Here is a 54,314-nt window from a genome sequence, read left to right as displayed (position 1 = left end):
CGCATCGTCGGCGGCATCCACTATCCGTCCGACGTCGAGATGGGCAAGATTTCCGGCAGCGTCATTGCCGCCGTCCTGCTCAACCGGGATGACTTCAAGGCCGAGTACGATGTGGCCAGGGCGGAGCTTCGTTCCGATCTCGGCATGTAGGATTTGGCCGATAGCCATCCGTTCGAGCGGGGCGCCTTCGGGCGCCCCTTTTTCGTGGCTGCGCCCAACAGGAGGAAAATCGCCTGGTGGTTGCTCCCAGCCCGTAGTCAATTCCTTTGCCGGATGCGCTTGTCTCGGTCGCCACATCGCGCTAGCCGTTGTCGGTCGCGCCGGGTTACGATCGGCCCCGCGCCGTTCACTTTGTCAGCCGGATCATTCGGAGCCGCTTCATGAAACCTTCTCTCGAAGACACGCTGCTGGCCTCGATCCGTACCATCCCGGACTATCCCAAGCCCGGCATCCTGTTTCGCGACATCACCACGCTGCTCGGCAATGCGCGCGCCTTCCGCCGCGCCATCGACGAGCTGGTGCATCCCTATGCCGGGCAGAAGATCGACAAGATCGCCGGCATCGAAGCGCGCGGCTTCATCCTGGGCGGCGCCGTTGCCCACCAGCTCTCGGCCGGTTTCGTCCCGATCCGCAAGAAGGGCAAGCTGCCTTATGAGACCGTGCGCGTCGCTTATAGCCTGGAATACGGGCTGGATGAGATGGAGATGCACAAGGACGGCGTCGCGCCCGGCGAGAAGGTGATCCTGGTTGACGATCTGATCGCCACCGGCGGCACGGCGGAAGCGGCGGTCAAGCTGCTGCGCCAGATCGGCGCCGACATTCTCGCCGCCTGTTTCGTCATCGACCTGCCGGATTTGGGCGGGCGCGCCAAGCTCGAAGCGCTCGGCGTGCCGGTGCGAACGCTGATCGGGTTCGAGGGGGTTTGAGACCGGTTTGCCGAGGGCAAATTGAAAGGTCCAGTGGACCTTTCAAAGGTCTCGAACGCCGGGAGCGATAGCGAAGGGCAGGGAGGCAACACGATAACCAGCGCGGGTGCCGCCTCATCCGCCCTTCGGCCACGCCGTAAACGGGGCGAAGGAAGAGACTACTCCACCTTCACCAGCACCGCGCTTTCGAACTCCAGCACCTTGCCGCCGGTCGAATCAGTGGCCTCGCAGAGGAGCGCCAGCAACCGCCAGCCGGGGCGGGACGCGATGGGGCGGTGGGACAGCGCCGTGCGCGTGAAGGTGATGGTTTGCCCAGCAAAGACGGGCTTCAGCCACTTCAGGTTCTTGAATCCGGGCGAGGGGCCGAATTCGGGCACCGGGCCGTCCCAGCCTTCGGCGTCCAGGCGGCTCTCCAGGTTCAGCTTCATCCAGGTGGCGGCGGTATGCCAGCCGGAGGCGCAGAGGCCGCCGAGCACGCTCTTCTTCGCGGCCTCTTCGTCGATGTGAAAGATCTGCGGGTCGTATTTGCGGGCGAACGCCTTGATCGCCTCGGGCTCGAATCTGTGCGAGCCCAGCGTCACCGTGGTGCCGATGCGGAAGAATTCGTCGAGCGTCATGCCGCATTCCCCGCGTCGCGCGTCAGGAACATGACGGAGTTCTCGAGCTCGAAGACGCTTTCGCCGCGCTGGTTGACCAGTTCGCTGCGCATGGTCACGAAGCCGAGTTGCGGCTTCGATTTCGACAGGCGCCTGGCCAGAACCACCAGGCTGCCCCGCAGCGTATCGCCGGCGAGCACCGGCTTCTTCCATTTGACCTGATCGACTCCTGGTGCGCCCTGGCAGGTGGAGTCCAGCAGGAAGGCATCGCACAGCATGCGCATGAACATGGCGCAGGTGTGCCAGCCTGAAGCCGAGAGGCCGCCCAGGATACTCGCCTTGCCGGCCCCCTCGTCGAGATGCATCGGCTGGGCATCGAACTCGCTGGCGAACTCGATGATTTCGGCCGCGCTCACCTGTTTGGTGCCGAGATCGAACGAGATCCCCTCGACGAAGTCCTCATAGGCCCATGTCTTGCCGGTCATGGTCTGGCATCCCTGCAGAACGCGCGATCCGTATGGATCGGCAAACCCGGATGCAGGCCGCGGGCGATTTGGTCAAGCCCTTTCTGGTGAGCCAGCCGGCGCGATCGGGCCCGCGGCGGCAGTAGGGGCCAGCCGCGGCGCCTCCGATCGCCTAGCGGGCGTTCGGCAGGATCTGGTGCAGGACGATCGCCCAGACGGCGCCGAAGGCGATGGATGAGCCCAGAATGTACTGCACGATATCGGGCAGCGTCTTGACGAAATCCGGCGGTACCAGCGTGGCGAACAGCGCCATCAGGATGGGCAGGCCGATGACCAGCATGTTGCGTTCGGTCAGCGGCGTCCCGCGCACCACCCGAAAACCGTTCATGGCGATGACGACGCAAAGCACTCCGAAGACGCCGCCGATGACCGGCCCCGGGATTGAGGCGATGACCGCCGAAAGCTTGCCGATCAGCCCGAACAGCACCAGGAAGATGCCGGCCGCCCCGAAGGCGGCACGGCTGGCGATGCCGGTGATGGCGATGATGCCGGCGTTGGACGAATAGCCGGTGACCGGCGTGCTGCACAGCAGCGCGCTGATCAGGCAGCCGAGGCCTTCGCCGGTGGCGCCCCGGTCGAGCTGCTCGTCCGAGAGCGGCTTGTCGATGACGGCACCGACCGCGAACCAGGTGCCGGTGGTTTCGGCCAGGACGACGATGTAGACGATCAGCATGGTCAGCGTCGCCGACCAGGAGAAGGTGACATCGAGATTGAGGAAGGCGATGCGCGGCATGGAAAACCAGGTCGCGGCGGAAACGCCCGTCATGTCGAGCTGGCCCATGAAGGCGGCGGCCACGCTGCCAGCCACAAGCGCGATGATCACGGACAGCAGGCGCAGCCATGCGCCTTTCGCGCCAAGCGCCATGCCGATCAGCATGCAGCCGACAAGCACCGCCGCGGCGACGAAGGCGAGGACGATGTTGCCGCCGACGGTGGCGGTGCCGTGGACAGCGAAGACGCTCTCCTTCAGTGCCACCGGCATCAGCGCGACGCCGACGACGATGATGATGGCGCCGCCGACGATGGACGGCACGAAGCGGTTGACGAGGCGGTGGAAGAGCTTTGTGGGCGATCCCAGAAGCATGACCAGTATGGCGCCCGGAATGAGTGCGCCGATCACGGCCGACAGGCCCGGCAGGCCGCCGCCGGCGCCAAAGGCAATCGCCAGCACCGCGCCGATCGGGACGAAGGACGGTCCCTGGACGACGGGCAGCCGCATCAGCAACTGCGACTGGATCAGGGTTGCGATGCCTGCCGCCACGAAGGCCGACTGGATGAAGGCGCCGGCGTCGCCGACGCTGAAGGCAAGCACCGACGCGATGATGAACGGCACGATATAGACGTCCATCGCCAGCACGTGCTGGAGGCCGAGCAGGGCGGCCTTGCCCAGGGGCAATGGATCGTCCGGCTGGGCGATCAAACTGATTTCTGGCGCAACGCGTTCCATGATGTCCCCTCTGGAAATTCCCGGCCGATCATGGGATCAGTCGGCGGCAAAGGACAGCGGCGGAAATGTTTGCCAACTGTTTTCTTCTAGGCCACGCATTGGCAGCCCCGCCCGCCAGCAGCACCGGAGCGACGATATGACGGCAGATCCTTTCACGCTGCTCGGCACCGCCTTCCATACGCCTGAGCGCGGCAGGCTGGAGGTGCTGGAGGAGCACCTGTTCTGCGTCGACGCACAGGGGCGCATCGCCGAGATCCTGGCGCCCGGCCACCCGGAATACACGGCCACGATAAGCGATGCCCGCCGGGCGGGCAGGCTGGTGGAACTTGGCGAGGGGCAGTTCCTGCTGCCGGGGCTCGTCGACCTGCACATCCATGCGCCGCAATGGCCGCAGATGGGCAAGGCGCTGGACGTGCCGCTCGAAGTCTGGCTGCGGAAATACACTTTTCCGCTCGAGGCCCGCTATGCGGATTTGGACTATGCTCGCGCGGTCTATGCTGATCTGGTCGACAATCTGCTCGCCAACGGCACCACCACCGCGCTCTATTTCGCCACCGTCCATGTCTCGGCGAGCGTGGCGCTCGCCGAGACATGTCTTGAGAAAGGCCAGCGTGCCCTGGTCGGCAAGGTGGTGATGGACGACCCCGAACAGTGTCCGCCCTTCTATCGCGATGCCGATGCGGCAAGCGCTGTTTCGGATACCAGGCGCTTCATCGAGGCCGTCATGTCATTGGATCCGGGCGAGAGGCCGCTTGTCCAGCCGGTGATCACGCCGCGCTTCATTCCAAGCTGCACCGACGCGGCCTTGCAGGGGCTGGGCGAACTCGCGGAAGAGTTCGGTTGCCACGTGCAGACCCATTGCTCCGAAAGCGATTGGGCAAAGCAGTTCGTGGAAGCGCGCTTCGGCCAAACGGATGCGGCAAGCCTCGATGGTTTCGGCCTGCTCACCCGTCATACGATCCTGGCGCATTCGAACTTCATCGATGGGCAGGACATGGACCTGATCAAGGAGAAGGGCGCCGGCGTCGCTCATTGCCCGCTGTCCAACGTCTACTTCGCCAATGCAGTGTTTCCGCTTCGGGAGGCGCTCGACCGGCACATGCATGTCGGGCTCGGCACCGATATTTCAGGCGGCTACAGCCCATCGCTGTTCGACGGTTGCCGGAACGCGCTGTCGGCCTCGAGAACATTGCAGAGCGGCGTGCATGCCGGCCTGCCGGCAAAGGAGCGCGGCGCGCCCGGCGAGCCGATCACGCATCAGGAAGCGTTCTGGCTGGCGACCGCGGGAGGCGCGGAAGCGCTCGACCTGCCGACAGGCAGTTTTCGCGTCGGACACGAATTCGACGCGCTGCTGATCGACACCGAAGCGAGCGCCTCGAACATCCATGTCAACTGCGCCGACGATACGCTCGACGACGTCTTTCAGAAGATCGTGCTCAATGCGGCACGGGCCAATATTGCCACTGTTTGGGTCGGAGGCCGGGCGGTGGTCGGCTGTAGCTAAGCTACGCTCACTTGTAGTGGCCTCGCCTGCGCGAATAAACATGGCCCTGTGCCGACGTCGGCAGCGCCTGCGAGCATGGAATACGACAGCCCGTTTTCGTCTTTCGCAACGGGCGCTATACGAGATCGTCAACCGAGACATTGAGGGCGGCGGCGATGCGCTTGATCGTGTCGAAGCTACCGTCGCGGGTGCCTGTCTCGATCTGCGAGAGATAGCCTGCGCTGATCTCAGTCTTTTCAGCGAGGTCGCGAGCCGAAATCCCGCGATGCTCGCGCCAGACGCGGATCTTATTCTCGCCGTCCAGGATGCGGTTGACGACGGCGGCCGGAATAAGCTCCTCCTCGCCGGCAGCGATCTTTTGCTTGATCTGATCGTAGGTTTGAATGTCGGCCACGTCCTCCGCCGCTTCAACAAGGCTCTCGTAATCAGCGAGTGGCAGAATAGCCATACGGTCGCCATTCGGCGTGGTAATGATGGTGGGCTTGTTCATGTCCTCATCCCTCGTAGATGCTACCGCGCGGTCCGATCTCCAGAATGTCCATTACCGTGCCTTCCTGATCGAAGATAATACGGTAGTCCCCGACCCTAAGCCTGAAGCCTGGCCGGCCTTTCAGCCGTTTGACATTTTTCGCCAAGCTGGCCGGTTCGGCTGCATATTGGCCGATTTTAGCAGTGATCAGCCGAGCCGTGTTGGCGGGCATCCGCGCGCAAGCTAGAAATTTGCGTTAGCAAATAATGGGACATGGCTTTCATCGGTCTCCACCGGGTGCTGATCGGGGTAAGGCGACTTATGGTCTTCAATACCCCCGCGAGAGCTCTGCGGCAGGGATGGTGCTGTCCGACTGACGGTTGGGTCGCTCCGCCGCGACCTCCTCAGGTATTGAACTTGAACAGCATGATGTCGCCGTCCTGGACGACGTACTCCTTGCCTTCGTCGCGTGCCTTGCCGGCTTCCTTGGCCGCCACTTCGCCGCCCAGCGTGACGAAGTCGTTGTAGGCGATGGTCTGGGCGCGGATGAAGCCGCGCTCGAAATCGGTGTGGATGACGCCGGCCGCCTGCGGCGCCTTGGCGCCCTTGTGCACGGTCCAGGCGCGCGTCTCCTTCGGCCCAACGGTGAAATAGGTGATGAGCTGCAACAATTCGTAGCCGGCACGGATCACCTTGTTCAGGCCGGGCTCGTCGAGGCCGAGCGAGGACAGGAATTCCATCTCTTCCTCGTCGGAGAGCTGCGCAACCTCGGCTTCGATCGCGGCCGAAATGACGACAGTGCGGGCGCCCTGCGCTGCGGCCATCTGCTCCACGGCCCTGGTGTGCTCGTTGCCGGTGGCCGCGTCCGCCTCGGCGACGTTGCAGACGTAGAGCACGGGATGTGAGGTCAGAAGGTTCAAGCCCTGCAAAATGTGCAGATCTTCCGCCGAGATGCCGTCGAGCAGGATGCGGGTCGGCTTGCCTGCCTGCAGCAGCTCGAGCGCGGCCTCCATCATCGGCAGCACGGTCGTCGCTTCCTTGTCCTTGCTGCCGGCGCGCTTGCGGAACTGGACGATGCGGCGCTCGAGGCTGTCGAGGTCGGCGAGCATCAGCTCGGTCTCGACCGTCTCGGCGTCGGCGACGGGGTCGATGCGGCCCTCGACATGGGTGATGTCGTCATCCTCGAAGCAGCGCAGCACATGCACGATGGCGTCGACCTCGCGGATGTTGGCGAGGAACTGGTTGCCCAGGCCTTCGCCCTTGGAGGCGCCGCGCACCAGGCCGGCGATGTCGACAAAGGAGATGCGGGTCGGGATGATCTCCTTCGACTTGCCGATCGCCGCGATCTTCTGCAGGCGCGGATCGGGCACCGCCACCTCGCCGGTGTTCGGTTCGATGGTGCAGAACGGGTAGTTGGCGGCCTGCGCGGCGGCCGTTCTCGTCAGCGCGTTGAAGAGCGTCGACTTGCCGACATTGGGCAAGCCAACGATGCCGCATTTGAAACCCATTTTGTCCGGTCCTATCGGGAAAAGCGAAATTTGATGAGGCTATGGGCGATAGGGGTTGGGAACGTCAAGTCCCGTGACGCCGCATGCGCCTACGCTTCAGTCCTTGTTGCCGAACAGTTTCTTCAGCATGGCGGCCATGGGGCCGCCTTCCGGCAGCTTGGCGACCGGCTGCTGAGGGCGGGCCTGGCGGACATGACTTTGCTGTTTCGGGCTTTGCTGTTTCGGGCTCGACTGCTTCCGCGCCGGGTTTTCCGGTTCGGCGCCGGTCTTGCCCTGGACGGCAAGGGCGGCCTTGTTCATGAAACCGGATTCGTCGCCCTTGACGATCATCGCCGCATTGTCGGCAATCGCGTCGAGCAGCGGGTCGAGCCAGTCGCGGTCGGCCTTGGCGAAATCACCGAGCACATGATGCTGGACCATTTCCTTGACGCCGGGATGGCCGACGCCGATGCGCACACGGCGGTACGCATTGCCGACATGGCCGTCGATCGAGCGGATGCCGTTGTGGCCGCCGGCGCCGCCGCCGGTCTTGATGCGCAGCTTGCCTTCGGCAAGGTCGATCTCGTCATAGAAGACGGTGAGGGCGGAAAGGTCGAGCTTGTAGAAGCGCAGCGCTTCGCCGACCGACTGGCCGGACAGGTTCATGAAGGTCTGCGGCTTGATCAGGATGATCTTTTCGCCGCCGAGCGTGCCCTCGGAAATCAGGCCCTGGAACTTCTTCGACCAGGGTGAAAAGGAATGGCGGCGGGCGATAGCGTCCGCCGCCATGAAGCCGACATTGTGCCGGTTTTCAGCGTATTTCGCGCCCGGATTGCCGAGGCCGGCAAAGACAAGCGCTGTCTTTTCTGGCATCGTCGCCTCCGGGCGTGAAAAGAGTTACTTCTCTTCGGCGGCGGGAGCCGCTTCGGGAGCCGCGGCCTCAGCTGTCTCTTCGGTCTCCGGCTTCATCGCCGACGAACCGGCAACGGTCGCGATGGTGAAGTCGCGGTCGGAGATGACGGGCTTGACGCCGGCCGGCAGCTTGACCGACGAGATGTGGATCGAATCGCCAATGTCGGCGCCGGTGAGATCGACGGTGATGAATTCCGGGATCGCATTGGCCGGGCAGTGGAACTCGACTTCGTGACGCACGATGTTGAGCACGCCGCCCCGCTTGATGCCGGGTGACTTGTCTTCATTGATGAAGTGCACGGGAACATCGACGTTGACTTCGGTGTCCTTGCCGATGCGCAGGAAGTCGACATGGACAGGGAAATCCTTGACCGGGTCGAGCTGGAAGTCCTTCGGCAGGACCTGGATCTTCTTGCCGTCGACATCGATCGTGGCGATCGTGGTCAGGAACCCGCCGCCGTGGATCTTGTAGTAGATGTCCTTGTAGGTGAGCGCGATCGCCAGGGGAGGCTGTCTGTCACCATAAATTACTGCAGGCACTTTACCGTTGCGGCGAACTGCACGGGCGGACCCCTTACCGACCTGTTCGCGCGCTTCGGCCTTGAGCTCGTAAGTATCGTGGCTCATGGCTTTTCCTTTCGCGTGTTATGGAGCGCCTACGGTTGGCAATGTACCAGGCCGTAAACGTCGAAAGCCGCCAGACCTCGATGTCCGAATGCCGGAAACCGCAGCGAGCGGATCTTTGTTCGGGATCACAAGGGGAAGGCAGCCTTCCGCCGCGTTGCCTCCAAGGGTGTCTACGCGGGTGGCGGCTCTATAGCGGAAGGCGGGCAGGCGTGCAAGCGGCGGGTGGGAAGGCCGTTGCTACCGGTCGCCGCTCAACGCGTCGCGCAACGCCTGGACCTGCCGGTTCAGCGTGTCGAGTTCGGCCAGCGTCATGCCCGAGCGTTCGACCAGGGTCGCGTTCAGGCAGTTGCACTGGACGAGCAGCTTGCGGCCGGCCGGTGTCAGGTCGACCTGTACCTGGCGCTCGTCGGTCTGGCTGCGCTGGCGGGTAACCAGGCCGGCCTGCTCCATCCGCTTCACCAGCGGCGTGACCGTGCTCGATTCCAGGGCGAGCCTGTGCGCGATCGTGCCGACAGACATGCCGTCGGCCTCGCCCAGCGCGTTGAGCACGAGATATTGCGGATAGGTGATCCCCATCTCGTCCAACATCGGCTTGTAGGTGCGATTGATCGCCATGCTGGTGGCGTAGAGCGTGAAGCAGAGCTGATTGTCCAGCGGGAGAGGCACGGTGAATTCCTTTACCGATTAAGCGCACGCATTATGTACCACGGAAAAAGATATCGCGATACATATTTCCATGGACAAGAACCTCGAGCTGGGTTAGCGATATTGATATCGTGATATTGTTTATCGCGACAGCAATCAAACGGAGATTGAGATGACCTCGCAGACCAAACCAGGCTCAGGCAGCGGCACGATCACCACCAAGGACGGCACGCAGATCTATTACAAGGACTGGGGAACCGGTCAGCCCATCGTGTTCCATCACGGCTGGCCGCTGAGCAGCGACGACTGGGATGCACAGATGCTGTTCTTCCTTGGCCAAGGCTACCGGGTCATCGCCCACGACCGCCGCGGCCACGGCCGTTCGACGCAGACGGATATCGGCAACGAGATGGACACCTATGCCGCCGATGTGGCTGAACTTGTCGCGCATCTCGACCTCAAGGACGCGATCCATGTCGGCCATTCGACGGGTGGCGGCGAGGTGGCGCGCTATGTCGCCCAGTATGGAGCGGGCGGCCGTGTCGCGAAGGCAGCGTTGCTCGGCGCGGTGCCGCCGATCATGCTCAAGACCCCGGCCAATCCCGGCGGCCTGCCGATCGAGGTCTTCGACGGCTTCCGCTCGGGCGTCGCCGCCAACCGCGCGCAGCTATATCTGGATGTTCCCGCTGGCCCGTTCTACGGGTTCAACCGTCCGGGCGCCGTGGTCTCGCAGGGCATTATCGACAACTGGTACCGCCAGGGCATGATGGGCGGCACCAAGGCGCATTACGACTGCATCAAAGCCTTCTCGGAGACCGACTTCACCGAAGACCTCGAGAAGATCGACGTGCCGGTGCTGGTCATGCATGGCGACGACGACCAGATCGTTCCCATCGCAGATTCGGCGCTGCTGAGCATCAAGCTGCTCAAGAAGGGCGAGCTCAAGGTCTACAAGGGCTTTCCGCACGGCATGGCCACCACCCACGCCGATGTCATCAACGCCGACCTGCTGGCTTTCTTCAAGGCCTGAAGCCCTCTGCCTGAACAGAAAAAGGCATCCGCCATATGGCGGGTGCCTTTTGCCTGGAACAGATGATTCAAGCGGCCGCTTGCGCCTTCCGGGCTTCCTTCATGTTGGGCAGGAACACCGTCAGCAGCCCCAGGAACGGCAGGTAGGAGCAGATCTGGAAGACGAAGTCGATGCCCTTCATGTCGGCGACGACGCCAAGCACCGCGGCCGCGATGCCGCCGACGCCGAAGGCGAAGCCGAAGAAGATGCCGGCGATCGTGCCGACGCGGCCCGGCACCAACTCCTGCGCGAAGACGACGATGTTGGAGAAGGCCGACGACAGGATGAGGCCGATCAGCACGGTCAGCACCATCGTCCATTCCATGTTGGCGTAGGGCAGCGCCAGGGTGAAGGGCAGGACACCGACGATCGAGAACCAGATCATCGCCTTTTGTCCATAGCGATCGCCGAAGGGACCGCCGAGCAGGATGCCCAGCGCCGAAGAGCCGAGGAAGAGGAACAGCATGACCTGCGACATCTGCACCGAAACGCCGAACTTATGGATGGAATAGAAGGTGTAGTAGCTGGCCAGGCTGGCGATGTAGGCGTTCTTGGTCAGCACCAGCAAGGTCAGCACCGCCAGGGCCCACATTACCTTGCGGCGCGGGAAGGGCGACACGAAGCTTGCCGCCTTGCGATTGCCTTGCGCGGCGCGCAGGCGGCTGTACCAGCCGCCGACCTGCCACAGGATGACGATGCCGATCAGCGAACCGACGGCGAACCAGGCGATGCTGGTCTGGCCGAAGGGCACGACGATGAAGGCGGCCAGCAAGGGACCCATGGACTGGCCGAAATTGCCGCCGACCTGGAACAGCGACTGCGCCAGGCCAAACCGGCCGCCGGATGCGAAGCGGGCAATGCGCGAGGATTCCGGATGGAAGATCGCCGAACCGATGCCGATCAGCGAGGCCCCGATCAGCAGCAGGTAATAGTGCCCGGCATAGGCCAGCACGACCAGGCCGATCAGCGAGGATGCCATGCCCCAGGGCAGCGAGTAAGGCATCGGCCGCTTGTCGGTGACCGCGCCGATGATCGGCTGCAGCAGGGATGCCGTTACCTGGAAGGTGAAGGTCAACAGCCCGATCTGCCAGAAGTCGAGGCCGTAATTGTCTTTCAGAAGCGGATAGATGGCCGATAACAGCGACTGCATGATGTCGTTGATGGAGTGGCAGAGGCTCACCGCCAGGATAACGGTGAAGGCCGTAGCCTGGGCTGACGCGTGACTGGCGGTCGCAGGCGGCGCGACGCTGGTGGCGGTCGTATCGGTCAAGATAGGCTCCGTAGTCTTTTTGGCGGGTTGTTACCGCAGGCGACGTGGCGGGCGCTTCCCGCAGGCAGCCTTATAGTCCGGTTGCCAGGCGACTTCTTTCGTGGTTTGGTCCAATAGTTTCGCAAGTGGGCCATACCGAATGCCAAAAACCAGGGAAATTTTCGGCGCCGGCCCCACCGACCTCGAGCAATTGCACGGGCTGCGCTGGCAGTGGCTCGAGCAGGCGGTCGGGCCGGCGGTGGTGCTGCCGACCGAATATCCGGATGGCTACCACGTGCCGCACCACCACCACAGCCGCAGCCAGTTGCTGCATGCGCTGGTCGGCGTCGTGCTGGTGACGACGCGGCATGGGCGCTGGATGGTGCCGCCGGACCATGCGATGTGGATTCCGGCCGGCATAGAACATTCCGTCGAGATGCTCGGCGACGTCTCGATGCGCTCGGTCTATGTCATGCCGCAGGCGATCCCGGGCCTGCCGGAGGGCATGCGCGTCGTCGGCGTCACCGACCTGATGCACAGTCTTATCGTGGAATCCGAGAAGCTGCCGCAAGGCGGCGAACTGGAAGGGCGCGGTGGCCTGATCATGAACCTGCTGCTGCATGAGATCCCGCAATTGCCGGAGCGGCCGCTCGGCCTGCCGTTCCCGTCGGATCCCAAACTGGCGGCGCTCTGCCGGCGTTTCGTCGCCGCACCCTCACCGCACGCGACGATCGACGAATGGGCCGATACCGTCGGCATGAGCCGGCGCACCTTCACGCGGGCCTTCCAGCGGCAGACCGGCCTGTCGCTGTCGACATGGCGCCAGCAGGCCTGCCTCTTCGCTGCGCTGCCGAGGCTCGCCGATGGCGAGCCGATCACGCGGGTGGCGCTCGATCTCGGCTATGACAGCGTGCCGGCCTTCATCACCATGTTCAAGCGCATGCTCGGCTCCTCGCCGCGCGGCTATATGCGCGGTGCACGTGACGCCGGCGAAGGCATGCGGCGAGCCCCGGCCCGGTTGGAGGCGCCGACGCCATCGGCCTTGCCGCAGGAGTAACTTGGGCCGCAGGAGTAACTTGGGCCGCAGGAGTAATTTGGGCCGCAGGGGTAACTTGGGCCGCAGGGATAACTGGTTTTCAGTCGAACAGGCTCGAGACCGATTCCTCGGTCGCTGTGCGCGAAATGGCTTCGCCCATCAGGTCGGCGATCGATATGACGCGGATGTTGGGCGCGTCGAGCACGCCTTGCGTCGGCTGGATGGAATCGGTGATCACCAGTTCCTGCAGCTTCGAGCCGCTGATGCGAGCGACCGCGCCGCCCGACAGCACGCCGTGGGTGATATAGGCGGTGACGCTGGTGGCGCCGTTGGCTAGCAGTGCGTCGGCGGCATTGCACAGCGTGCCGCCGGAATCGACGATGTCGTCGATCAAAAGGCAATCCTTGCCGGCGACCGCGCCGATGATGTTCATGACTTCCGATTCGCCGGGACGCTCACGGCGCTTATCGACGATGGCAAGTTGCGCGTCGAAACGCTTGGCAAGCGCACGCGCACGCACCACGCCGCCAATATCGGGCGACACGACGACGACATTGCCGAGTTGCTTGTACTTCGCCTTGACGTCACGGGCCATCACCGGCACCGAGAACAGATTGTCGGTGGGGATGTCGAAAAAGCCCTGGATCTGGCCGGCATGGAGATCCAGCGTCAAAACCCGGTCGACACCTGCACGGGTGATCATGTTGGCGACCAGCTTGGCAGAGATCGGCGTGCGCCCGGAAGCGCGGCGATCCTGCCTGGCATAGCCGAAATAGGGAATAACCGCCGTGATGCGCTTGGCCGACGAGCGCATGAAGGCGTCGATCATGATGAGCAGTTCCATCAGGTGATCGTTGGTCGGAAACGAGGTCGACTGCAGGATGAAGACATCCTCGCCGCGCACGTTTTCCTGGATCTCGACGAAGATTTCCTGGTCGGCGAAGCGCCTGACACTGGCCTTGCCCAGCGGGACGTTGAGATAGCGGGCGACCGCTTCGGCCAGCACCCTGTTGGAATTGCCCGCGAAGAGTTTCATGCACCGTTCCTGGTGGAGGACGGAGAAGCCTGGCGGACTCTCCTGCACCTTTTAACCGGGCTTTTAGCGGCCCGCGCGGCTATTGCAAGCGCCGAGATCGTGAATCCGCCGGCTAAGCCTAAGAAAGCTGTTCGGCATCACCGGCTGGCAACACCTCAGCTCGCCTTGCCGCTGAGAAAGGCCGCAAACTGGTCGATGGTCTGGTCGGCGATCGCCTGCATGGTGGCTGGCGAGACCGACTTCCAGCTGTCGGCGCCCGCGCTGTCGCCGGAACCGGTGGAAGGCGCCTTCATCTGGCCGTTGATACGGTGCAGCCGGTTGCCGGAGGGGTCGTAGACATCCCAGACATAGATGACCGTGGTGTCCTTGCCCTCCGTCATCGCCGAGAAGTAGCCCTTGAGCACATGGGTCGCGGTCTGGTCCTGGCTGCCGGCCAGCGTGATGCCGCGCTGCCTGGCGCGTGTCTGCAGTTCCGCCGTCAGCGGCGTGGCGGCGTCCACCGAAGCGCCGACGATCGGCGCGATCTGCAGCCGGGTCTTCGACAGGATGGCGGCGGCCTGGGCCGAAGTGATGGGCGCGGGCGCGCCCGCCGTCGTGGTGGCCGTCGCGGCCGTGGATGGCGCCGGGGCGGGAACGGAGGCGGCAGCGCTGCCTTGCGCGGCCGGTGCGGAGGCCGCCGGCGGGGTGATGGCGGAAGGTTCGAGGACGTCCTTTGCGTTGGTGCAGGCGGTCAAAGCCAATGCCACAAGCAATGACACGGTCGTCACATGCGATCGTCTCATTTGCCTTCTAACTCCTTGGCGAGGAACGCCTCCCATTATGGATTCACTGCACGATCAAGTCGAGATCATGGCGGGACAGCGGCTTCGGCTGGGATTCGGTGGTCAGGTAGGTGCGGCCAAGCGTCATGGCCGTCTCGGTCTCGGAGTCCATGATGATCATGTGGGCAAACAGCGTCATGTTCGGCGCGATCGGCTCGGGATTGCCCTGGTAGAACATCGGCATGTCCATCCAGGACGGCGTGAAGCGGGCGCCGACCGAATAGCCGCAGGCGTTCAGCCGGTGCTTGGTCAGCCCGTGCGCTTCCATGGTGCGGGCATGGGCGTCGAACACATCGCCGAAGCTGTTGCCCGGCGTCATCGCCTTTTCGACGGCCAGAAGTGCCGCGCGTGCGGCGTCGAACAGCTCCTGATGGCGCTTGGAGACCTTGCCGGTCAGCACCGTGCGCATCATCGGCGCATGGTAGTGATGGAAGACGCCGGCCCATTCGAGCGTCAGCTGGTCGTTCTTGGTGAGCTTGCGGCGTCCGGCCTTGTAGCGGCACAGCAGCGCATCGACGCCGGAGCCGATGATGAACTCGTTGGCCGGATAGTCGCCGCCGCCGGCGAAGATCGCGCCCTGCATGGCGGCCAGGATCAGCGCCTCGTCGCCGCCCTGCTTGATCAGCGGCAGGGCCGCGTCCAGCGCGTCGTCGGAGAGATTGGCTGCCTTTTCGGCCTTGGCGACCTCGGCCGGGCTCTTGAACAGGCGCAGCCGCCCGACGATGCCGGAGGCGTCGGCGATCTGGCCGAAGGTCTGCAACTGCTCGTCCAGGCGGCGGCCATTATAGGCGGTCAGGCCGTGAGTGTCGTATTCGACGCCGATGCGGGCGCCGAGCAGGTCGAGTTCGTTAAGCAGGTTGCGCAGGTCGACCGCGGGATTGGCGCCGTCGCGGTCGGTCCACAGCACGATGTTGTCGATGATCGAAGTTTGGCGCGCCTGGCGCAGATCGGCCGAGCGGGTCAGCAGCACCATCGAGCCGTCGGCCTTGACCACCAGGCACTGGAAGAAACAGAAGCCGAACGTGTCGTAGCCGGTGAGCCAGTACATGCTTTCCTGGGCGAACAGCAGGATGGCGTCGAGCTTTTTCTCGGCCATCTCTATCATCAGCCGGTCGCGCCGCGCGTCGAATTCGGATCGTTCAAAATGCAGCGCCATTATACCTTCTCCAAAACGATTGCCGAAACCTGCCGGCCATAATCGGGCTCCCTGCGGTGCGTGGTGCGCCGGTAGGAGTAAAACAGATCTTCCTCGGCATAGGTGCAGCGGCCAAGGCCATCGGCCGTCACGCCAGCCTTGGCCAGCCGGTCGATCGTGTAGCGGTTGAGGTCGAACATGGCGTGGCCGGGCTGGGCCGAAGGCACGAAATACCGGGCATTTTCGCTGTCGGCCTCGACGAAGCGGGCGACGAATTCGGGCCCGACCTCATAATTTGCAGGGCCGATTGAAGGGCCAAGCACGGCGACGATGTTTTCGCGCCGGGCGCCGAGGCTCTCCATGGCGGCAATGGTGTTTTCGAGCACGCCTGACAAAGCGCCTTTCCAGCCGGCATGCGCCGCGCCGATGATGCGCGCGCCGGCATCCGCGAACAGAACCGGGCCGCAATCGGCGGTCGAGGCCCCGATGGCGATGCCCGGCCGATCGGTGACGATGGCGTCGGCCTTTGGCCGTTCGCGGGCAAAGGGTTCCCTGGCGACGATGACGTCGGGCGAATGGACCTGCCAGGCGGTCAGCAGATGATTTGCGGGCACGCCCATCCAGGCGGCGACACGGGCGCGGTTCTCGGTCACCAGTGCCTGGTCGTCATCCGACCCGGTGCCGATGTTGAGGCCCCGGTAGATGCCCGTGGAGACGCCGCCGATGCGGGTGAAATAGCCGTGGCGGATGCCTTGTGCCTGTGCCTTGTCCAGCAGCGGCGACCGAATGGGATCCGGTTTGGTCTGATTGAGCATGCGGGCGTTGTTGTCCGTGTGGGCGGTTTCGTCAAGGAAAAGCGGCCGGCAGTCCGGCGGCTCTTTTACCGGACGGGAGATTGGGAGGGGTAGCGACGAAAAGTCAATCCGCCGTTGCGAAGGGCCTGACGGAGACGTCGCGTGGAACGACGGCGAGGACCTTGAAGAGTTCGCCCATCGCTTGCGGCCCGGCGAGCCGTTCGACGGCATTCGATATGTTGTCGCGTGCCGCCTGGCCGGCATCGGCGCCCAGCTGGCCGGCGCGCTCCAGAATGCCCATGCCGAGCAGGAAATTGCCCTGCGTCGACAGATGGGCATCGAGACCATGCGCGCGCGCAATCGCTGCAAGAGCGGCGAAATCGACATGGGAGGTAAGGTCTGCTTCGCCAGGATTGGCCAGCACATCTTCGTGATTGTGCCGGCGCAAGGCCTGCAGCGTGTCGCCGACACCGGGCCGCAGATGGCCGTAGTCGAGGAATAGCCCAGCGCCGCCATGAGCGGCGATGCGCTCGGCGATCGCCGCCATCAAGGAGGTGCGGGCGGGCGCGATTTCGACGATCGCGCCTTGCGGCGCGTCGGCCGCATCCCTTGGCAGCAGCGTCGGGTCGACCGAGCCGGCGCCGGCGAAGAAGCAAAGATTGTCGGAATCGTCCAGGCCGACCATGCGCTCGCGCCACTCGGCGCCGGCGCGGACGAACTGGCGGATGGGCACGGCGTCGAACAATTCGTTGCCGACGATCAACAGCGGTTGATGGGACAGGGTCTCGATCGTTTCATGCCAGCCGATCGCGAAGGGTGTCGCTCCAAGCGTCTGCTTCTGGATCTCGGCCAAGCGCGGACTGGTCTCGATCATGGCGAAGGCGGCGCCATTGGCCAAGGCCGGATCGAGCCGCGACAGAGTGCGCAGCATGTCCTTCATCAGCGTGCCACGGCCGGGGCCGATCTCGGCGACGGTGACCGGTATCGGCCGGCCGATCGCCGCCCAAGCCTGGTAAAGCCAGACGGCGACGAGTTCGCCGAACATCTGGCTGATCTCCGGCGCGGTGATGAAGTCGCCGGCCGCGCCGAACGGCTCGCGTGTGGTGTAATAACCATCGCGCGGATCGAACAGGCACAGCGCCATGTATTCGTTGACGGGCATCGGACCGACAGCCTCGATCAGGTCGACGATACGAGCCTTCAGCCGCGTCATGTCGCCTGCGGCTGCGCTTGCGTCATCGGCTTGGCCGTCGCCATCGCCCAGATGCCGGCCAGCACCATCGGCGTCGACAGGATCATGCCCATGGTCAGCCAGTTGGTGCCGAGGAGATAGCCGAGCTGCTGGTCGGGTTCGCGGAAGAATTCCACGAAAATTCGTGACAGGCCGTAGCCGCAGATGAAGGCGCCGCCGACAAAGCGCGGTGTCTTCAGCTTGAGGCGCGAATGGGTAAGGATGCGCAGCACGACAAACAGCACCAGCCCTTCGAGCAAGGCCTCGTAGAGCTGGCTCGGATGGCGGGTGAACGGACCGCCGTTGGGGAATTCGATCGCCCAGGGCACATCGGTGGGCCGCCCCCAGAGCTCGGAATTAATGAAGTTGGCGACGCGCACGAGACCGAGACCGACCGGCACGCCAGCTGCCACGACATCGAACAGCGACCAGGTGCGGATGCCGCGCTTCATGGAAAACAGCGTCATGGCGAGGATGACGCCGAGCAGGCCGCCATGGAAGGACATGCCGCCTTGCCAGACAGCGAAGATGTCGAGCGGATGGGCGATGTAGCGCGCCAGGTCGTAGAACAGGACATAGCCGGTGCGGCCGCCCAGAACCACGCCAATGGCCGCCCAGACGATGAAATCGTCGAGATCCTCAGGCTTCATCGGCAGGACGCCGTCGGGCCAGAGTTTAGGATTGGCGGCGAGCCGCTTGGCATACCACCAGGCAAACAGGATGCCGACGATGTAACCGATGCCGTACCAGTGCACCGCCAGCGGCCCGATCTGGACGAGGATCGGATTGATATTGGGAAAAGGCAGCGAAGCCAGCGGCAGCAGGAAATATTCGTTCAACGGGGAGCTCTCGGTTGCGATCGGCGCGGACCATGCGGCAGGGTTTTGGCAGGGTCAAGGCAAGGTCACGGGGGTCAATGGTCCGGGAACAGATTCGGGTCCAGGAACAGATTCGCTTCCAGTTCCGTCGCCGTGGTGGCGTGCTTACCCCCTGGGCTTGGCGGCCACCACTTCGCGCAAGGCGTCGTTGATCCTGTCCTGCCAGCCGGGACCATCTTCCTGGAAATGATCGAGCACGGCCCGGTCGATCCTGATCGAGACCAGCTCGCGGACATTCGGTGCGGTGGAGGGTTCGCGAGGCGGGGCCGCGGCCGGTTTCTTGACCGGCTTGAAGACTGCTTCGGCGGCTTCCATCGGATTTGTCGGTCTGCGCGGGGGCGTTGCCATTGGTGATCCTGATTGAAACGTGCGTGAAGGGAGACGAGGGCCTTACAATAGGCGAGTTGCCGCTACCAAGTACAGCTTCGGAGCCGTTCGAGAGGCTCCTGCAGGACCCGCGCCCATCATGCGGGCCGTGCGCCATAGCAGCGCGGAGGCCGCATCGGGTCCCAACGTTCTTGCATTCCTGGCGCCACGTCACTAATTCAAATCAAGCAAGCGAGGATTTGCCATGTCGACCGGACCGAACCGCATTCTCGATGAATTCGCCAAGCTGATGACCGATGCGGCCGGTGCCGCTCAAGGTGTGCGGCGTGAGGTGGAGACGGCCTTCAAGGGCCAGGCGGAACGTATCCTCAACTCCATGGATGTCGTGCAGCGCGAGGAGTTCGAGGCCGCGCGCGAGATGGCCGCCAAGGCGAGGGAAGAAAACGGCAGGCTCGCCTCGCGCATCGAGACGCTCGAGGCCAGGATCGCCGAGCTGACCGGTCAGGCCACACCTGCGGCGCCGGCGAAGCCCAAGCCGAAAAAATAATTCGTTAAACTTTTCCACAAAGCACCAGCCTGAAAATCGCTTTGCCGTGAATCGCTTACCGGCATTGCGTGACTCTTTGTGACAGGCACCTTTCCACATGCGAATGACGCAGTGCGAAAAATTGGGCTGTTCACGCGACTCCCGATCAATAGACTGAATTTGTTGCATGATTCGGAGCAGGGTCATGCAACCGGGCGGTGGGGTTCGGTCTGGGGTCTTTGCGTTGATAAGTCCCGGCCGTCCGAGTTCTAGACAAGATTGTTCGTCGTGTGTGCCCCGCGGAGCGTGTGGCGCTCCCCCTGAACACAGGAAGCATTCCATGGAACTTCTCGAACTCGAATTTTCCCGCGAAATCCATCCGGTGGATGTGATCGAGCAGGTGGCCCACAACAATGACTGGTCCTTCGAACGGGCCGGCGATGACGAAATCTCGATCTCGGTTGCCGGCAGCTGGACCGACTATCACGTCTCCTTCTCGTGGATGGAGGATTTCGAGGCGCTGCACCTTGCCTGCGCCTTCGACATCAAGGTGCCGGAAGCCCGCACGCTGGAAGTGATGCGGCTGTTGTCGCTGATCAACGAACAGATGCTATTCGGCCATTTCGACCTGTGGGAGCAGGAAGGCGCGATCATGTTCCGCCAGTCGCTGCTGCTCGCTGGCGGGGTCGAACCCTCGAGCCAACAGGTCGAGGTGCTTTTGTCCTCGGCGCTGGAAGCCTGCGAATGCTATTTCCAGGCTTTCCAGTTCGTCGTCTGGTCGGGAACCTCGGCCAAGGACGCTCTGGCCGGCGTGCTGTTCGAGACCTTCGGCAACGCCTGAGCAGAAGCGTTCGAGATGAGTTCAGACAACGAGCGCAAGCGTGAAATCAGCTTCGCCGATTTCGATCGTGTCGACATCCGTGCCGGCACGATCGTCGAGGCCGAACCGTTTCCAGAGGCGCGCAAGCCGGCCTTCAAGCTGAAGATCGATTTTGGGTCCGAGATCGGAGTGAAGAAGTCCTCGGCGCAGATCACCAAATATTATACGCCCGAGACCTTGATCGGCCGCCAGGTGTTCGCGGTGGTCAATTTCCCGCCGCGCCAGATCGGCCCGTTCATGTCGGAAGTGCTGACGCTCGGCTTTCCCGATGAAGAGGGCGCCGTGGTGTTGGGCGCTATCGAACGCAAGGTGCCGGATGGCGGCAGGCTGTTCTAGGCTTTCCGAGGCCAACCAGAATATCGCCTCGTTCCTTGGCGTCCCCGCCGGCCTGTCGGATCAGGCCGCCAGCTTGCGCGTCGTTCCCAGTGCTTCCCCGACCGCGTCGAGAAACATTTCCGCGCAGGCCTTCCAACTGTAGCGCATGGCGCGCTCGCGGGCCTGGTCGCGGCTGACGTCGAGCGCGGCCAGCGCGGCCTCGCGCAAATCGGTGGAAACAGCACCGCCGACACCATCACCAACGATGTCGATCGGCCCGGTCACCGGGTAGGCGGCGACCGGCGTGCCGCTGGCCAGCGCCTCGATGATGACGTTACCGAAAGTGTCGGTGCGGCTGGGAAAGACGAAGACGTCGGCGGAGGCGTAGATTTCGGCCAGTTCGTCATTGGGGCGATGGCCGAGGAAATGCGCCTTCGGATATTTCGCCTTCAGCTTGGCAAGCTCGGGCCCTTCACCGACGATCACCTTGCTGCCGGGCAGGTCTAGGTCGAGAAAGGCCGACAGGTTCTTTTCGATGGCGACGCGGCCGACACAGAGGAAGACCGGTCCGGGGAAGCCGAGGTTCTTGCGCTTGTCGGGCCGGAAATGCTCGGTGTCGACGCCACGCGTCCAGGGCCTCAGCTTGTTGAAGCCGCGCGCCGTGAGATCGTCGGCGAGCGACTGGGTGGCGACCAGCGTGCCTTGGCCCGAATTGTGGAAATCGCGCAGCCAGCGATAGGCCCAGCTCTCCGGCACCGGCAGGCGGGCGCTGAGATATTCGGGAAAGCGGGTGTGGTAGCTGGTGGTGAACGGCCGGCCGGCATTGCGGCAATGGCGCCGCGCCATGATGCCAAGCGGTCCTTCGGTGACGATGTGGATGTGATCGGCCTTGTAGCCGTCGATCAGGCGCGCGACATGGCCGGGCGTGGTCAGCGCCAGGCGGATGTCGGGGTAGGTCGGCAGGGGCAGGGTGCGAAAGATGTTCGGGGTCAGGAACTCGACCGCGACGTCGAAGGATTTCAGGGTCTCGGTGAGCCGCTCCAGCGTGTGGACGACGCCGTTGACCTGCGGGCGCCAGGCGTCGGTGACCATCACTATGCGCATGGCGGCCCTTTGCTCCGGAGGTCGGCGGTTGCCTTGAAACGATGCCGGAACGGCGACCATGCGGCCGCCCTCGCTTCGCTCCAGCGCACCCTGACGGGTACGGGGTCGAAGTGAGGCGGCAAGGACGAATCAAGTGCGGTCGCGCGCTTCATGCGCGCTCTTGACCATGGTTTCATGACGGGCGGATGAAGCAGACCGTGATCCCGAAAGGTCGAAAGCGGCTTTCAGGCAAGATCATGCCAAATAGAGATCAGGCCGGAACCTTGATCACCGCGCGCAGGCCACCCATCGGGCTGTCGTCGAGCGTGATGTCGCCGCCATGGCTGCGGGCGATGTCGCGGGCGATCGACAGGCCGAGCCCGGTGCCGCTGGCGTCGAGGTTACGGGCTTCGTCGAGCCGCACGAAGGGCTTGAACACGTCTTCGCGCCTGTCGGCCGGAATGCCTGGCCCATTATCGTCGACGGTGACGAGAAGCGAGCCGCGGCCGTGGTCGGCGGTGACCTCAACGGTGCGGGCATAGCGGAAGGCATTGCCGATGACGTTGGACAGCAGCCGCGCGAAGGCGTTCGGCCTGACATGCACGGTCGGATCGCCGGAAAGCGTCGTCGACAGTCTGCATTTGCGCAAGTTCGCTTCTTCGCCAAGCTTCTGGAAATAGGCTTCCAGATCGAAACGTCCCGGGTCCTCCGAGGCCTCGCCCTTGGCAAAGGCGAGATAGCCTTCCAGCATCGACTGCATGTCCTCGATGTCCTGGTCGAGCGCCGCCTTGGTCTCGGCCTTGCCGCCGGCCAACGCCAGCTGCAGCTTGAAGCGAGTAAGGATGGTCCTGAGATCATGGCTGACACCGGTCAGCATGGCCGTGCGCTGCTCGATCTGGCGCTCGATGCGCTCCCGCATCTGGATGAAGGCAAAGCCGGCGCGGCGCACCTCTTCGGCCCCGCGCGGGCGGAAATCGCGCGGCATCGGCCGGCCCTTGCCGAAGCTTTCGGCGGCCGCGGCAAGCGCCAGGATCGGCCGGATCTGGTTGCGCAGGAAGGGGATGGCGATCATCAGGAGCACCAGCGAGGTGCCGACCATCCAGATCAGGAAAATGTGGGTGTTGGAGGCATAGGCCTGGCTGCGGCGCACGAAGACGCGCAGCACCTTGTTCTCGAGCTGGACGCGCACTTCGATGATGTTGGAATTGCCGACAGTGTCGATCCAGAAGGGGCGGTTGATCTGCCGGGTGATTTCGGCGGAGAGAACATCGTCGAGGATAGAGAAGAACGGCTTTGGACCGGGCGGCGGCAGCGGATCGGGCGGCAGAAGATCGACCTTCAGCTGCATGCGATCCTGCGCGATGCGGATGATGTTGGCGTAGTCGGCGTCGTGCGGGTAGGTCTCTATCAGGTCGATGATGGCGGCGATGTCGCGCACGGTGGCCTGCGACAGGCGTTGCGTCACGGTTGCCCAGTGGCGCTCCATGAAATCGAAAGCGACGACCGACTGCAAAAGGATCATCGGCGCGATGACGATGATCAGCGAGCGCGCATAGAGGCGCTTGGGCATGTAAAGCGAAACCAGGCGCCAGAACCGGTTCCAGATGCGCGGCACCGCCTTGAGCGACCGTGTGGCGCGTGCACTCAAGCCGTCATTGTCCGGCTGTTCCAGTTCCGTGGTCGCCATTGGCTCTTTTCATCCGTCGGCGGTATTGGATTGGGATGACGTTTGGCTGAATCGTCATCCTGATCCAACTCTTTGTTGGAGCATGATCTTTTCCGAAAACCGGTTCCCACTTTTCGGGACCATGCACTTGGGCCGCCGCCGGCATTCTATTCCACGCTGAGCCGATACCCAATACCGCGCACGGTCTGCAGCCAGACCGGATTGGACGGATCGCGCTCGATCTTGCGGCGCAGCCGGTTGATCTGGACGTCGATGGTGCGCTCGCCGACTTCCGAATCGTCGCCGACGAGTTCGTGGCGGGGGATGGTTTCGCCGGCGCGCGCGGCGAAGATCGCCAGGATCTCCTGTTCGCGGTCGGTCAGCTTCAGCGCCTCGCCGCCGCGCTTCAGTTCGCGCCTGGCGATCTGGAAGGTGTAGGGGCCGAACACCAGCTGCTCGACCTTGGGCGTCGCCGCCGGGCCGCCACGGCGCAGGATGTTGTTGATGCGCAGGATCAGCTCGCGCGGGTCGAAGGGTTTTGGCAGGTAGTCGTCGGCGCCGGCTTCGAGCCCCGAGATGCGGCTGTCGGTCTCCGACAAGGCCGTCAGCATCAGGATCGGCACGTTCTTCTCGGCGCGCAGCGCCTTGGTGAGATCGACGCCACTTTCTCCCGGCATCATCACGTCGAGCACGAGCAGGTCGAAATCGAGGCCGGCGAGCTTGCGGCGGGCCTCGCCGGCATTGCCGGCGACGGTGACGCGAAAGCCGTTTTCGGTCAGATACTGCTTGAGAAGATTGCGAATGCGGGTGTCGTCGTCGACCACGAGCAGATGTGGTGCGTCGTCATCCGGTGCGGCCGCGGTGTCGACCCTCTCAGTGCTCTCCATGGCTTTTCCCTGACATTTTTGCGGACCCAACGTCGATCTGAGCTCTCAGTTCCGGATTGACCATTGCTTCGAGGAAGCGTTCCACCAAGGTCCGTTCGGTGGCGCCGGAATCTTCCAATGCAGCACGGATGCGGCGTGACTGTGGCCGCGCCAGCGCCAGCGCCAGCGCACGGCCCTTGGCCGTCGGATAGAGTTCGCGCTGGCGACGGTCGCGCGGACCCTGCAACTGCACGACGTGATCGGTGTCGATCAATTGCTTCAGCACACGCGCCAGGCTCTGCTTGGTTATCTTCAGCACCTCGAGCAGTTCGGCGACGGTCAGGCCCGGCCGGCGGTTGACGAAATGCAGCACGCGGTGGTGGGCGCGGCCGAAGCCGTAGTCGGCCAGGATCTGATCGGGATCGGAGGTGAAGTCGCGATAGGCGAAGAAGAAGAGTTCGATGAGAGCGAAGTCGATGCCGTCCTCGCTGGTGATCGCGGTCCTGATCGGTTTTCCGGCAGCTGGGCTTTTGTCCGTCATCATTTCTCCATGGGAAGAGGAGATTATGTCAGTACTATTGACGTAATTTCCCTGCAATGGTAATTTTTGACAAGCTTTTGGGCGGATTGCGAACGAAAAGGCGAGGCAAGCCGGTTTTTCCGGAACTTCCTGAGTTTGCCAGGGCGCGATTATCCGCTTACGCTTCCAGAGACCGGCCGGCGTCTCCAACCACATGGCGCTGCCAAAAGAACACGCAACAACACTAGGATATGCGGGTCGCGACCCGCGGGAGGTTACCATGGCATCCGTTCCCTTCGATCAACTGGACGGCTTCATCTGGATGAATGGCGCGTTCGTCCCGTGGGGGGACGCCAAGATTCATGTGCTGACCCACGGCCTGCATTACGCCAGCGCGGTCTTCGAGGGTGAGCGCGCCTATGGCGGCGAGATCTTCAAGCTCAACGAGCATACGGAACGCCTGCATGAATCGGCACGCCTGCTCGGCTTCAAGATTCCCTATTCGGTGGCCGAGCTCAACGACGCGTCGACCACGCTCCTGAAGAAGCAGGGCTTCCAGGACGCCTATGTCAGGCCGATCGCCTGGCGCGGCAGCGAGCAGATGGGTGTTTCGGCGCAAAACAACCGCATCAACGTCGCCATCGCCATTTGGCAATGGCCGAGCTATTTCGACCCGGCGCAGAAGCTGAAGGGCATCCGTCTCGATGTGGCGGAATGGCGCCGGCCCGATCCGCGCACGGCGCCGTCGCGGTCGAAGGCCGCCGGCCTCTACATGATCTGCACCATGTCCAAGCATGCCGCCGAGGCCAAGGGCTATGCCGACGCCATGATGCTCGACTGGCGGGGCCAGGTCGCCGAAGCGACCGGCGCCAACATCTTCTTCGTCAAGGACGGCAAGATCCACACGCCCAAGCCCGATTGCTTCCTCGACGGCATTACCCGCCGCACGGTCATTGGTCTCGCCAGGGATCGCGGCCTGGAGATCATCGAACGCGCCATCCTGCCGGAAGAACTGGAAGGGTTCGAGCAGTGCTTCCTGACCGGAACGGCAGCGGAAGTAACCCCGGTTTCGGAGATCGGCCCTTACCGATTCGAAGTCGGCGAGATCGCCAAGAATCTCATGAACGACTATTCTATCGCCGTTCAACCCAAGCATGCTATCGCCGCAGAATAACGATAGTCACAGCTTTTCGCGCAAGCAGGGGCGGTTTTCGGGCCGCCCCTTTTATTTCAGCGTTTCTGCATTTGACTTTCCTCCAATTCGGCGTCTCATGATGGTGTCGGCCCGGGAGGCTGGCAGCTATGGAGGGACTAATCATATGGACATGAACACGCTTCTTCCGATCATCATTCAGATCATCACAGGCATCATTGGTGGTCAGGCGGTCGGCGCGGCGATCAAGACGGCGGCAATGGGTCAGCTTCCCAAAATCCTGGGCGGAGCCATCGGCGGTGTCGGCGGCGCGGCGATCCTCGGCAGCCTGCTTGGCGGCGGTGCGATCAGTCCTGACGCGGCCGCGGCGGCGACCAGCGGCCTGGGCAGCGCGCTCAACCTGCAGAACATCGTCGGTGGCGCCGGCGGTGGCGCGATCCTGACCGGCATTCTCGGCGCGGTCATGGGCGCCATGAAGAAATAAGCCTGCCGATCTCGGGCTTCGCAGAATGGGCGGCTTCGGCCGCCCATTCCTTTGGAGACGCACTGTTTGGCCTTCCGGCTGTGGACGGTTTTGAGCGATGCCTCTACATGATCGCTGACACAGCGAAAGGACGATCATGGGTCAGCTCAATGCCGGCATCGTGCCGGTCACACCGTTCCAGCAGAACTGCACCATCCTGTTCGACATGGAGGACAAGCATGGCGTCGTCGTGGATCCGGGCGGCGACATCGACAAGGTGCTGGCAACGTTGAAGGACAACGCGATCGCGGCCGAGGCGATCTGGATCACCCACGGTCATATCGATCATGCCGGCGGCGCCATGGAACTGAAGGAAGCACTCGGCGTCGAGATCATCGGCCCGCATGAAGCCGACAAGATGCTGCTCGACAATCTGGAAAACCAGGGCAGGCGCTACGGCATCGGCGGTGTGCGAAACTGCGTGCCTGATCGGTTCCTCGCCGAAGGCGAGACGGTGTCGTTCGGCGGCCATGTGTTCGAGGTGCTGCATTGTCCCGGCCACGCACCGGGCCACGTCGTCTATTATAACCGCGCCGCCAAATTCGCCCATGTCGGCGATGTTTTGTTTCGCGGCTCGGTCGGCCGCACCGACCTGCCCGGCGGCGACCATGCGGCCCTCATCGCCTCGATCAAAAACAAGCTGTTGCCGCTCGGCGACGACATCGGCTTCATCTGCGGCCATGGCCCCGGCGGGCGTTTTGGCGAGGAACGGCGAACCAACCCGTTTTTGACCTGAATGAGATGGGGACCGCTGCCGGAAGCCCAACAAACCGACAACAAAAAAGCGCTGGCCTTGCGGTCAGCGCATTTTTGTTTGGGGCAGGGAAGCCTCAGTTGGCGGTGCAGAAATGCTGTTCGCCGTCGCTGCCGGTGAAGGTGCCGGTACGGGAATTGAAGGTGCGGTAGCGGTCCGAGCAGTACTCGTACCAGCCGCGCGTCCACGGTTCGGCGTAACGGTCGGCATAGACCACCTGCGGTTCCGCGTAGTAGCGGCGGACCGGGGCAGGGCGCACCCGCACGTCACGATCGTAGTAACCGTCATCGTAATAACGGTCGGAATCGGGCGGTGGCCGGTCATTGGCCAATGCGCCACCGATCAATGCGCCGGCGGCAAGGCCGAGAACGCCGGCTGCCACGGCATCGCCATGGCCATGGCCGTGATGGTGCCAACGGCGCCAGTCATCGGCATTGGCCGCCGAGAAGGTCCCCAGCGTGGTGGCGACCACGGCTGCGGACAGCACGGCTGTCTTGAAAATGCGGTTCATCTTGGTCTCCTTCGTACCGGACCGTGCAGTTTCTTGCAGGGGATGCAGTCCGGCTTTACGAATGACTAATATGGGACCGTGGCTGAACGGGGGCTGAACGAAAATTTGGCCGCACGCATTCTTTCACCGCCTCAAAACCGCACCTTTCGGCGCGGACCTGACTGTCGGAGCCGGTCCGAAGCCGGCTCAGCCGACCGACAGGTTGACGGCCTTGGGTCCCTTGCCGCGCTTGTCCGGCTCGGTGTCGAATGTCACTTTCTGCCCATCTTCGAGACCGGGGAGACCCGACGCCTGCACGGCCGAAATATGGACGAAGACATCCTTCGCGCCATCATCCGGTGTGATGAAGCCGAAGCCCTTGGCATGGTTGAAGAATTTGACGGTGCCGGTCTGCGGCATGGGAAGCTCCTTTGATCCCATAAACTCCAGTCTCGGGCCGGCAAATGCCCGAATGCAAATTTGTCCTTTATTTTAGCGCTATCGGCAAGAGAAAGTTTTGCTGGCACTTAAAGCACGTCGCTTTAAGTGCTTGTTTTGATGCGCGTCATTGGCCCGGACCCGGGATGAACTTCCGGATGAGATGAGTCTGCGCTGCGCGGCGGACATGAAAAAGGCGCGGCGAAAACCGCCGCGCCTTTCAAAAATCCGTCTGCCTGCCCAGGTGCTGGTCAAGCTCCTCGTTCGCCCATCCGCCTGGGATGCGCGCGCGCCGATTGCTCAGGCTGCGCGCAGGTTGACCGCCTTCGGGCCCTTGCCCATGCGGTCCGGCTCGACGTCGAAAGTGACCTTCTGGCCATCGACGAGCGTGCGCAGGCCCGAGGCCTCGATCGCTGAAATGTGGACGAACACGTCCTTGGCGCCGCCGTCGGGCGTGATGAAACCGAAGCCTTTGGTCGCATTGAAGAATTTAACGGTGCCGGTCTGGGCCATTGGGGAAACTCCTTCACCCGTTCAGTCTTGGTGGTCCTGCCCGCCACCTGGCGTCGAGGGCAGTTCCTGGTGGTTGCTTTCGGCAGTCATGCATTGGCGCATGGTCAAACCCCCCGCCGAAAAACGGGGCCGTCAGAGATTCACAGTATCGGGGAAAGGTCGTCCAAAACGTTCCGCTCTCCGGGTCGCAAATGCCCGAACACAGAATTTATCGCACGGAAACGTGAAGGTTGCAAGATAGCGCCGCGGGCCGCCGCCATGGGCGCATCCCGACGCAAAAATCGACCGATCAAAGCGTCGACCGGCCGCAAATAGGCTTCGTTGGCGGAAGGGTCATCGGCCCACAGCACCGGTCATGGATGGGCCAGGAGCGACGATTGCCGGGGACGCGGCTGGGGCCCACCGGTTCGGGTGTCGTTCTCTACAGAACCCGCAAACAAGGGTTGCAATTGGCGGTGGAATGACGACGATCACGCCATTGGGTGACTGATCCAAATCTTGTTTTGATCGATATCATCATCAACGAACCGCCACGCAGTCTTGGGCGGTACGGACCGGGACGGGGATCGAGGGAGAGACGATCATGAGGTTTCTTGCGGCGATCTTTTCACGGCAGGTTTTTGCCGTCCTTTTCCTGTCGGCAATTCTTGCCGCCTGCACGGTCGTCGTCGATGACGGACCTGGGCCGCGACCGCGTCCGCCGCGCCCTGAACCGCAATTCTGCACCAAGCAATACGAGCCGGTCTGCGCCCGGCGCGGCGGAGATCGCCAGACCTTCGCCAATGCCTGTCTGGCCGATCGGGCGGGTTACCGCATCGTGCGTGACGGCGCCTGTCACGGCGGTGATGGCGGTGGCGGCGGTGGCGAGCAGACGTTCTGCACCCGCGAATATGCTCCGGTGTGCGCCCGCCGGCATGGAGAGATGCGCACCTTCCCCAACGCCTGCGAGGCGCGGGCCTCGGACTACCGCATCGTCGGCGTGGGGCCGTGCTGAGATTCTGCCGTCTCCCGCATGAGGGGAAGGCCATTATTTGTCCACGCCAACATAAGCTTTGCTCTTGAGCAGGCCGGCCAGATGAGCAGCGTTTGAGGCCGCCATTTCGATGGCTTCGGTAACCTTGGCGGGGGTTTTCGGCAGGTCGAAGTAATTGACGTCATGCATGGCTTCACCGACCCAGTAGACGCCGCCATTGGCGGGAATGGTGAAGCCGACATCGTTCAGCGCCTGGAAGCACTCCGCATGGCAATGATGCGCGCCGTCCTCGTTGCCGACGATCGCCACTAGGGCCACCTTGCCGGCGGCCGGCATGCGGCCCTTGTCGTCGGTCTCCTCGAGAAAGGCGTCCATCCGCTCCATGACGCGCTTGGCGACGCTCGATGGTTGGCCCAACCAGATCGGCAAGCCGAGAATGAAGATATCGGCGGCCAGGATCTTTTCGCGCAGGCCAGGCCAGTCGTCGCCCCTGCCCATGTCGGAGAGCACGCCAGGCTTGATGTCATGATCAAGCGTGCGCACGACCTCGCCTTCCACGCCATGCGGTTTGAGCGCCGCGAGCAGATCGGCGATGATCTTGTCGGTGGACGATTTTTCCTTGTCGCCGGATGCTTTCAGCGAACAGTTGAGGGCAAAGACGGTGAGGGACATCGCAAAACTCCTGCATCTGGTGTGCAGGCTCAACGCCGCGAGGCGTTTGCGGTTGCGCGGTGTGTCGGCTGGCCTCCGCTCAGCTGGCCGGATTGTCGGCCAGTTCGAGATTGTCTTCCGTGGTGACCCGTTCGTGGGTCTCCTGGTCGCTGCGGATGCGGTATTGCGGGGAACCGTCCTTGACCGGCAGCCTGCTCTTGATCTCGAACAGTTCCGCGGCCTTGTTGACCAAGCCGGTCCGGCTTTTCATCCGCACGGTCTGGCCGATGGCGAAGAGATGCGAGGGGGTGTCGGTGCGCGGTCGCGCATTCTGTTGAAAACGGATCATGCTGCATTCTCCCGGTCGCGCACCAGCGCGGTTTCGAGGTCCAGGTGGTCGATGGCGACGAGCTGGCTGGTGAGCGGGTTGTTCACCGCCTTTGCCGGCAGATGGATGAAGGTGGCGACGCGGCGCCAGGCAAGCCGCGACATGCCCTCGATCAACTCCTCGTCGTGATCGATGTCGTAGTCGCCGGCCGGCAGTTGTCCTTCCAGGCCACCGAGCATGAATGGCGCGGTGAAATGGGCGATGGAACGGGTGGTGCGGTCGGGCATTGTCCTGGCCTTTTGGGATGAGATTGGCGGGTCGAGAACCTCTGACGCCGCGAGATGCCAATTCTGGCCCAAACCGTATGTGATATATAGTCCAAATCGGCGCTCTATTCAAGAATAATAACGGAATTCCTTGCTTCGATTTGAAAAATAGACGGACATAAATTTTGGAATAAATCTGCTATGTCTGCGGATATCTTCGAAAATTTCTTCGGGATGTGCCGAGTTTTTCCTCGGCGCTTATGTTTTTATTTTTTCAAAAAGGGATAAAGCCATGGATTCAATCAGAACTTCGAAAGGGAAGAGCATGGCGATCAATCCGATCGTCAGGTCAATCGCCACGTACCCCATTGGCGCTGCCGGAAAGCCGATGGCCGTCCAGTCGGCGCGGCTGACCATCAGAAGGGACGAGGCGGCAAGGCGAACGATCTCCGATACCGATGGAACTGTGAGGCGGGCCAGGCAGGTTGCAGAGACCAATCGCCTGATTTGATCGCTTTCGCCGCGACGTGAGGCGCAGAATCAAGCAAAGCCTTGAACCTGTAACGCCGATGGCCTAGATCGCGGCAGGCGCACGAACACGGTAGGTGTCCCATCAACAGAGATCAGAGAAGAGCGGCGGGTGCGGGGACCAAGCCTGGCGCGGCCAAGTCTGGCGGGGGAGGACAGCCGCCGCTGGGCCTCGACCAGTATGTGCAGCAGGCATTGCAACTGCACCAGGCCGGGCGCCGGCAGGAGGCCGAGGCGATCTACCGCCAGGTGCTGACGCGTCAGCCCAAACACGCGGCCGCGGCGCATTTCCTGGGGTTGCTGCTGCACCAGACGGGGCGCAGCGAAGAAGGCATGGATTTCCTCGAACAGTCGGTTCAGCTGCAGCCGACCAATCCCGACTTCCTCAACAATCTCGGCACGGTGATGCGCGATCTGGGCCGTGTCGCGGCGGCGATCGATTTCTTCCGCGGCGCGGTGGACCTGCGGCCGGAGCAGCTCGCGGCGCGCGACAATCTCGGCTCGTCGCTTAAGCAGATCGGCCGGTTCGACGAGGCCGAGGACATCTATCGCGGCACGGTGCAGCGCAATCCATTCCACGTGCGCGCCCGTATCGGGCTTGCCGAAACCCTGCAGGAAGCCGGACGCCTCGACGAGGCGCTGGCTGTCTTCCAGGAGGCACTGACCATCCGGCCTAGGGATGCCGACCTGCTGCACGGACTGGGCGTCGGGCTGATGGAAAAGGGCAAGCTCGACGAGGCGACCGGCCTGTTCCGGCAGGCGGTGGCGATCCAGCCCGGCATGGCCCGCGCGTGGCTGATGCTGACGCAGGTCAAGCGCCAGAAGGAGCGCGATGCCGAAATGGCTGGCATGGAGGCGCAGCACGCCAAGGCGCCTCAGGACAGCCTGGCACGCATGCAGCTGTCGTTTGGCCTCGGCAAGGCCAATGACGATCTCAAGGATTATGGCAGGGCCTTCGACTATTTCGCCGAGGGCAATGCCATCCGCCGCAAGGGCATCGACTACGACCCGGTGAAGACGCGCGCCGAATTCGAGGCAATGAAGACGGTGTTCGATGCCGGTTTCTTCGAAAAGCACAGACCGAGCCCGATTGCCGACGACGCGCCGATCTTCGTCGTCGGCATGCCGCGTTCGGGTACGACGCTGGTCGAACAGATCATCGCCAGTCACCCCCAGGTCTATGGCGCGGGTGAGCTCAGCATCCTGAAGACGGCGGTCGGCAAGCAGTTCCCGTCGAACATGCCAGGCGGCTTCCCCTGGGGCGTGGCCGACACGGACGATAGGGATTTCGCCGAGGCGGGGCAGGCCTATCTGGACATGCTGCATGCCCGATATCCGCATATGCGCCACGTCACCGACAAGATGCCGGGCAACTTCCTGCTTGTCGGCTTCATCCACATGATGCTGCCGAAGGCCAGGATCATCCATTGCGCCCGCGATGCGGCGGCGACATGCCTGTCGATCTACAAGGTGCATTTCCGCGGCGACAGCCACCGCTATGGCTATGACCTCGGTGAGCTCGCCGATTTCCACAATCTCTACACCGACATCATGGCGCATTGGCACAAGGTGCTGCCCGGCGTCGTGCACGATGTGCGCTACGAGGATTTCGTCGCCGACCAGGATGGGCAGAGCCGGGCGCTGATCGACTATCTCGGCCTGCCATGGGACGATGCCGTGCTGTCGTTCCACGAGACCGACAGGCCGGTGCGCACGGCGTCGGCCGCGCAGGTGCGCCAGCCCATGTACCAGGGCTCGGTCGATCTGTGGAAGCGCTATGGCGACAGGCTGAAACCACTGCTGGATAAGCTCGGATAGGCCGATAGCGCGGTAAGGCCGGCCTGCGAACGGCGGTCGAGCTGTCTCAAAGTTCCATGAAGGGCTGGAAGCCGCCGAAGATCATGCGCTTGCCGTCGAACGGCATCGTGGCCATATCGCGCTGCAGACGAGGGTCGGCCATCACCTTGGCCATCACCGCATCGCGATCCTGCCTGGATTTGTATACGGCCCAGGAGAAAACGACGATTTCATCATCCTTGGCCTGAACGGCACGCGGAACGAGGTGATTTCGCCATAGGGCACGTCGTCGCCGATGCATTCGACATAGGCGAGCGCGCCATGTTCCATCCATATGGGGCCTGCGAGGTTGGCGAGCTTTTTATAGTCATCGAGATTTGCCTTCGGCACGGCAAGCACGAAGCCATCAACATAGGACATGGTGGTCTCCTCTTTGCTGAATTCGAACGCCGGGTCGGCGGGGATACACCCGGCGCGATTGGGCGCATCCCCTCGGCGAGGGGCGCGCTCGCTAAAGCCTATTCCGTCGGTGCGTTCATTGCCCAGGCGACGCCGAAGGGGTCCTTCACCTGGCCCCAGCGGTCGCCCCAGAACATCACCTGCAGCGGCGTGACGGCCTCGCAGCCGGCGTCGACGGCGCGCTTCCACCAAGCGTCGATATCATCCTTGCCGAGATGGAGCTGCAGCGTATAGCCCTGCGCCACCTGGTGCGGATGGCCGTGTTCCGGATAGGCGTCGCCCAGCATCAGTGTCGAGCCGTTGATATAGAGATGGATATGCATGGTGCGGCCTTTTTCGTCCGCCGGGTAGGCAAAGACTTCCTCGGCCCCGAAAGCCTTCTTGTAGAACTCGGCCGCCTTGATGGCACCGTCGACCTGAAGATAGGGGGTCAATCCGCCAAGCACTTTTGGCCGGGGTGGGGTCTGGTCGGTCATTGCATGTTCCTCTTCACGTTTGTTTGGCCTTGCGGACCACAGGACGGATGAGATGACGGCAATCCTACAGGACGCCGAAAATTTTTGGCCGGGCGACAACCGATGGGTTGGGAAGGCGTGCAACGAACTTGCGTCGGCGGCTTCCAATCAGAGCGCAATTCTCTCGGCTCCCAAGCTAAAAGAGTTGGATTGCGCGCCGCCTACTCAGCCCGGAGACGACAATGATCCTCTATTATCAGACCCACTCACCTTTCGCGCGCAAGGCGCTGGTCTTCGCGCATGAGGCAGGCGTCGCCGATCAGCTCCAGGTCATTCATCACGAAACCAGCCCGACCTTGCACAACGCCAGTGTCCACGCCGAAAACCCGCTAGGCCAAGTGCCGGTGCTGCTGCGTCCGGGTGCGCCGGCGATCTTCGATTCCGACGTCATCTGCGCCTATCTCGATACGCTGCATGATGACCGGAAGTTGCTGCCGCAGGTCGGCGAGGCACGCTGGCAGGCGTTGCGGCTGCAATCGGCCGCCCAAGGCCTTGCGCAGACGGGCATCGCCTTGCGCTGGGAGACGGAAAGGAGACCCGAACAGCTGCGCTATGATGCTCTTGCCGAAGGATATCGGCAGAAGATCGAGGCGACCTACGACTGGGCCGAGGGCGCCCTTGACGACGAGGCGCCGCTCCATGTTGGACATATTGCGCTAGCCACCACGCTGTCCTGGATGGCGTTCCGTCATCTTCCGTCGTTTGGTTCGCGGGCGCGGCTGACGCGCTGGTTCGAGGCTTTCGAAAGGCGTGCGTCGATGCGTGCGACGCCGCTTTCGGGCGATACACATGATTGATTCGCGCTCGCCTGAGAGGCGGCGAGCGTCAACGGTTGTTCCGCGTGTCGAGGATTTCCGGAAAGCCGATATCCTTGCGCAGCGCGGCGGGCAGCGACAGCAGGATGCGTTCGCTGCGGTGACGGGCGCGCGCCGCGGCATACCGGGTTGCGATGCGGCCGATGGATGACAGGACGGACATGACGAATTCTCCCTGGTTTGGCGCCGGCATCATCGTGTCGGCATCCCAAGGACGGGGCCGCAACGGGCGATCCGACAGATTGCCCGGAAAATTTTTTGTCAGCATTTACATCTCGTTCAGGCGTCGCCGAGGAGAGCCTATGCGACCTTGAGCGTGGGAATAGCCGAAACATCGACCTCACGCTCGGCGTGCCAGGCATCGAAAGCCGCCTGCATCCGAAGCCAGATCGCGGCGCCGTCGCCGAACAGCTTCCCAAGGCGAGCGGCCACCGCCGGCGAAACCGGCTTCCTTTCGCGGATAATGTCATAGAGCTGCTGCCGGGATATCCCGAGCAGATTTGCAATTTCCACCTTGGTCTTTCCAGTTGCCGGGATAATGTCCTCAAGCAGCGCTCCCGGGTGGGAGGGGCAACGCTCGATCGGACGCGTCGGCTCGTGCACGGTCATACGTCGAACTTCTCCAATCTGGCCGCCTCAGTGATATTGCTCGAAATCGACGCGGGCGGCGTCGTTACCGTCGAATTCAAATTTAATGCACCACGGACCATTGACGTGGACCGTGTAGCGGATGGGATCGAGGCCTTTCAGCGAATGGAAGTCGAAGCCGGGAAGGTTCATCTCCTCCGGCTTTTCCGATGCTTCCAGGCGGTCAAGCCGAACAAGGATGCGCTTGTGCATCTTGGCATCGATCTTGCCGGTTTTTCCGGTTTGAAAAAGGTCGGACAGCGCCTTGTTCTTGAACGATTTGATCATGACATATGTAAACAGATCGCTTACACAAATCAAGAACCTGTAAGCAAATAATTTACAGGCATGCCGATCTCCCGCCGCTCAGCCGGTTCCCTCAGCCACCTCGCGGAAGAAGCTCTCCGGATCCTCGACTTCGGTCAGCTTCCGCTTCTCGATCAGCCAGAAGCGGTTGCCGATGGCGCGGATGAAGGAGCGGTCGTGCGAGGCGAGCAGACAGCTTGCCTGGTGCTTCAGCAACTCCTCCTCCAGCGCTTCCTGGCCGTCTATGTCGAGATGGTTGGTGGGCTCGTCGAGCAGATAGAAATTGGGATTGGCGAGCCTGAGCGCCAGCATCATCAGCCGTGCCTTCTGGCCGCCCGACAGAACACCGATCTTTTTCTCCTGCATCTCGATGACCACGCCGGCGCCGGCAAGCAGCGAGCGGGCGCGCTGTTCGCCGACATCGTAACGGCGCGAGACCATCGCCAGCGGCGTGTCGTCGCCGCTGATGCCCGACAGCGCCTGGTCGCTGTAGCCGAGCACGGTGGACGGCGTCACCTTCACATTCCGCACCGTGTCCGGCTCGAGGATGGCGTTGCGGATCATGGTGACGAAGCGCGACTTGCCGACGCCGTTGCGGCCGAGCAGCACGATCCGGTCGCCCTGGCAGATGTGGCGCTTGCCGGTCCTGAACAGCAGCGTGCCGTCGGGCGTTTCGACCGCCGCGTCGTCAAGCGTGATCAGCACCTTGGCGTGGGTATCGCGATTGGCGAGTTTAATCGCGCCCGCCGATTTCTCGCGATGCGCCGGATTGGCGGCCTCTTCCAATTTTTCCGCGCGCTGGTTGAGTTGCTTGGTCTTGACCGTCAGCAGGTCGCTGCCGGAATTGATGCCGATATTGTTGAGCTTGGCCGCCTGCCGGCGCAATTGCTGCGCCACCTTCATGTCGCGCTGGAACTTTCGTTCGGTCGACGCGTCAACCTCGTCCAGCGCCTCCCTGGCGCGGGAATAGGGGAGGGAGAACACCGGCGACTGTTCCGGGCGCAGGAACAGCGTCCGGTTGGTGGTGGCGTCTAGGAAGGCGCGGTCATGGCTGGCGATGATGACGGGCACCTCGCGCGGCAGCGCGTTGAGCCAGGTTTCCAATTGGCTGATGCGCGCAAGGTCGAGATGGTTGGTCGGCTCGTCGAGCAAAAGCATGTCGGGATCGGTGACCCAGACGCGGGCGATCAGCGCCAGCCGCTGCCAGCCGCCGCTCAGTGCCTGCATTTCTCGCCCGCGCATCGGCTCGGGCACGTCAAGCGAATCGAGAACGACGTCGACACGCCACATCTCGCTGTCGGCCTGTTCGGGCGGTAGCGCGTCAGCCACAACCTCGTAGAAAGTGCGGCCAAGCAGGGCAGAGGCAATAGACTGCTCGACATGGCCGACACGCAGACCGCGCGTGCGGGTGATGTCGCCTGTCGTCGGCTCCAGTTCGCCGGTCAGGCATTTGAGCAAGGTCGACTTGCCGCGGCCGTTGGCGGCGACGATGCCGAGCCGGTCGCCGTTGCCGATGCTGAGGTCGAGATTGGAAAAGAGCGGCGCACTCATGGTGACGCCGAGGGATTTGAGGCTGATCAGGGCCATTTTGATTTCTCTGGTCTTGCCGGAATGCCGGCTCATGCACTTTGACGGTGCGCGTGCCGGCCATCAGGCCAGGCGTTGCGTACCACGAAGGGCAGACCAAAAAATCGAAGCGGGAGAAAACCCGGACCGTCCCTGGTCAGCCCTGCAAGCTGGCTCGCAGGGCGCAAATCGGGCCACGCTGACGATGGTGACGATAGAACGTAAACACGTGAGCCCTCCTTTCGAGACGTTCGAGTGTGACGACTGGCTACACCAAAGGCGAGGCTGATGGCAAGGCCGCCGCTTTCAAGCGGCGCGGGAAGGGGTCCAGCACCAGTATGCAGCCGCCGATGATTGCCACCGCGCCGAAGCCCTGGATCAGGGTCAGCGACTCGCCGAGCACAATCGTTCCAGCCAGCACCGCGATCGTGGTCACGGCGAATTCGACGCTGATGGTCCTGGTGGCTCCGATGCTGGCCACCAGCCGGAAATACACGACATAGGTCAATGCGCTCATCACGCAGGCCAGTATGGCCAGGTAGAGGAAGTCGACAGGGCGCGGCATGGCCGGCACCGGCACGGCGAGCAGCAGCGGCAGCGTCATCAGGCCGCCGAACAGGAAGGCGGCGCTGGTGAGTTCCAGCGAGCCGGCCGAGCGCAAATGGCGATTGGCGTAGTTGCTGCCGAATGCCGCCGAGAAGGAACTGAACAGCGAGGCGGCACAGCCGATCGCAAAGGATGCGGTGACCGGAACGGCGGGGAAACCGACCAGGACGATGATGCCGGCAGCGCCGAGCAGCAGTCCGGCCAGGCCGCGAACAGCGATGCGCTCAAGCCCCCAGAGCTGGCCGATGATCATCGAGAACAGCGGGATGGCGGCAACCAGGATGGCCGCCATCGCCGTGCCGATGCGCGGCGTGGCATAGGACAGGCCGATCAGCTGCGCCGCCACCGTCGTCGCGCCGACCATGGCGAAATGCCGCCAGCCGGCGCTGAAATCCAGCCGTCGCCGCGTCGCGGCGGCAAGCAGAAAGAGCGTGATGCCGGCGATCAGCGCCCGCAAGGTGACCGCGCCGACCCAGCCAAAGGCATGCACCACCTTGAGCAGCACCAGGAACGACAGTCCCCAGGTGACAGCCAGGAAGACGTAGGCGGCGATGTCTCTGGGTTTCATGGGGGAGTTGGCTGATGGTTTTCGGAGCGGAAGAGCAGAATTGAAAGGCCCGTATAGGTTCGTCCCACCACTGGCAAGGTGGCAGGAAAAGCTGATCTATATTGGAGGGACAGCGGGGGCGCGAAGAATTGCTACCGTCCGGGCCTGCCTGTCTTGCCCGGCCGGCGCTTTTCGCGGCGGGCGTCGCCTTGGTCTTCGTAGGAGCCGATGCCGGAGCGTTGACGGACGATAGGCTTGTCGGCATCGCCGCGATCCTTCGCGCCCCTCTCTGTCCTGCCGGACATCTCCTCCACGGGGGAGATTGGCTGTGGCTTCGCCGGGACTTTTCCCTCTACCGGTTTTTCGGTGCGACGCACCGTCATCTCGTCGAGCGAGTTCTTTTTGAACAGCGGCTTGGTCGCATCGCCGGGGATGCCGAAGTCGGAGCCATGCGCTTCTTCCGCCGACTGCTTCTTGAACAGCGACCGCGACACCGCGCCTGACGGCGTCGGCATGTCGGTACCAGGTCCCATATCGTCCAGTGACGGCTTGGCGAACAGTGGCTTCTTCACCGGCACGGCGCCGTCGGCGCCCATCTCGTCGAGATCGGGCTTGCGGAAGAGGTTGGGCCTGGCGGCCTTGGCTGCCTCTTCGGCGGCGCGTGCCTGATCGAGCTTGCGGAACCGTTCCTGTTCCTCCAATGTCCGATGCTTGGCCACGCCCTTGTTGTGCTTGCCCTTTTCGCGGCCAGAGGCCGGACTTTGGCCTTCCACCTCGCGCGCCAGCGGATCGTCGGAGATCGACAATTCCATCTCGTGCAGCCGCTTGATCTCGTCGCGGATGCGGGCCGCCTTTTCGAAGTCGAGATTGGCGGCGGCGTCGCGCATCTGCTTGTCCAGCGCGTCGAGATGGGCCTTGAAATTGTTGCCCATCATGGCGCCGGCGCTGTCGGTGAACTGCGAGATGTCGGCGCGAACATGGTCCTTCTCGTAGACCGAGTCCAGAATATCGGAGATGCGCGACTTGACCGATTCCGGCGTGATGCCGTTGGCGGCGTTCCACTCCATCTGCTTCTCGCGGCGCCGGTTGGTCTCGGCCATCGCCCGCTCCATCGAACCGGTGACCTGGTCCGCGTAGAGGATGACCTTGCCGTCGACATTGCGGGCGGCACGGCCGATGGTCTGGATCAGCGAGGTTTCCGAACGCAGGAAACCTTCCTTGTCAGCGTCGAGAATGGCGACGAAGCCGCATTCGGGAATATCGAGGCCTTCGCGCAAAAGGTTGATGCCGACCAGCACGTCGAAGGCGCCGAGGCGCAGGTCGCGCAGGATCTCGATGCGCTCCAGCGTGTCGATGTCGGAGTGCATGTAACGCACGCGCACGCCCTGCTCGTGCAGGTATTCGGTCAGGTCCTCCGCCATGCGCTTGGTCAGCACCGTCACCAGTGTGCGATATCCCGCCTTGGTGGTGTCGCGGATCTCACCGACGACGTCGTCGACCTGGCTCTTGGCCGGGCGCACCTCGACCGGCGGATCGATCAGGCCGGTCGGGCGGATAACCTGTTCGGCGAAGACGCCGCCGGCCTGTTCCATCTCCCAGCCGCCCGGTGTCGCCGAAACGGCAACCGAGAGCGGCCGCATTGCGTCCCATTCCTCGAAGCGCAGCGGTCGGTTGTCCATGCAGGAGGGCAGGCGGAAGCCATATTCGGCCAGCGTCGCCTTGCGCCTGAAGTCGCCGCGATACATGCCCCCGATCTGCGGCACGGTGACGTGGCTCTCGTCGATGAAGACCAGCGCGTTGTCGGGAATGTATTCGAACAAGGTGGGCGGCGGATCGCCGGGCTGGCGGCCGGTAAGGTAGCGCGAATAGTTCTCGATGCCGGCGCAGGAGCCGGTGGCTTCCAGCATTTCGAGGTCGAAGCGGCAGCGCTGCTCCAGCCGCTGCGCCTCGAGCAGACGGCCGGCGCGCTCGAGTTCCACCAGCCGGTGCTTGAGCTCTTCCTTGATCGACTTGATCGCCTGATTGAGCGTCGGGCGCGGCGTCACATAGTGCGAGTTGGCGTAGATCTTGACGCTCTTCAACTCGCCGGTCTTCTGGCCGGTCAGCGGATCGAACTCGGTGATCGCCTCGATCTCGTCGCCGAACATCGAGATGCGCCAGGCGCGGTCCTCAAGGTGGGCCGGGAAGATCTCGATCGTGTCGCCGCGCACGCGGAACGAGCCGCGCACGAAATTGATGTCCTGGCGCTTGTACTGCTGGGCAACGAGGTCGGCGAGCAGAGCGCGCTGGTCGAGCCGGTCGCCGATCTGCATCTGGAAGGTCATCGCCGTGTAGGTCTCGACCGAACCGATACCGTAGATGCAGGATACGGAGGCGACGATGATGACGTCGTCGCGCTCGAGCAGCGAACGCGTCGCCGAATGGCGCATGCGGTCGATCTGCTCGTTGATCGAGGATTCCTTCTCGATGAAGGTGTCGGTGCGCGGAACGTAGGCTTCCGGCTGGTAATAATCGTAATAGGAGACGAAATACTCCACCGCGTTGTCGGGGAAGAATTTCTTGAACTCGGAATAGAGCTGCGCGGCCAGCGTCTTGTTGGGCGCCAGGATCAGAGCGGGGCGCTGCGTCTCCTCGATCACCTTGGCCATGGTGAAGGTTTTTCCGGAGCCGGTGACGCCGAGCAGCACCTGGGTGCGGTCGTTGTTGTCGACGCCCTCGACCAGATCCTTGATGGCGGTCGGCTGGTCGCCGGCGGGCTCGAAATCCGACACCATCTTGATGGCGATGCCGCCTTCGGATTTTTCCGGCCGGGCAGGGCGGTGCGGCGTCCACAGCACGCCGTCCTTGTGCAGCGGATTGCCGGATTCGATTAGCGCCGAGAGCGCGGCCACCGTGGCGGTGACGCCACTGGACGACATCGTCTCGGCTTCTTCCAGCGAGATGTCGAGCCCGGCGACCGGATTGAGGCCGGCCGCCGTGCGTTCGCGGGCCGACGCGGCGCCGCCCATCGAGGTGCCGCGCGCGGTGCGGCCCGGCGCGGCGGAGCGCTCGGGTATTTTCTTCGGCGACTTGGCGCCGCCGCCTTTGCCCGCGGCGCGTCCTTCCCGTTCAGCCTCCTGCTCGATCTGCTCGGCCCAATCGGCGATCGAGCCGGTCAGCGGCGTGCCCGACAATTCGGCCTGCGGCATCTCGGCGAAGCCGCCTTTGTGCAGCGGTTCCGAGGCGTCGAGGAAATCGGTCAGCGGGCTGCGCCGCTTCGGCGCGGCGCGGTCCTCATTCGCCGTCGGCGGCGTTCTTTTATCGGGGGATTTGGCCATGTCCCGAATATGGGATTTCTCGGCCAAAATGGAAAGAGCGCGATGAGGACGGGCCGGCGGTCGCGTCAGGCTCCTGACAGAAGGCTGTCAGGAGGTGGCGGACGGTTTCGCCTTATCTCAAGCGCCGCTTCCGTTCGACGCGACCCGGGTCGCCGATCCGTTCAGGCGATCCACCACGACGAGGCGGGTGACCTTGCCCTTCTTGAAGGCGGCGAGGAAGCGGGAATAGTCCCTGAAGACGACGCAGCCATTGGATTCGGCGCGACCGCCCCGCAGCATGTAGGTATGCGCGAGCAGGCCGTTGCGGTTGTATTTGTTGCCGCCGCTCGTCGGGGTCAGGCGGATCGCCTCGACGCCGTGGAAGCGGGATTCGCGCAGCGACAGATTGTAGGTGTTGGGCGGCGTCGGGCCACGGTCCTTGACGTGGACATAGCGCGGCTGGTCGACCATTGCGCCGAGGCCGGAATGCGCCTCGAGCCGCTGGCCGTCGGGCATGTAGACGGTCTTGGCACTGATGTCGTAGACGGCGACGCCATGGCCGGCGCCGCTTCCGGCGCTCGGGCCGTTGAACAGGTTCCTGAACGCCTGGCCGAGGCCGCCCGAAGGCGTGTCCGGCTTGGCATAGGCCAGCACGTCGCCACCATCACGGGTCCGGCCTTGCCGGGCCGGCTGCCTGGCTTGCTGGACGGGCTTCGGCTGGGGCGCCGGCTTCTGCTCCAAGGTCCTGGGCTGTGCGGCCGGCTTGTCCTCTTCCACGATCCGGGGTTGCCGCGGCGCGTCATATTGCGGGCGGCGGGTCGGCAGCGGCACGTCGTCGGTGAGCGCATCCGGCAGCGAAGCGGCGTCGCCCGGCTGTTCCTGCTGGGTCTCGACAGGCGCCACCGCGACATCGGCGGAGGATTCGGTCATCGGCAGCGGCGAGGCGAAAGCTTCGTCCTCGACCGGCATCGACTCGACCAGGGCAAGCGCCAGCTGCGCGTTGTCGGGCGTTTCCGACTGGGCAAAGCCCATCGGCGCCGGCGCGGTCTGCACGACGGAACCCGTTTCGGCGCGGGCGAAGCGTTCCGCCGCCGGAGCCGGCATGTCGTTGGACAGGCTGGCCATGACCTGGACGGACGGCACGAGGGACGCCTCGGTGATCCGTGGAGTGGCGCTGGAAATCACTGGATGGGTGCTGGCCGCGGTCGCCGGCTTTCCCGCGCCGGCGAAGGCAGCGGCGAGCTTTGTCGGCGACAGCGACGCTTCCATCAGTTCGAAGCGCTGCTGCGATTTCGACTTCGCCGACGTTGGCTTGGCCTGCGCCACCAGGCGCCCGGATTTCTCCGCCTTGGAGGTTATCGCGGCCAGCTTGAAGCAACTGGCACCGCACTGTACGGCATGGTCGTGCAGCGCCTGCGCGCCGCCATGCGCATTGGCTGTCATGAAGGGCGCCGAAGAGCTGAGGAAATGCTGCTTCAGCGGATCGGCGAGAGCGAGCGTGCCCGGCATGGACAGCGTCTGCGGCAGGCCGACCGACGTGACCGAAAGCGAGGCACCGACAGAGCTAAGGCCGGCCATGGTGCCGATCAGCCATAGGCCGACGGCGGCGCTGACGCCCGGCACCGCAATCCAGCGGACAACCCGTTCAGGGGTGAAGGATGAGGCACGTGGCGCTTCGAAGGCGGTCTCGCCGCTGCAACGCCTGTCCCCGACAATTTTACGACTCAACAACGCCATGCAACCAATCTTGCTCCAATCGGCTCCCACGTCCGCGGCTGTGATAGCCGCGACGACCATTCTGTGAGTGATCCCAGGTGGTCCCCGACGCGTTTGCCGCGCCTGTCGTTAGTTGCCGATTGCTTCAAAATATGGACAAAGTTGGTTAACCAATCCCTCTCAAAACCAATCGAGAGACGTGGACTTTGTGCCGAAAAAGGCTCGTCCACGACCATGCACGCGGTATTGCAGCCCTTCCAAGGCTTTTTTGCTGCCTGTTTTTGCCGGGCGAGTCAAGCGAAACAGCCTTCGCTAATCCTCGCAAAAGGCGATTCGGCGCTTCCGGGACAGTGAGGCACGCCAAATGCCTGTCGGCCGGGCGCCCGCAAACATCACGGGTGCCAACAGATTTTGTTGCCGTGCTGCCACAAGTCTTCGGCCCAAAAGGGTCGGCTCTCGGGGCTCATAGCAGCGGTCGTGGTGGGCTCCTACGGCTCCAACGCCGCTGTCCAAGGGTTCCCTACTTTCGGATACGTCGGAGTTCGGCCGACGCGCAGCGTCCGCGCCGCTCAGTTGAACCACAGTGCGAACGTCAAAAACCCGCCACCTCCAAACTCGCGCTGGATCTGGTCGAAATCCTCGCTGGTCAGGATCTTGCCGCTCTCCAGATAAGGCGCGATGCCGGGACCGGTGATCGAGAGTACGAGGTCGAAGGGTTTAGGCTCGTCGAAGAAGCGCTTCATGTTGATCCCTTTGCCGGTGATGCGGAAGTGCGGCAGCAGCGCGCGGCCTTCGAGCAGGTCCTCGGCCATCGTCAGGGTCGCGAGCCAGGCCTGCACCTGCTCCTCGCCGACTTCGAGGCCGGTGAGCGGGTTCTCGCCCTTTTGCTGCGGGCCGGGCAGCCATTCGCGGTCATTGTCGGTCTCGGCGCGGATCGCCTTCCAGTCCTCGCGCGACAGCCGGATCATTTCGAGCAGCTCCTGGCGCGCCGCCTTGCGGCGTTCCGGTTCGACAACCGGCCAGTTGACGAGATGCACCATCGAGATGAAGTCGGCGATGCGCCATTCCGAGGAGAAGATGCTCGAGCCCATCTCGCTTGGCGGCGGCACGAGGATGTCCTGCAACGGCAGCTTGGCGCGCGGAAACAGCATGTGGAACGAGCCGTCGAACGTGCCCTTGAAATCATGCGCCAGCCAGAAATCGGCCTGCGCCATCAGGAATTCGGCATAGCCTTGCAGCCAATAGCCGTCGGCGCGGTCGAAGCGGAAGGTGAGCGCGGGGGCTGTATCGCCCTGGGAGATGCCGCCGCGCGACAGCGCCGCCATGATCGCCGCCATGCTTTCATCCGGTGCGATGGTGCCGTCCTCGTTGAGGTCGATGCCGACATGGGTGAGGTCGATGACCATGCCGATATCGGCATCGGCCGGCACCGAACCAAGCGTGGTGGCGGACTTTGCCAGCCGGTCACGGAAGGCCACCAGTATGGCGCGGAACTCTTCGTAGGTCAGCGGCTCGGGATTGGGGTTCGCCGGTACCGGCAGCTGCATCAGCGGCAGCATGAAGGATTGCGGGCTCTCAAACCCATGGCGATGCAGGCCGCTGGCCAGCAGTTCCAGCGCGGTGAAGAACTCGCCGGCGCCGGCGGCATAGGCTGACGCTGGATCTTTCGGCGCGGCCGCTTCCAGTGTCGACAGCGCGCCGTCGCGCGCGGCCACGGTCCTTGCCTCGAACAAAGCTGTTGCCGCTTCGGGCATGGCCGCCGATGCGGACGACAGCGGCACGAGCACAATGAAAGCCGATGCCAGCAGGCTTGCTATTCGTGTCATCTTTTCCCTCCCATTTGTCGGGCGACCATACACAGATTTACGACGCCGCGCCTGTCGATGCCGGCACGCTGTCCACATCGTTGCATGAATGTCGCCGGGCACGCTTCAACCGGTCCGTCGGACGGTCTACAGAAGGCCAACGATGAGGCGTGCCGTGTCGAACTATCCGCTCTCCTACAAACTGTCCTGGCTGCCGCGTTTCCTAAAACCGTCGCTCGGCGGTGGCGCCACTGGATTTGCGCCGGCATCGGGGACGCTGATGGACCCGCTACCGAGACAGACGGTGCGGCTGGCCGTCATCGGCGACATCTCGGCGGTATCCAACCGGAGCGCGCCGGACTGCGATCCGGCGATCAAGGCGCTGCTGGGCACGGCCGACCTGGTGATCGGCAATTGCGAAAGCCCTGTCGTCGACAGGCCGAGCGCCGTGCTGGGGACAAAGCTCGGTACGCATCATGCGATGAGCGAACGCTTTCTGGCCGAGGCACTCGCGGCGGTTGGCATCAGGCGCGAAAAACTGGTCCTGTCGCTGGCCAACAATCATGTGTTCGACCAGGGCGTCGCCGGTTTCGACGCGACGGTCGCGGCGTTGAAGCGGCTCGGTGTCGGCATCATCGGCCTCGCCGCCAAGGGTCCGGTCGAACGCTTCGCTGCCGGGCCGCTCGCTCTCGGCTTCGCCGCTTTCACGCTCTGGCGCAACGCCGATGAGAGACTGTTTGCCGACCGCGTCTCGATGGAAGGCGATCCGGCGCGCTGGCCGCGCGAGGCGAGTGCTGGGGTCGATCTCCTCTGTGCCGTGCCGCACTGGGATTGGGAATTCCGGCATTTTCCGCGCGCCGCAACACGGGCACTGGCGCGGCGGCTGGCCGGGCAGGGCGTCGGTCTGATCGCCGGCCATCACGCCCATGTCGTGCAGCCGGTGGAGCGGATCGGCGGGACGGTGATTGCCTATGGGCTCGGCGATTTCCTCGGCACGGCTTTTGCCCGGCAGCCATGGCCGGGGCGGATTGGCGGGATTTTCATCGTGGACGTCAGCGCCGATGCGGAGACGCGCGGCGCTGTCGCGTCCTACTGGTTTCATCCCTTTGTGCGCTTGCGTGCGGGAGACCACGAACGGCTGCTGCCGGTCGAGGCATTGGACGAGCCCATGCGGCAAAAAATCGAGGGCCGGCTGGACGCGATCTTTCCTGCTTCCCTTGTGGACGCGTCGCCCTGACCGCGTGACAGGTCCACGACAGGGCAGGGGTAAGCGCTGGCGACTTTCCCGCGAAAATGGCTATCATGCGGCAACACTGGCGGCGGGGATTGGCGATGGAGACGGCGGATTTCATGCCGGGCGCGGCTGCTATCGCAGCCATCAAGAAAGACATCGAGGTCTACGAAGCGAAAAGGGCCTCGGTGGCACGCGCGGCCAAGTGGCGCGCACCGTTGTTCGTTGGCCTGGTGGTCGTCTTCGTGGCGCTCATTGCGTGGCTGTTCAACAAGGTCGCCGATCCCAACGAGCAATGGTTCTCGACGCCGCACGTATTTCTCTACGTGGTCGGCTTCGTGGTGGCGATCGTGCTCTATTTCCGGGCGATCAGGCCGGCGGCGAGGCTGCAGCAATCATTTCGCCAGACGCTGATGCCGATCATCTTCGGCTTCATTGGGGATATGCGCTACCAGCATGACGTGACGCCGCATTCCTTTGACCGATTGCCGCGCGAGACCGTCGGCGGTTTCACCATGAGCCGCTTCGACGATATCATCTCCGGACGATATGACGGATTTGCGTTCGAACTGTACGAAGCCGACCTATGGGACGGGGGCGCCACCAAGAACAAGGCGACCACATTCAAGGGCGTCGTCGTCGCCTTCGAAACCATCGAGCCGTTTCCAGGAATACTGGTCGCGGCGCGACGTGCCAGTGGTGTGATCGGCTTTTTCCGCGGCATGTTCGCGCCCAGGATGCAGGAACTGCCTTCCGGCGTGCCGGAGCTCGACGCCGCATACGAGTTCCGCACCAACAATGTCGAGGCGGCGCGGCCGCTGGTGACCGGCCGGCTGGCGCAAGCGCTGAAATGGCTCGGCGAAACCTGGCCGGACGAGCCCGCGCGTGTCGCGCTCAACGGCAGTGACGGTTTTCTGCTCCTGCCACAACCGAAGAACTTTTTTGAGCTACCTGATATTTCGGTACCGCTCGACTACGCCAGCCATGTCGCACCGATGATTTCGGACCTGGGTGCCATGCTGGCGACCGCGGCACTGGTGCGCAAGATCGGCGCAAGCTAGTCCGGTTGGGCAAACGATCAACAATCGTAACCGGATTTGTCGCGCAGGTTGTCCGCTTCTTCCTTCGACATCCTCTTGAACATCACACACACGGTGAAGCTACCTACCTGCCGCCCGTCGCGCCTGTATCCCCAGTCCGAAATATCGTCCCTGGTGAATTCTATCTCCTGGCCGAGGACGACATTGCGCACAGCTGCCGGTTCGTTTGCCAATATGCCGACGAACCCCGTTTCGGTACGCTGGAACGGGATGACCCAGAAGTGCTCGCTGATATCCCCATCGCGCACCTCGACCTTCAATTTGAACCTGTCCGTCCCCGAGGGCGGCGTTCCGGCCAAGGCCAGGAACTCATCCAGGCTGGCAAGAGCCTTTGCAGTTGCCGTCGCCATCTCGGGGTCTTCCGTAGCAAAGATAAGCGCTTTGTCATCGTTCGGATTCGCGGCTTGCGCGCCGGCCGATCCCGGAGCACACGCCAACATCATCAAGGACATCATGGACCGGACTGCAAGCTTCATGGAAAGGCCCCCTCATGGTAACGGCGCACCATCCGGCATCCGTTCCAGATTTGCAACCGGAGCGCGAGTTTCGTCCATTTCAATTGGCGATCTGAACTGAACCATGACACAAAATGTGTATCGATAACCGCTCGGCGGTCTGTTTCGTGATGCTCCTCGAGACGGATTGCGGCGGCCGCGCCGTGATCGCAACCGCTCGCCACAATCCGTCTAAACGACTCTTTTCGCGAACAGAAATGCGCTCGCCGGGGGAACCGAAGCGGCCTGAAATGATGTCGGCCGCAGACAATATGTCGGAATTAAGCCTATGATATCCTTTGCGAAAATTCACCCAACGTGATTTGCCGACGATGGCTGTTTCGTTCCAGTCTCGGGCCGTCCGGTGCTGCCCTCTCCCAAGCGGTACCGGAAAACCGAAACAGCACGGAGTGCTATCCATGAAGAAGACCCTCGCAACCACCGCCGCTTTGCTCGCCTTCCTCGGCACGGCCTATGCCGCGACCGTTCAGGGCACCATCCAGGCCGTCGATCCGACAACCAAGTCGGTCACCCTCGACGACGGCAAGATCTACCAGCTGTCGCCCGATGCGTCGGTCGGGAAACTGAAGGTCGGCGCCAAGGTGGCGGTGACCGTCGACGACAAGACCGGCATGGTGACGTCGATCAAGAAGGCCTCATAGAGACTGCCGACCGGACTTTGAGACCCTGCTCCAATCTGGCCGGTTCCTTGGGGAACCGGCCATTTTCATTAGCTTGGACCGTCACCGCCAGGCGACGACGGCGGCGGAACGCCGTTGCGGCAGAGGCGCTATGGTTTTTGCCAAAAGGCCGCGCTATTCCTTGGCCGCCGGGGGATCCGCATGGCCGAGGAACAAAAGGGATTTCGCCTGTCGCGGCGGTTACTGCTGGGGGCGGCCGTCTTTGGCGGCGCCGTGCTGTGGGGCGGCACCACCGTGGCGCGGCTGGCGCGAGGCCCGTCAGGGCCGAAGAACACCGGACGCATCGCCGATGTAGACGGTATCGCGCTGCCGCTGAAGCCGATCGCGAGCCCGCCCGCCTTCGATCCGTCGCTGCCCTGGCTGGCCAAAGGCGGCGACATCAACGATGCCAGCGGTCTGTCGAGGACGCCGGTCTATGGCGTCGTCGAGATCAGCGAGGAAGAGCATATCGCCAAGGCGCTCGCCTTCGCGCGCGCCAACGGGCTGAAAGTGTCGCTGGCGGCCATCCGCCATTCGATGGGCGGGCATGCTTTCGACGACAATGCGCTGGTCCTGGATATGAGAAAGTTCAGCAAGGTTACGGTGGACGCCGCGGCCAAGACCATGACCTTGCAGCCGGGCGCGTGCTGGCACGATATCCAGACCATGCTGCATCCGCGCTTCGCGGTGAAGGCGATGCAGTCGACCGATATTTTTTCGGTCGGCGGCTCGCTGTCGGTGAACGCGCATGGCATGGACCATCAGGCGGGCTCGGTGGCCGGCTCCATCCGCTCGATGCGGGTGATGCTGGCGGACGGGTCGGTGACCACCTGCTCGCCAACCGAAAACATCGAGCTGTTCCGACATGTCGTCGGCGGCTACGGTCTGTTCGGCGTGGTGCTGGAGGCGACGCTCGATATCGTCGACAATGCCGTCTACCGCACCTCGCGCGAGATCATCAGATCCGACGATTTCCCGAAATTCTTCGCCGAGGTGCTGGAGCCGAACAAGGACATCGGCCTGTTCTACGGGCATCTGTCGACCGCGCCGGGCAATTTCCTAGAGGACATGATCGTCTACCGCTACGATAAGGTGGCGGAGCAGCCGCCGGCCGACCAGCCGGCGCTCGGCGAACCCGATGGCGTCGGCCTGAAGCGGGTGATCATGAACATGGCCAAATGGGGCAGCGCGTTCCAGGAACTGAAATGGTTCACTGAAAAGACGCTGGAGCCGAAATTCGAAAGCTGCACGGTGCCGCGTAGCTCGGCGCTTGCCCAGGGCGAGGCCTGTCTCGTCACCCGCAACAACCCGATGCACGATTCGGTGCCGTATCTGTTCAACGACCTCATGAACGAGACCGACATACTGCACGAATATTTTATTCCTCGCGCGAGCTATAATCCATTCGTCGCGGAAGCGCGCGAGATCCTGCGCAACCAGGATCTGCCGGTGCTCAACGCCTCGGTGCGCATCGTCCACAAGGAGGACGTGGCGCTGACCTACGCGCCGGAGGCGGCCTATTCGCTGGTGCTCTATATCAACCAGCCGGCCGATGCCGATGGCAATGCCAGGATGCGGGCGCTGACGCGGGCGCTGATCGACGTGACGATCAAGCATGGCGGGCGCTTCTTCCTGCCCTACCAGCTGCACTATACGGCCAAGGAATTGCTGGCGTCCTATCCCGAATTGCCGGCCTTCCTGACGGCAAAGCGGCACTATGACCCGGCGGAACTGTTTTCCTCGACCTTCTACCGTGCCATCAAGGCGCTGAGCGGGACGGTGTAGACGGCACGCGGGCCGTCCTACAGGCCCGTCGGCATCAGCCCAGCCAGCCAGTTCACGGAGCGCTTTGCCGCGTCGGCGGTTGCCGAGGCGGCGCGGCCGAGATCGGTCTTGACCACGGCGTAGCCGTTCTTCGTGCGATAGAGCACGCCGGTTCCGCCGTCGACCACCTGTTCATAGGCGACGGGTCGGGCAGCGGCCGCGTCCAGGGCCGTCGTGGGCGAACCGACCGGGACGCTCGGCCGATGGCTGAGCTCTGGCGGCAGCGGGCTTTCCGTCCCGACGACCCGGCTGGCGGGCTTCAGTTCCGGGCCCGACGCGATCGCGGCCAGGTGCGAGGAGGACGCCGAGCCCTTCGCGCGGCAGATGCCGGACACCAGCGGATAATTGAAATTGCGCTCGTGCAGGATCTGGCTCTTCATCGCCGCTTCGCAATCGGCGATGGTCGACCACTTGGCCGGCGTCTCGCCGATATATTCGCACAGCTTAGCGTCGCAGTCGCAGCCGACGATGGTCATGGCGACAAGGGCGGTCTTGATCACGGTCTCGTCCCTTCGAGATGCCCCCCGGCAGCCCAGTCAGGCATGTCGCGCCTTCAGGCCGACATGCGATCTTCCATTGCGCGCGAACAAGGCGGGATTTTGCCGCGATTGTGGAATGAGCATGACGGCTCGCCGATCCTGGCCAGGCGTGGCTGAAAAACCTCAGTAGTCGTAGACGTGTTCGAGCCTGGCGCCGGCCTTGATCAGCGACGGCAGCACCAGATGCAGCTTGCGCACGGCCACGACCATGCCGGTGCGGCGCGTCGAGGGCTCCGCCGGCAGCGGATAGCTGAAAAGGATGCGCATGCCTTCGGGAATGGCGATCGAATCGGTCGACAGCACCGTGACCATGATCTCGTCATTGCCGCCGATCTCGACAAAGGAGACACCCTTGTCGATCAGCCGCGGGATCATGTCGGTGAACACCTGGTAGCGCCTGGTGACGAAGACGGTGCCGTCCGCGCCGTAATCGCGTTCCAGCAAGGTGTCGGGCTCGTTGCGGGTGGCTTCGCCGACCGGCCCCCTGGCCCAGACATGGACATCGAGGAAGGCCGGGTCGGAGGTCGCGGCAAGCGCCTTGGTGATCAGGTCGGCATAGCCTTGCTTGATGGTGTCGGCGAGACCGAAGGCAAGCTTGCGTTCGCTGGTGCGGATGGAACTGTCACCAGGCGCCGGCTGCACCGCGAACAGCCCGGCGCGCTTCTCGGCATAAGGGAACTGGTACCACGGCACCTGATCGAGGAAAGAAGCATACTCCGCAGCCACCTTGGCCTGGTAGATGTCGGCCGCCGTGCGCTTGGCTGACGTCGCCTCGGTGATGCGACCGACCGTGTTCTCATAGGCCCATTGCAGGATATGCTCGATCGAATGGCTGGTGCCGATGATGACCAGCATCTGGTGGTTGGCGTAGTTGAACCTGTAGGGAGAACTGGCGCGGATCACCGTGGCATAGTCTTGCCAGAAGCGGCCGACATAGGACCAATAGGGAAAGCCGCTCGGCTGGTCCTTGGCGACGAAACCGGCATATTCGCGCGCGGCGTAGACGATCGCCCATTCCGGGTAGGTGAGGAAGGTCGACTCCTCCGGCCGCTGGTAGCCGAGGATTTCGGCGCGCACCTTGTCGGCCAGTGCCTTGGGCGGCGCGCCGTCGGCAATGCCTGGCAGCGGCGTCCTGTCGAGCGCCGGCGTCGTCAGGAAGCCATAGGCCAGCCCGGCGATCGGGATCAGGATGACGATGACGATCAGCCAGAGGATCGCCTTGACGATGCGCTTTATCAAGCGGAACAGGAACATGGCCCGTCAGGCCGTGGCGAAGTGGTCGTAGATGCGCTTCGACAGCCAGAAGCCGATATAGACGGCGATGCCGCCAATGACGATGTGCGGCAGGTTGGCGAAGAAGCGGGCAGGGAATTCGATGTCGTTGAGGGAGCGGAAGCCGTTGATGAAGATACCGGCATCGAGGCAGCCTGAGCCGGTGATCAGCCCGAGCACGCCGTCGAACAGGTAGACCGAGCCGAACAGCTTAAAATAGAACACCGCCTGGCGATGCGAGATGAAGGCGGCGGCCAACGCCCAGACGCCGGAGAAGGCGTGCAGCAGGTCGTCGTACCATTGCAATGAGAACAGGCCGAACAGATTGCCGTCTGCATCGTTGAAGGCCGGAATGTAGCCGATGGCCACGACGCCGAAGAACAAGAACGCGTAGGCGACTGCAAGCTTCTGGATCAGCGTCATGAAGTATCCCCCTTCTACGAGCCCATTTGTAAACGCTACTCTGCCAGCCGCCTGACGCGGTTTTCTGCGCTTCCGCGTTCTACTGCACCGCAGTAGAACTGTGCTCACGGACCCAAAGGTCCGCTGTGCTTCGGTTCTCGAAAACCACGCCATCCGACTCGGCAGAGCGCGTTTTCAAACGGGCTCTGACGACGTCGAACGTTAGCTGATTTTGCCGCCGGTTGCAGCCCCAACCGGAAACACCGTAAAAATTGCGTGGGAGAGCCAAAAGACAGTCGGCGCCGGGATTTCTCCCAGCGCCTCCCTGTCAGATCAGGACACGGTCGCGGCAGCAACTTCCGTAAAGTCGTCGCGCCATGCCGGCCTTGATTTTGACGGTCCTGCCAGAAGCCACCCGAGAGCAGCATCCGTTCCAGACCACGCCGGTCTTGGCCCTCGCGGGCCTTTGCCCTGCGTGCCATCGAAGGTTTTTGCCGTCCTTCATGGCAGCATCGGTCCGCCGTCGGCGTTGGCACGCTTTCCGCGGCCCCGTAGGTCTCGGCTTCCGTCCCTTGAACAAGCAAGCCTGCTCTCGTTCCGGGCCGTACGGGCCTCAGGAAATCCGCCTTTCACTTCGCCTTTCGGCTTGATGATCGGTAGCCGCCTGAGATGGGTTCAACTTACGCCGGGTAAGGGGTTTGGGGAATGGCCGCGCCCCTGTGGATAGCGGGATTATCGGGGACCAAGGCCAGAAGCCAGGGAAGTTCAAGCGCGAAGGCCTTAGACAGCCTGCCCCGCGCTTTTTGGCGTCCATGGCCGAACGCGCCCTTGCTCCGCCGGCCGGTACGAGTTTGAATGCCGGCAAAGGATCGGGCATCCAGGTCCGGCGTCGGGGAGGGCGAAACTTGAAGGTCGGGGTGGTGCTCAATCCGATTGCCGGCGGCGGCCGGCTGAAACGGCATTGGCCTGACGTCGCCGCCGCGCTGAAAAAGCACTTCGGCGATTTCGAACTGCGCGAGACGCAGGCCGAAGGCGACGCCGAGCGGCTGGCGCTCGATCTCGCGGCAAACGGCTTCGACCTGGTGATCGCGGCCGGCGGCGACGGCACGGCGAGCGAGGTGGCCGACGGCTTGCTGCAGGCCCGCGAGGAGGGCGGCAGGACGACCGAGCTTGGCCTGCTGCCGTGCGGCACCGGCATCGACTTCGCGCGCGGGCTCGGCCTGCCGAAGGAGATCGGCGCGACGCTGGAACGGATTGCCGGGGCGAAGGCCAGGGCGGTCGATGCCGGCCGCATCTGCTATATCGACGACCATGGCGCGCTGGCCAGCCGCCACTTCATCAACATCGCCAGCCTTGGCCTGTCGGGCGCCACTGATCGCGCCGTCAATGCCGACAAGCGCAAGGGCAGGATGTCGGCCAAGGCGCTGTTCCTGTGGCGCACCGTGGTCGAGTTCATCCGCTACCGCTTCCAGGACGTGCGGATCACAGTCGACGACGGCACGCCGGTCGAGGCGCGCATGGCGCTGGTGGC

Annotated in this window: 60 protein-coding genes and 1 pseudogene (2 of these 61 running past the window's edge); 19 read left to right on the top strand and 42 right to left on the bottom strand. The window is 63.3% G+C overall.

The features are described 5' to 3' along the window. Both FJ936_RS05220 and FJ936_RS05215 read left to right on the top strand, forming a co-directional pair. Positions 1-150, top strand: partial view of a phosphatase PAP2 family protein gene (locus tag FJ936_RS05220; RefSeq protein WP_015316076.1) — the final stretch only. The gene continues 546 nt to the left of window position 1, outside the view; 150 of the gene's 696 nt are visible here — the last part of the coding sequence; the start codon falls outside the window, past its left edge; its stop codon occupies positions 148-150. 230 nt (positions 151-380) lie between these two features. Beyond that, positions 381-926 carry an adenine phosphoribosyltransferase gene (locus tag FJ936_RS05215; RefSeq protein ID WP_015316077.1) on the top strand — a complete coding sequence of 182 codons (546 nt, stop codon included), beginning with the start codon at positions 381-383 and terminating at the stop codon, positions 924-926. Positions 927-1,084: 158 nt separating this feature from the next. Here the strand turns inward: FJ936_RS05215 and FJ936_RS05210 are convergent, their stop codons facing one another. The 3 genes from FJ936_RS05210 to FJ936_RS05200 form a co-directional block, all read right to left on the bottom strand. Beyond that, positions 1,085-1,543, bottom strand: a complete 459-nt coding sequence (locus tag FJ936_RS05210; RefSeq protein WP_015316078.1) for a MaoC family dehydratase — start codon at positions 1,541-1,543, stop codon at positions 1,085-1,087. Further along, positions 1,540-2,007 (bottom strand): MaoC family dehydratase, encoded by a 468-nt coding sequence (locus tag FJ936_RS05205; RefSeq protein WP_140721692.1) that lies wholly within the window; start codon positions 2,005-2,007, stop codon positions 1,540-1,542. The genes FJ936_RS05210 and FJ936_RS05205 overlap by 4 nt, the downstream gene beginning before the upstream one ends. 151 nt (positions 2,008-2,158) lie before the next feature. Further along, positions 2,159-3,493: a solute carrier family 23 protein gene (locus FJ936_RS05200; protein WP_015316080.1), complete on the bottom strand. Its 1,335-nt coding sequence runs from the start codon at positions 3,491-3,493 to the stop codon at positions 2,159-2,161. 136 nt (positions 3,494-3,629) lie between these two features. Here FJ936_RS05200 and guaD point away from each other — a divergent pair, with 136 nt between their 5' ends. Then, positions 3,630-4,997 (top strand): guanine deaminase, encoded by a 1,368-nt coding sequence (guaD, locus tag FJ936_RS05195; protein WP_141906200.1) that lies wholly within the window; start codon positions 3,630-3,632, stop codon positions 4,995-4,997. A 115-nt stretch (positions 4,998-5,112) separates the two neighbouring features. Here guaD and FJ936_RS05190 read toward each other — a convergent pair whose 3' ends face one another. From FJ936_RS05190 to FJ936_RS05165, 6 genes are all read right to left on the bottom strand, one after another. Beyond that, complete coding sequence (locus tag FJ936_RS05190; protein WP_141906199.1) at positions 5,113-5,487, bottom strand: helix-turn-helix transcriptional regulator; 375 nt, start codon at positions 5,485-5,487, stop codon at positions 5,113-5,115. A 4-nt stretch (positions 5,488-5,491) separates the two neighbouring features. Next, entirely contained in the window at positions 5,492-5,698 is a 207-nt protein-coding gene (locus FJ936_RS05185; protein ID WP_141906198.1) for a type II toxin-antitoxin system RelE/ParE family toxin, read from the bottom strand. 172 nt (positions 5,699-5,870) lie between these two features. Continuing rightward, the gene (ychF, locus tag FJ936_RS05180; protein ID WP_015316083.1) at positions 5,871-6,974 is read right to left on the bottom strand and encodes a redox-regulated ATPase YchF; all 1,104 of its coding nucleotides are present in this window, start codon (positions 6,972-6,974) and stop codon (positions 5,871-5,873) included. A 96-nt stretch (positions 6,975-7,070) separates the two neighbouring features. Next, positions 7,071-7,826, bottom strand: a complete 756-nt coding sequence (gene pth / locus FJ936_RS05175) for an aminoacyl-tRNA hydrolase (protein WP_141906197.1) — start codon at positions 7,824-7,826, stop codon at positions 7,071-7,073. 24 nt (positions 7,827-7,850) lie between these two features. Continuing rightward, the gene (locus FJ936_RS05170) at positions 7,851-8,492 is read right to left on the bottom strand and encodes a 50S ribosomal protein L25/general stress protein Ctc (protein WP_015316085.1); all 642 of its coding nucleotides are present in this window, start codon (positions 8,490-8,492) and stop codon (positions 7,851-7,853) included. 237 nt (positions 8,493-8,729) lie between these two features. Next, complete coding sequence (locus FJ936_RS05165; protein WP_140617695.1) at positions 8,730-9,158, bottom strand: MarR family transcriptional regulator; 429 nt, start codon at positions 9,156-9,158, stop codon at positions 8,730-8,732. Between the two features lie 151 nt (positions 9,159-9,309). Between FJ936_RS05165 and FJ936_RS05160 the strand changes: the two genes are divergently transcribed. Then, positions 9,310-10,167 carry an alpha/beta hydrolase gene (locus FJ936_RS05160; protein WP_140617696.1) on the top strand — a complete coding sequence of 286 codons (858 nt, stop codon included), beginning with the start codon at positions 9,310-9,312 and terminating at the stop codon, positions 10,165-10,167. Positions 10,168-10,234: 67 nt separating this feature from the next. Here FJ936_RS05160 and FJ936_RS05155 read toward each other — a convergent pair whose 3' ends face one another. Then, complete coding sequence (locus tag FJ936_RS05155; protein ID WP_015316088.1) at positions 10,235-11,476, bottom strand: MFS transporter; 1,242 nt, start codon at positions 11,474-11,476, stop codon at positions 10,235-10,237. A 139-nt stretch (positions 11,477-11,615) separates the two neighbouring features. Here FJ936_RS05155 and FJ936_RS05150 point away from each other — a divergent pair, with 139 nt between their 5' ends. Next, entirely contained in the window at positions 11,616-12,512 is an 897-nt protein-coding gene (locus FJ936_RS05150) for a helix-turn-helix transcriptional regulator (protein WP_141906196.1), read from the top strand. A gap of 79 nt (positions 12,513-12,591) precedes the next feature. Here FJ936_RS05150 and FJ936_RS05140 read toward each other — a convergent pair whose 3' ends face one another. The 7 genes from FJ936_RS05140 to FJ936_RS05110 all read right to left on the bottom strand — a co-directional run bounded on the left by FJ936_RS05140 (position 12,592) and on the right by FJ936_RS05110 (position 18,734). Next, positions 12,592-13,527 (bottom strand): ribose-phosphate pyrophosphokinase, encoded by a 936-nt coding sequence (locus FJ936_RS05140; protein WP_015316090.1) that lies wholly within the window; start codon positions 13,525-13,527, stop codon positions 12,592-12,594. Positions 13,528-13,682: 155 nt separating this feature from the next. Continuing rightward, a complete protein-coding gene (locus tag FJ936_RS05135; protein ID WP_141906195.1) occupies positions 13,683-14,309 on the bottom strand; it encodes a hypothetical protein in 627 nt (208 codons plus the stop codon). 43 nt (positions 14,310-14,352) lie between these two features. After that, positions 14,353-15,504: a Xaa-Pro peptidase family protein gene (locus tag FJ936_RS05130; RefSeq protein WP_015316092.1), complete on the bottom strand. Its 1,152-nt coding sequence runs from the start codon at positions 15,502-15,504 to the stop codon at positions 14,353-14,355. Continuing rightward, positions 15,504-16,298, bottom strand: a complete 795-nt coding sequence (gene pgeF / locus FJ936_RS05125; RefSeq protein ID WP_140793065.1) for a peptidoglycan editing factor PgeF — start codon at positions 16,296-16,298, stop codon at positions 15,504-15,506. The genes FJ936_RS05130 and pgeF overlap by 1 nt, the downstream gene beginning before the upstream one ends. A gap of 103 nt (positions 16,299-16,401) precedes the next feature. Beyond that, entirely contained in the window at positions 16,402-17,490 is a 1,089-nt protein-coding gene (locus FJ936_RS05120) for a class I SAM-dependent methyltransferase (RefSeq protein WP_141906194.1), read from the bottom strand. Then, positions 17,487-18,347, bottom strand: coding sequence for a prolipoprotein diacylglyceryl transferase (gene lgt / locus FJ936_RS05115; protein WP_140793455.1), 861 nt, complete (start codon positions 18,345-18,347; stop codon positions 17,487-17,489). The genes FJ936_RS05120 and lgt overlap by 4 nt, the downstream gene beginning before the upstream one ends. 144 nt (positions 18,348-18,491) lie before the next feature. Further along, positions 18,492-18,734 carry a BrnA antitoxin family protein gene (locus FJ936_RS05110; RefSeq protein ID WP_140617702.1) on the bottom strand — a complete coding sequence of 81 codons (243 nt, stop codon included), beginning with the start codon at positions 18,732-18,734 and terminating at the stop codon, positions 18,492-18,494. A 223-nt stretch (positions 18,735-18,957) separates the two neighbouring features. Between FJ936_RS05110 and FJ936_RS05105 the strand changes: the two genes are divergently transcribed. The 3 genes from FJ936_RS05105 to FJ936_RS05095 all read left to right on the top strand — a co-directional run bounded on the left by FJ936_RS05105 (position 18,958) and on the right by FJ936_RS05095 (position 20,455). Beyond that, positions 18,958-19,260 carry an accessory factor UbiK family protein gene (locus tag FJ936_RS05105; protein ID WP_015316097.1) on the top strand — a complete coding sequence of 101 codons (303 nt, stop codon included), beginning with the start codon at positions 18,958-18,960 and terminating at the stop codon, positions 19,258-19,260. A gap of 319 nt (positions 19,261-19,579) precedes the next feature. Next, the gene (locus FJ936_RS05100; protein WP_015316098.1) at positions 19,580-20,080 is read left to right on the top strand and encodes a YbjN domain-containing protein; all 501 of its coding nucleotides are present in this window, start codon (positions 19,580-19,582) and stop codon (positions 20,078-20,080) included. Between the two features lie 15 nt (positions 20,081-20,095). Beyond that, positions 20,096-20,455, top strand: coding sequence for a tRNA-binding protein (locus tag FJ936_RS05095; RefSeq protein ID WP_140793453.1), 360 nt, complete (start codon positions 20,096-20,098; stop codon positions 20,453-20,455). Positions 20,456-20,515: 60 nt separating this feature from the next. Here FJ936_RS05095 and FJ936_RS05090 read toward each other — a convergent pair whose 3' ends face one another. The 4 genes from FJ936_RS05090 to FJ936_RS05075 form a co-directional block, all read right to left on the bottom strand. Continuing rightward, positions 20,516-21,538 (bottom strand): glycosyltransferase family 1 protein, encoded by a 1,023-nt coding sequence (locus FJ936_RS05090; RefSeq protein ID WP_140793451.1) that lies wholly within the window; start codon positions 21,536-21,538, stop codon positions 20,516-20,518. Between the two features lie 250 nt (positions 21,539-21,788). Beyond that, positions 21,789-23,204, bottom strand: coding sequence for an ATP-binding protein (locus FJ936_RS05085; RefSeq protein ID WP_140793449.1), 1,416 nt, complete (start codon positions 23,202-23,204; stop codon positions 21,789-21,791). A 146-nt stretch (positions 23,205-23,350) separates the two neighbouring features. Further along, positions 23,351-24,070, bottom strand: a complete 720-nt coding sequence (locus FJ936_RS05080) for a response regulator transcription factor (protein WP_023770265.1) — start codon at positions 24,068-24,070, stop codon at positions 23,351-23,353. Further along, positions 24,057-24,590 (bottom strand): MarR family transcriptional regulator, encoded by a 534-nt coding sequence (locus FJ936_RS05075; RefSeq protein WP_181171510.1) that lies wholly within the window; start codon positions 24,588-24,590, stop codon positions 24,057-24,059. The genes FJ936_RS05080 and FJ936_RS05075 overlap by 14 nt, the downstream gene beginning before the upstream one ends. 259 nt (positions 24,591-24,849) lie before the next feature. On the opposite strand from FJ936_RS05075, the gene FJ936_RS05070 reads away from it, so the two are divergent. From FJ936_RS05070 to FJ936_RS05060, 3 genes are all read left to right on the top strand, one after another. Beyond that, the gene (locus FJ936_RS05070) at positions 24,850-25,743 is read left to right on the top strand and encodes a branched-chain amino acid aminotransferase (protein WP_140617704.1); all 894 of its coding nucleotides are present in this window, start codon (positions 24,850-24,852) and stop codon (positions 25,741-25,743) included. A gap of 145 nt (positions 25,744-25,888) precedes the next feature. Beyond that, complete coding sequence (locus FJ936_RS05065; RefSeq protein WP_015316105.1) at positions 25,889-26,206, top strand: hypothetical protein; 318 nt, start codon at positions 25,889-25,891, stop codon at positions 26,204-26,206. Between the two features lie 136 nt (positions 26,207-26,342). Continuing rightward, on the top strand, positions 26,343-26,981 hold the full coding sequence (locus FJ936_RS05060) for an MBL fold metallo-hydrolase (protein ID WP_015316106.1): 639 nt from the start codon (positions 26,343-26,345) through the stop codon (positions 26,979-26,981). A 94-nt stretch (positions 26,982-27,075) separates the two neighbouring features. Here FJ936_RS05060 and FJ936_RS05055 read toward each other — a convergent pair whose 3' ends face one another. The 3 genes from FJ936_RS05055 to FJ936_RS05045 all read right to left on the bottom strand — a co-directional run bounded on the left by FJ936_RS05055 (position 27,076) and on the right by FJ936_RS05045 (position 28,440). Then, positions 27,076-27,510, bottom strand: coding sequence for a BA14K family protein (locus FJ936_RS05055; protein ID WP_015316107.1), 435 nt, complete (start codon positions 27,508-27,510; stop codon positions 27,076-27,078). A 186-nt stretch (positions 27,511-27,696) separates the two neighbouring features. Continuing rightward, positions 27,697-27,909 carry a cold-shock protein gene (locus tag FJ936_RS05050; RefSeq protein ID WP_008877668.1) on the bottom strand — a complete coding sequence of 71 codons (213 nt, stop codon included), beginning with the start codon at positions 27,907-27,909 and terminating at the stop codon, positions 27,697-27,699. 318 nt (positions 27,910-28,227) lie between these two features. Beyond that, a complete protein-coding gene (locus FJ936_RS05045; protein WP_006202520.1) occupies positions 28,228-28,440 on the bottom strand; it encodes a cold-shock protein in 213 nt (70 codons plus the stop codon). Between the two features lie 583 nt (positions 28,441-29,023). Here FJ936_RS05045 and FJ936_RS05040 point away from each other — a divergent pair. Then, positions 29,024-29,434 (top strand): Kazal-type serine protease inhibitor domain-containing protein, encoded by a 411-nt coding sequence (locus tag FJ936_RS05040; protein WP_140793447.1) that lies wholly within the window; start codon positions 29,024-29,026, stop codon positions 29,432-29,434. A 33-nt stretch (positions 29,435-29,467) separates the two neighbouring features. Here FJ936_RS05040 and FJ936_RS05035 read toward each other — a convergent pair whose 3' ends face one another. The 4 genes from FJ936_RS05035 to FJ936_RS30440 form a co-directional block, all read right to left on the bottom strand. Then, on the bottom strand, positions 29,468-30,085 hold the full coding sequence (locus tag FJ936_RS05035) for an NAD(P)H-dependent oxidoreductase (protein ID WP_140793445.1): 618 nt from the start codon (positions 30,083-30,085) through the stop codon (positions 29,468-29,470). Between the two features lie 79 nt (positions 30,086-30,164). Further along, complete coding sequence (locus FJ936_RS05030; protein WP_015316110.1) at positions 30,165-30,413, bottom strand: hypothetical protein; 249 nt, start codon at positions 30,411-30,413, stop codon at positions 30,165-30,167. After that, complete coding sequence (locus FJ936_RS05025) at positions 30,410-30,679, bottom strand: hypothetical protein (RefSeq protein ID WP_015316111.1); 270 nt, start codon at positions 30,677-30,679, stop codon at positions 30,410-30,412. The genes FJ936_RS05030 and FJ936_RS05025 overlap by 4 nt, the downstream gene beginning before the upstream one ends. A 237-nt stretch (positions 30,680-30,916) precedes the next feature. Continuing rightward, the gene (locus FJ936_RS30440) at positions 30,917-31,156 is read right to left on the bottom strand and encodes a hypothetical protein (RefSeq protein ID WP_181171509.1); all 240 of its coding nucleotides are present in this window, start codon (positions 31,154-31,156) and stop codon (positions 30,917-30,919) included. 225 nt (positions 31,157-31,381) lie between these two features. Here FJ936_RS30440 and FJ936_RS05015 point away from each other — a divergent pair, with 225 nt between their 5' ends. Then, on the top strand, positions 31,382-33,004 hold the full coding sequence (locus FJ936_RS05015; protein WP_224720670.1) for a sulfotransferase: 1,623 nt from the start codon (positions 31,382-31,384) through the stop codon (positions 33,002-33,004). A 46-nt stretch (positions 33,005-33,050) separates the two neighbouring features. On the opposite strand, the pseudogene FJ936_RS05010 reads toward FJ936_RS05015, so the two are convergent. Next, positions 33,051-33,403: pseudogene (locus FJ936_RS05010) on the bottom strand (DUF1428 domain-containing protein). Between the two features lie 98 nt (positions 33,404-33,501). Beyond that, complete coding sequence (locus FJ936_RS05005; protein WP_140721732.1) at positions 33,502-33,918, bottom strand: glyoxalase/bleomycin resistance/extradiol dioxygenase family protein; 417 nt, start codon at positions 33,916-33,918, stop codon at positions 33,502-33,504. Positions 33,919-34,139: 221 nt separating this feature from the next. On the opposite strand from FJ936_RS05005, the gene FJ936_RS05000 reads away from it, so the two are divergent. Continuing rightward, positions 34,140-34,754, top strand: a complete 615-nt coding sequence (locus FJ936_RS05000; RefSeq protein ID WP_015316116.1) for a glutathione S-transferase — start codon at positions 34,140-34,142, stop codon at positions 34,752-34,754. 28 nt (positions 34,755-34,782) lie between these two features. On the opposite strand, the gene FJ936_RS30435 is transcribed toward FJ936_RS05000, so the two are convergent. From FJ936_RS30435 to FJ936_RS04960, 8 genes are all read right to left on the bottom strand, one after another. Next, positions 34,783-35,040, bottom strand: a complete 258-nt coding sequence (locus tag FJ936_RS30435; RefSeq protein WP_015316117.1) for a hypothetical protein — start codon at positions 35,038-35,040, stop codon at positions 34,783-34,785. A gap of 32 nt (positions 35,041-35,072) precedes the next feature. Beyond that, positions 35,073-35,381, bottom strand: coding sequence for a HigA family addiction module antitoxin (locus tag FJ936_RS04990; protein ID WP_015316118.1), 309 nt, complete (start codon positions 35,379-35,381; stop codon positions 35,073-35,075). 27 nt (positions 35,382-35,408) lie between these two features. Then, a complete protein-coding gene (locus FJ936_RS04985) occupies positions 35,409-35,687 on the bottom strand; it encodes a type II toxin-antitoxin system RelE/ParE family toxin (RefSeq protein WP_140721735.1) in 279 nt (92 codons plus the stop codon). Between the two features lie 78 nt (positions 35,688-35,765). Beyond that, positions 35,766-37,292: an ABC-F family ATP-binding cassette domain-containing protein gene (locus tag FJ936_RS04980; RefSeq protein WP_141906193.1), complete on the bottom strand. Its 1,527-nt coding sequence runs from the start codon at positions 37,290-37,292 to the stop codon at positions 35,766-35,768. A gap of 247 nt (positions 37,293-37,539) precedes the next feature. Continuing rightward, positions 37,540-38,445, bottom strand: coding sequence for a DMT family transporter (locus FJ936_RS04975; protein WP_140713659.1), 906 nt, complete (start codon positions 38,443-38,445; stop codon positions 37,540-37,542). A gap of 131 nt (positions 38,446-38,576) precedes the next feature. After that, positions 38,577-41,741: an excinuclease ABC subunit UvrB gene (gene uvrB / locus FJ936_RS04970; protein WP_140721741.1), complete on the bottom strand. Its 3,165-nt coding sequence runs from the start codon at positions 41,739-41,741 to the stop codon at positions 38,577-38,579. Positions 41,742-41,858: 117 nt separating this feature from the next. Next, the gene (locus FJ936_RS04965; protein ID WP_140789642.1) at positions 41,859-43,457 is read right to left on the bottom strand and encodes a DUF2778 domain-containing protein; all 1,599 of its coding nucleotides are present in this window, start codon (positions 43,455-43,457) and stop codon (positions 41,859-41,861) included. A 548-nt stretch (positions 43,458-44,005) separates the two neighbouring features. After that, complete coding sequence (locus FJ936_RS04960; protein ID WP_140721747.1) at positions 44,006-45,262, bottom strand: hypothetical protein; 1,257 nt, start codon at positions 45,260-45,262, stop codon at positions 44,006-44,008. A gap of 142 nt (positions 45,263-45,404) precedes the next feature. Here FJ936_RS04960 and FJ936_RS04955 point away from each other — a divergent pair, with 142 nt between their 5' ends. Further along, the gene (locus FJ936_RS04955; protein WP_181171216.1) at positions 45,405-46,478 is read left to right on the top strand and encodes a CapA family protein; all 1,074 of its coding nucleotides are present in this window, start codon (positions 45,405-45,407) and stop codon (positions 46,476-46,478) included. A 95-nt stretch (positions 46,479-46,573) separates the two neighbouring features. Beyond that, positions 46,574-47,533 (top strand): DUF3137 domain-containing protein, encoded by a 960-nt coding sequence (locus tag FJ936_RS04950; RefSeq protein ID WP_140721749.1) that lies wholly within the window; start codon positions 46,574-46,576, stop codon positions 47,531-47,533. Between the two features lie 17 nt (positions 47,534-47,550). Here FJ936_RS04950 and FJ936_RS04945 read toward each other — a convergent pair whose 3' ends face one another. Further along, positions 47,551-48,048 carry a DUF2314 domain-containing protein gene (locus FJ936_RS04945; protein WP_140789641.1) on the bottom strand — a complete coding sequence of 166 codons (498 nt, stop codon included), beginning with the start codon at positions 48,046-48,048 and terminating at the stop codon, positions 47,551-47,553. A gap of 437 nt (positions 48,049-48,485) precedes the next feature. Between FJ936_RS04945 and FJ936_RS04940 the strand changes: the two genes are divergently transcribed. After that, positions 48,486-48,728, top strand: coding sequence for a DUF1344 domain-containing protein (locus FJ936_RS04940; protein WP_015316128.1), 243 nt, complete (start codon positions 48,486-48,488; stop codon positions 48,726-48,728). 180 nt (positions 48,729-48,908) lie between these two features. Next, on the top strand, positions 48,909-50,531 hold the full coding sequence (locus FJ936_RS04935) for an FAD-binding oxidoreductase (protein WP_141906192.1): 1,623 nt from the start codon (positions 48,909-48,911) through the stop codon (positions 50,529-50,531). Between the two features lie 17 nt (positions 50,532-50,548). Here the strand turns inward: FJ936_RS04935 and FJ936_RS04930 are convergent, their stop codons facing one another. From FJ936_RS04930 to FJ936_RS04920, 3 genes are all read right to left on the bottom strand, one after another. Further along, on the bottom strand, positions 50,549-51,070 hold the full coding sequence (locus FJ936_RS04930; protein ID WP_140721757.1) for a hypothetical protein: 522 nt from the start codon (positions 51,068-51,070) through the stop codon (positions 50,549-50,551). 162 nt (positions 51,071-51,232) lie between these two features. Next, complete coding sequence (locus FJ936_RS04925; RefSeq protein WP_140721760.1) at positions 51,233-52,363, bottom strand: hypothetical protein; 1,131 nt, start codon at positions 52,361-52,363, stop codon at positions 51,233-51,235. A 6-nt stretch (positions 52,364-52,369) separates the two neighbouring features. Then, a complete protein-coding gene (locus FJ936_RS04920; RefSeq protein WP_140617720.1) occupies positions 52,370-52,804 on the bottom strand; it encodes a hypothetical protein in 435 nt (144 codons plus the stop codon). Between the two features lie 884 nt (positions 52,805-53,688). On the opposite strand from FJ936_RS04920, the gene FJ936_RS04915 reads away from it, so the two are divergent. Further along, positions 53,689-54,314, top strand: the 5' portion of a protein-coding gene (locus FJ936_RS04915) for a diacylglycerol kinase family protein (protein ID WP_015316133.1). The gene runs 313 nt beyond the window's last position; only the first 626 of its 939 coding nucleotides appear in the window; the start codon lies at positions 53,689-53,691; the stop codon falls past the right edge of the window.

The sequence above is a fragment of the Mesorhizobium sp. B2-4-13 genome, assembly GCF_006658535.1.
In the GTDB taxonomy this organism is placed as follows: domain Bacteria; phylum Pseudomonadota; class Alphaproteobacteria; order Rhizobiales; family Rhizobiaceae; genus Mesorhizobium; species Mesorhizobium australicum.
Note: the sequence above shows the minus strand (reverse complement) of the source record. Positions and strands in the feature narration are given on the sequence as shown.

What these genes read in the sequence shown, in the direction of transcription:
- FJ936_RS30435 (WP_015316117.1), bottom strand. Translation starts at nt 35,040, where the DNA reads ATGCTGACAAAAAATTTTCCGGGCAATCTGTCGGATCGCCCGTTGCGG.
- FJ936_RS05075 (WP_181171510.1), bottom strand. Translation starts at nt 24,590, where the DNA reads ATGACGGACAAAAGCCCAGCTGCCGGAAAACCGATCAGGACCGCGATC.
- FJ936_RS05055 (WP_015316107.1), bottom strand. Translation starts at nt 27,510, where the DNA reads ATGAACCGCATTTTCAAGACAGCCGTGCTGTCCGCAGCCGTGGTCGCC.
- FJ936_RS05170 (WP_015316085.1), bottom strand. Translation starts at nt 8,492, where the DNA reads ATGAGCCACGATACTTACGAGCTCAAGGCCGAAGCGCGCGAACAGGTC.
- FJ936_RS04925 (WP_140721760.1), bottom strand. Translation starts at nt 52,363, where the DNA reads ATGTTCCTGTTCCGCTTGATAAAGCGCATCGTCAAGGCGATCCTCTGG.
- uvrB (WP_140721741.1), bottom strand. Translation starts at nt 41,741, where the DNA reads ATGGCCAAATCCCCCGATAAAAGAACGCCGCCGACGGCGAATGAGGAC.
- FJ936_RS05070 (WP_140617704.1), top strand. Translation starts at nt 24,850, where the DNA reads ATGGCATCCGTTCCCTTCGATCAACTGGACGGCTTCATCTGGATGAAT.
- FJ936_RS05045 (WP_006202520.1), bottom strand. Translation starts at nt 28,440, where the DNA reads ATGGCCCAGACCGGCACCGTTAAATTCTTCAATGCGACCAAAGGCTTC.
- FJ936_RS05130 (WP_015316092.1), bottom strand. Translation starts at nt 15,504, where the DNA reads ATGGCGCTGCATTTTGAACGATCCGAATTCGACGCGCGGCGCGACCGG.
- FJ936_RS05030 (WP_015316110.1), bottom strand. Translation starts at nt 30,413, where the DNA reads ATGATCCGTTTTCAACAGAATGCGCGACCGCGCACCGACACCCCCTCG.
- FJ936_RS04920 (WP_140617720.1), bottom strand. Translation starts at nt 52,804, where the DNA reads ATGACGCTGATCCAGAAGCTTGCAGTCGCCTACGCGTTCTTGTTCTTC.
- FJ936_RS05185 (WP_141906198.1), bottom strand. Translation starts at nt 5,698, where the DNA reads ATGCCCGCCAACACGGCTCGGCTGATCACTGCTAAAATCGGCCAATAT.
- FJ936_RS05150 (WP_141906196.1), top strand. Translation starts at nt 11,616, where the DNA reads ATGCCAAAAACCAGGGAAATTTTCGGCGCCGGCCCCACCGACCTCGAG.
- FJ936_RS04965 (WP_140789642.1), bottom strand. Translation starts at nt 43,457, where the DNA reads ATGGCGTTGTTGAGTCGTAAAATTGTCGGGGACAGGCGTTGCAGCGGC.
- FJ936_RS04985 (WP_140721735.1), bottom strand. Translation starts at nt 35,687, where the DNA reads ATGATCAAATCGTTCAAGAACAAGGCGCTGTCCGACCTTTTTCAAACC.
- FJ936_RS05105 (WP_015316097.1), top strand. Translation starts at nt 18,958, where the DNA reads ATGTCGACCGGACCGAACCGCATTCTCGATGAATTCGCCAAGCTGATG.
- FJ936_RS05000 (WP_015316116.1), top strand. Translation starts at nt 34,140, where the DNA reads ATGATCCTCTATTATCAGACCCACTCACCTTTCGCGCGCAAGGCGCTG.
- FJ936_RS04945 (WP_140789641.1), bottom strand. Translation starts at nt 48,048, where the DNA reads ATGAAGCTTGCAGTCCGGTCCATGATGTCCTTGATGATGTTGGCGTGT.
- FJ936_RS05085 (WP_140793449.1), bottom strand. Translation starts at nt 23,204, where the DNA reads ATGGCGACCACGGAACTGGAACAGCCGGACAATGACGGCTTGAGTGCA.
- ychF (WP_015316083.1), bottom strand. Translation starts at nt 6,974, where the DNA reads ATGGGTTTCAAATGCGGCATCGTTGGCTTGCCCAATGTCGGCAAGTCG.
- FJ936_RS05190 (WP_141906199.1), bottom strand. Translation starts at nt 5,487, where the DNA reads ATGAACAAGCCCACCATCATTACCACGCCGAATGGCGACCGTATGGCT.
- FJ936_RS05135 (WP_141906195.1), bottom strand. Translation starts at nt 14,309, where the DNA reads ATGAGACGATCGCATGTGACGACCGTGTCATTGCTTGTGGCATTGGCT.
- FJ936_RS05040 (WP_140793447.1), top strand. Translation starts at nt 29,024, where the DNA reads ATGAGGTTTCTTGCGGCGATCTTTTCACGGCAGGTTTTTGCCGTCCTT.
- FJ936_RS04990 (WP_015316118.1), bottom strand. Translation starts at nt 35,381, where the DNA reads ATGACCGTGCACGAGCCGACGCGTCCGATCGAGCGTTGCCCCTCCCAC.
- FJ936_RS04975 (WP_140713659.1), bottom strand. Translation starts at nt 38,445, where the DNA reads ATGAAACCCAGAGACATCGCCGCCTACGTCTTCCTGGCTGTCACCTGG.
- pgeF (WP_140793065.1), bottom strand. Translation starts at nt 16,298, where the DNA reads ATGCTCAATCAGACCAAACCGGATCCCATTCGGTCGCCGCTGCTGGAC.
- FJ936_RS05200 (WP_015316080.1), bottom strand. Translation starts at nt 3,493, where the DNA reads ATGGAACGCGTTGCGCCAGAAATCAGTTTGATCGCCCAGCCGGACGAT.
- FJ936_RS05005 (WP_140721732.1), bottom strand. Translation starts at nt 33,918, where the DNA reads ATGACCGACCAGACCCCACCCCGGCCAAAAGTGCTTGGCGGATTGACC.
- pth (WP_141906197.1), bottom strand. Translation starts at nt 7,826, where the DNA reads ATGCCAGAAAAGACAGCGCTTGTCTTTGCCGGCCTCGGCAATCCGGGC.
- FJ936_RS05160 (WP_140617696.1), top strand. Translation starts at nt 9,310, where the DNA reads ATGACCTCGCAGACCAAACCAGGCTCAGGCAGCGGCACGATCACCACC.
- FJ936_RS05035 (WP_140793445.1), bottom strand. Translation starts at nt 30,085, where the DNA reads ATGTCCCTCACCGTCTTTGCCCTCAACTGTTCGCTGAAAGCATCCGGC.
- FJ936_RS05205 (WP_140721692.1), bottom strand. Translation starts at nt 2,007, where the DNA reads ATGACCGGCAAGACATGGGCCTATGAGGACTTCGTCGAGGGGATCTCG.
- FJ936_RS04935 (WP_141906192.1), top strand. Translation starts at nt 48,909, where the DNA reads ATGGCCGAGGAACAAAAGGGATTTCGCCTGTCGCGGCGGTTACTGCTG.
- FJ936_RS04960 (WP_140721747.1), bottom strand. Translation starts at nt 45,262, where the DNA reads ATGACACGAATAGCAAGCCTGCTGGCATCGGCTTTCATTGTGCTCGTG.
- FJ936_RS05050 (WP_008877668.1), bottom strand. Translation starts at nt 27,909, where the DNA reads ATGCCGCAGACCGGCACCGTCAAATTCTTCAACCATGCCAAGGGCTTC.
- FJ936_RS05210 (WP_015316078.1), bottom strand. Translation starts at nt 1,543, where the DNA reads ATGACGCTCGACGAATTCTTCCGCATCGGCACCACGGTGACGCTGGGC.
- FJ936_RS04980 (WP_141906193.1), bottom strand. Translation starts at nt 37,292, where the DNA reads ATGGCCCTGATCAGCCTCAAATCCCTCGGCGTCACCATGAGTGCGCCG.
- FJ936_RS05080 (WP_023770265.1), bottom strand. Translation starts at nt 24,070, where the DNA reads ATGGAGAGCACTGAGAGGGTCGACACCGCGGCCGCACCGGATGACGAC.
- FJ936_RS04955 (WP_181171216.1), top strand. Translation starts at nt 45,405, where the DNA reads ATGAGGCGTGCCGTGTCGAACTATCCGCTCTCCTACAAACTGTCCTGG.
- FJ936_RS05120 (WP_141906194.1), bottom strand. Translation starts at nt 17,490, where the DNA reads ATGACGCGGCTGAAGGCTCGTATCGTCGACCTGATCGAGGCTGTCGGT.
- FJ936_RS05095 (WP_140793453.1), top strand. Translation starts at nt 20,096, where the DNA reads ATGAGTTCAGACAACGAGCGCAAGCGTGAAATCAGCTTCGCCGATTTC.
- FJ936_RS05140 (WP_015316090.1), bottom strand. Translation starts at nt 13,527, where the DNA reads ATGAAACTCTTCGCGGGCAATTCCAACAGGGTGCTGGCCGAAGCGGTC.
- FJ936_RS05025 (WP_015316111.1), bottom strand. Translation starts at nt 30,679, where the DNA reads ATGCCCGACCGCACCACCCGTTCCATCGCCCATTTCACCGCGCCATTC.
- FJ936_RS04950 (WP_140721749.1), top strand. Translation starts at nt 46,574, where the DNA reads ATGGAGACGGCGGATTTCATGCCGGGCGCGGCTGCTATCGCAGCCATC.
- FJ936_RS04940 (WP_015316128.1), top strand. Translation starts at nt 48,486, where the DNA reads ATGAAGAAGACCCTCGCAACCACCGCCGCTTTGCTCGCCTTCCTCGGC.
- FJ936_RS05110 (WP_140617702.1), bottom strand. Translation starts at nt 18,734, where the DNA reads ATGGCAACGCCCCCGCGCAGACCGACAAATCCGATGGAAGCCGCCGAA.
- FJ936_RS05100 (WP_015316098.1), top strand. Translation starts at nt 19,580, where the DNA reads ATGGAACTTCTCGAACTCGAATTTTCCCGCGAAATCCATCCGGTGGAT.
- FJ936_RS05065 (WP_015316105.1), top strand. Translation starts at nt 25,889, where the DNA reads ATGGACATGAACACGCTTCTTCCGATCATCATTCAGATCATCACAGGC.
- guaD (WP_141906200.1), top strand. Translation starts at nt 3,630, where the DNA reads ATGACGGCAGATCCTTTCACGCTGCTCGGCACCGCCTTCCATACGCCT.
- FJ936_RS05090 (WP_140793451.1), bottom strand. Translation starts at nt 21,538, where the DNA reads ATGCGCATAGTGATGGTCACCGACGCCTGGCGCCCGCAGGTCAACGGC.
- FJ936_RS05060 (WP_015316106.1), top strand. Translation starts at nt 26,343, where the DNA reads ATGGGTCAGCTCAATGCCGGCATCGTGCCGGTCACACCGTTCCAGCAG.
- FJ936_RS05215 (WP_015316077.1), top strand. Translation starts at nt 381, where the DNA reads ATGAAACCTTCTCTCGAAGACACGCTGCTGGCCTCGATCCGTACCATC.